This window comes from Holdemania massiliensis AP2 (assembly GCF_000327285.1).
Classification (GTDB): Bacteria; Bacillota_I; Bacilli_A; order Erysipelotrichales; family Erysipelotrichaceae; genus Holdemania; species Holdemania massiliensis.
Genome location: NZ_HE998573.1, coordinates 1 through 57,671, shown reverse-complemented (window position 1 = coordinate 57,671; position 57,671 = coordinate 1). Strand labels below are relative to the sequence as shown.

Annotated in this window: 47 protein-coding genes and 3 tRNA genes (1 of these 50 running past the window's edge); 33 read left to right on the top strand and 17 right to left on the bottom strand. The window is 48.2% G+C overall.

Annotated features, from left to right (window positions below; genetic code table 11):
- Positions 1-930 carry the start of a glycoside hydrolase domain-containing protein gene (locus BN162_RS17345; RefSeq protein ID WP_020226409.1) on the bottom strand. Its footprint begins 1,266 nt before the window's first position, so only the first 930 of its 2,196 coding nucleotides appear in the window; it begins with the start codon at positions 928-930; the stop codon falls past the left edge of the window.
- A 256-nt stretch (positions 931-1,186) separates the two neighbouring features.
- Here BN162_RS17345 and BN162_RS17340 point away from each other — a divergent pair, with 256 nt between their 5' ends.
- The 3 genes from BN162_RS17340 to BN162_RS17330 all read left to right on the top strand — a co-directional run bounded on the left by BN162_RS17340 (position 1,187) and on the right by BN162_RS17330 (position 3,995).
- Positions 1,187-1,660, top strand: a complete 474-nt coding sequence (locus BN162_RS17340) for a MarR family winged helix-turn-helix transcriptional regulator (RefSeq protein ID WP_020226408.1) — start codon at positions 1,187-1,189, stop codon at positions 1,658-1,660.
- 160 nt (positions 1,661-1,820) lie between these two features.
- Complete coding sequence (locus tag BN162_RS17335) at positions 1,821-2,429, top strand: sugar O-acetyltransferase (protein ID WP_020226407.1); 609 nt, start codon at positions 1,821-1,823, stop codon at positions 2,427-2,429.
- 219 nt (positions 2,430-2,648) lie between these two features.
- Positions 2,649-3,995, top strand: a complete 1,347-nt coding sequence (locus BN162_RS17330; RefSeq protein ID WP_020226406.1) for an MATE family efflux transporter — start codon at positions 2,649-2,651, stop codon at positions 3,993-3,995.
- 271 nt (positions 3,996-4,266) lie between these two features.
- On the opposite strand, the gene alr is transcribed toward BN162_RS17330, so the two are convergent.
- Genes alr through vanW form a run of 3 tightly spaced genes read right to left on the bottom strand, consistent with a single transcriptional unit; the run spans position 4,267 to position 7,954 of the window.
- Positions 4,267-6,078: an alanine racemase gene (alr, locus tag BN162_RS18215; RefSeq protein WP_020226405.1), complete on the bottom strand. Its 1,812-nt coding sequence runs from the start codon at positions 6,076-6,078 to the stop codon at positions 4,267-4,269.
- A complete protein-coding gene (locus tag BN162_RS17320) occupies positions 6,066-7,124 on the bottom strand; it encodes a D-alanine--D-alanine ligase family protein (RefSeq protein ID WP_020226404.1) in 1,059 nt (352 codons plus the stop codon). The genes alr and BN162_RS17320 overlap by 13 nt, the downstream gene beginning before the upstream one ends.
- Positions 7,121-7,954 (bottom strand): glycopeptide resistance accessory protein VanW, encoded by an 834-nt coding sequence (gene vanW, locus BN162_RS17315; protein ID WP_020226403.1) that lies wholly within the window; start codon positions 7,952-7,954, stop codon positions 7,121-7,123. The genes BN162_RS17320 and vanW overlap by 4 nt, the downstream gene beginning before the upstream one ends.
- Before the next feature lie 255 nt (positions 7,955-8,209).
- Here vanW and BN162_RS18210 point away from each other — a divergent pair, with 255 nt between their 5' ends.
- From BN162_RS18210 to BN162_RS17280, 7 genes are all read left to right on the top strand, one after another.
- Positions 8,210-10,219 (top strand): prolyl oligopeptidase family serine peptidase, encoded by a 2,010-nt coding sequence (locus BN162_RS18210; RefSeq protein WP_020226402.1) that lies wholly within the window; start codon positions 8,210-8,212, stop codon positions 10,217-10,219.
- Positions 10,216-10,695, top strand: a complete 480-nt coding sequence (locus BN162_RS17305) for a hypothetical protein (RefSeq protein ID WP_020226401.1) — start codon at positions 10,216-10,218, stop codon at positions 10,693-10,695. Before BN162_RS18210 ends, BN162_RS17305 begins: the two co-directional genes overlap by 4 nt.
- A 189-nt stretch (positions 10,696-10,884) precedes the next feature.
- Positions 10,885-12,249: an MATE family efflux transporter gene (locus BN162_RS17300; protein ID WP_020226400.1), complete on the top strand. Its 1,365-nt coding sequence runs from the start codon at positions 10,885-10,887 to the stop codon at positions 12,247-12,249.
- A gap of 146 nt (positions 12,250-12,395) precedes the next feature.
- A tRNA-Asn gene (locus BN162_RS17295) sits at positions 12,396-12,471 on the top strand.
- 8 nt (positions 12,472-12,479) lie between these two features.
- Positions 12,480-12,556: transfer RNA gene (locus tag BN162_RS17290), tRNA-Glu, on the top strand.
- A 353-nt stretch (positions 12,557-12,909) separates the two neighbouring features.
- Positions 12,910-12,985: transfer RNA gene (locus BN162_RS17285), tRNA-Lys, on the top strand.
- Positions 12,986-13,650: 665 nt separating this feature from the next.
- A complete protein-coding gene (locus BN162_RS17280; protein WP_020226399.1) occupies positions 13,651-15,618 on the top strand; it encodes a WG repeat-containing protein in 1,968 nt (655 codons plus the stop codon).
- Between the two features lie 166 nt (positions 15,619-15,784).
- Here the strand turns inward: BN162_RS17280 and BN162_RS18205 are convergent, their stop codons facing one another.
- Positions 15,785-16,243 (bottom strand): HAD family hydrolase, encoded by a 459-nt coding sequence (locus BN162_RS18205; RefSeq protein ID WP_020226398.1) that lies wholly within the window; start codon positions 16,241-16,243, stop codon positions 15,785-15,787.
- 313 nt (positions 16,244-16,556) lie between these two features.
- Between BN162_RS18205 and BN162_RS17270 the strand changes: the two genes are divergently transcribed.
- Positions 16,557-17,387 (top strand): HAD-IIB family hydrolase, encoded by an 831-nt coding sequence (locus BN162_RS17270; protein WP_020226396.1) that lies wholly within the window; start codon positions 16,557-16,559, stop codon positions 17,385-17,387.
- 82 nt (positions 17,388-17,469) lie between these two features.
- Here BN162_RS17270 and BN162_RS17265 read toward each other — a convergent pair whose 3' ends face one another.
- Positions 17,470-17,832 (bottom strand): response regulator, encoded by a 363-nt coding sequence (locus BN162_RS17265; protein ID WP_020226395.1) that lies wholly within the window; start codon positions 17,830-17,832, stop codon positions 17,470-17,472.
- Between the two features lie 169 nt (positions 17,833-18,001).
- On the opposite strand from BN162_RS17265, the gene BN162_RS17260 reads away from it, so the two are divergent.
- The 5 genes from BN162_RS17260 (at position 18,002) to BN162_RS17240 (ending at position 22,303) form a co-directional block, all read left to right on the top strand.
- Positions 18,002-18,727 (top strand): LytR/AlgR family response regulator transcription factor, encoded by a 726-nt coding sequence (locus tag BN162_RS17260; RefSeq protein WP_020226394.1) that lies wholly within the window; start codon positions 18,002-18,004, stop codon positions 18,725-18,727.
- Positions 18,724-20,061, top strand: a complete 1,338-nt coding sequence (locus tag BN162_RS17255) for a sensor histidine kinase (RefSeq protein WP_020226393.1) — start codon at positions 18,724-18,726, stop codon at positions 20,059-20,061. Before BN162_RS17260 ends, BN162_RS17255 begins: the two co-directional genes overlap by 4 nt.
- A 128-nt stretch (positions 20,062-20,189) precedes the next feature.
- Complete coding sequence (locus BN162_RS17250; RefSeq protein ID WP_020226392.1) at positions 20,190-20,891, top strand: MmcQ/YjbR family DNA-binding protein; 702 nt, start codon at positions 20,190-20,192, stop codon at positions 20,889-20,891.
- A gap of 44 nt (positions 20,892-20,935) precedes the next feature.
- Positions 20,936-21,343, top strand: a complete 408-nt coding sequence (locus BN162_RS17245; protein WP_020226391.1) for a hypothetical protein — start codon at positions 20,936-20,938, stop codon at positions 21,341-21,343.
- 147 nt (positions 21,344-21,490) lie between these two features.
- Positions 21,491-22,303, top strand: a complete 813-nt coding sequence (locus BN162_RS17240) for an HAD family hydrolase (protein ID WP_020226390.1) — start codon at positions 21,491-21,493, stop codon at positions 22,301-22,303.
- A gap of 75 nt (positions 22,304-22,378) precedes the next feature.
- On the opposite strand, the gene BN162_RS17235 is transcribed toward BN162_RS17240, so the two are convergent.
- Complete coding sequence (locus BN162_RS17235) at positions 22,379-23,002, bottom strand: hypothetical protein (RefSeq protein WP_020226389.1); 624 nt, start codon at positions 23,000-23,002, stop codon at positions 22,379-22,381.
- A gap of 247 nt (positions 23,003-23,249) precedes the next feature.
- Here BN162_RS17235 and BN162_RS17230 point away from each other — a divergent pair, with 247 nt between their 5' ends.
- Both BN162_RS17230 and BN162_RS17225 read left to right on the top strand, forming a co-directional pair.
- Positions 23,250-23,855 (top strand): uracil-DNA glycosylase family protein, encoded by a 606-nt coding sequence (locus BN162_RS17230; RefSeq protein ID WP_020226388.1) that lies wholly within the window; start codon positions 23,250-23,252, stop codon positions 23,853-23,855.
- 33 nt (positions 23,856-23,888) lie between these two features.
- Positions 23,889-24,542, top strand: a complete 654-nt coding sequence (locus BN162_RS17225; RefSeq protein WP_020226387.1) for an HD domain-containing protein — start codon at positions 23,889-23,891, stop codon at positions 24,540-24,542.
- Between the two features lie 90 nt (positions 24,543-24,632).
- Here BN162_RS17225 and rpoN read toward each other — a convergent pair whose 3' ends face one another.
- Entirely contained in the window at positions 24,633-25,901 is a 1,269-nt protein-coding gene (gene rpoN / locus BN162_RS17220; RefSeq protein ID WP_020226386.1) for an RNA polymerase factor sigma-54, read from the bottom strand.
- 164 nt (positions 25,902-26,065) lie between these two features.
- On the opposite strand from rpoN, the gene BN162_RS17215 reads away from it, so the two are divergent.
- The 8 genes from BN162_RS17215 to BN162_RS18200 all read left to right on the top strand — a co-directional run bounded on the left by BN162_RS17215 (position 26,066) and on the right by BN162_RS18200 (position 34,733).
- Positions 26,066-28,858, top strand: coding sequence for a sigma 54-interacting transcriptional regulator (locus BN162_RS17215; RefSeq protein WP_020226385.1), 2,793 nt, complete (start codon positions 26,066-26,068; stop codon positions 28,856-28,858).
- Positions 28,859-29,013: 155 nt separating this feature from the next.
- A complete protein-coding gene (locus BN162_RS17210; protein WP_020226384.1) occupies positions 29,014-29,448 on the top strand; it encodes a PTS sugar transporter subunit IIA in 435 nt (144 codons plus the stop codon).
- Complete coding sequence (locus BN162_RS17205) at positions 29,442-29,915, top strand: PTS sugar transporter subunit IIB (RefSeq protein ID WP_020226383.1); 474 nt, start codon at positions 29,442-29,444, stop codon at positions 29,913-29,915. The genes BN162_RS17210 and BN162_RS17205 overlap by 7 nt, the downstream gene beginning before the upstream one ends.
- 13 nt (positions 29,916-29,928) lie before the next feature.
- Positions 29,929-30,699, top strand: coding sequence for a PTS mannose/fructose/sorbose/N-acetylgalactosamine transporter subunit IIC (locus BN162_RS17200; RefSeq protein WP_020226382.1), 771 nt, complete (start codon positions 29,929-29,931; stop codon positions 30,697-30,699).
- Positions 30,692-31,513, top strand: coding sequence for a PTS system mannose/fructose/sorbose family transporter subunit IID (locus tag BN162_RS17195; protein ID WP_020226381.1), 822 nt, complete (start codon positions 30,692-30,694; stop codon positions 31,511-31,513). The genes BN162_RS17200 and BN162_RS17195 overlap by 8 nt, the downstream gene beginning before the upstream one ends.
- A gap of 112 nt (positions 31,514-31,625) precedes the next feature.
- On the top strand, positions 31,626-32,702 hold the full coding sequence (locus BN162_RS17190; protein WP_020226380.1) for an SIS domain-containing protein: 1,077 nt from the start codon (positions 31,626-31,628) through the stop codon (positions 32,700-32,702).
- A 22-nt stretch (positions 32,703-32,724) separates the two neighbouring features.
- Complete coding sequence (locus BN162_RS17185) at positions 32,725-34,101, top strand: MATE family efflux transporter (protein WP_020226379.1); 1,377 nt, start codon at positions 32,725-32,727, stop codon at positions 34,099-34,101.
- Positions 34,098-34,733 (top strand): HAD family hydrolase, encoded by a 636-nt coding sequence (locus BN162_RS18200; RefSeq protein ID WP_020226378.1) that lies wholly within the window; start codon positions 34,098-34,100, stop codon positions 34,731-34,733. Before BN162_RS17185 ends, BN162_RS18200 begins: the two co-directional genes overlap by 4 nt.
- Positions 34,734-34,884: 151 nt before the next feature.
- On the opposite strand, the gene BN162_RS17175 is transcribed toward BN162_RS18200, so the two are convergent.
- Positions 34,885-36,144: an ATP-binding protein gene (locus BN162_RS17175; protein ID WP_020226377.1), complete on the bottom strand. Its 1,260-nt coding sequence runs from the start codon at positions 36,142-36,144 to the stop codon at positions 34,885-34,887.
- A gap of 663 nt (positions 36,145-36,807) precedes the next feature.
- Here BN162_RS17175 and BN162_RS17170 point away from each other — a divergent pair.
- The 3 genes from BN162_RS17170 to BN162_RS17160 all read left to right on the top strand — a co-directional run bounded on the left by BN162_RS17170 (position 36,808) and on the right by BN162_RS17160 (position 40,945).
- Positions 36,808-38,874: a serine hydrolase domain-containing protein gene (locus BN162_RS17170; RefSeq protein WP_020226376.1), complete on the top strand. Its 2,067-nt coding sequence runs from the start codon at positions 36,808-36,810 to the stop codon at positions 38,872-38,874.
- Positions 38,875-39,044: 170 nt separating this feature from the next.
- Positions 39,045-40,208: an iron-containing alcohol dehydrogenase gene (locus BN162_RS17165; RefSeq protein ID WP_020226374.1), complete on the top strand. Its 1,164-nt coding sequence runs from the start codon at positions 39,045-39,047 to the stop codon at positions 40,206-40,208.
- 50 nt (positions 40,209-40,258) lie between these two features.
- On the top strand, positions 40,259-40,945 hold the full coding sequence (locus tag BN162_RS17160; RefSeq protein ID WP_020226373.1) for a hypothetical protein: 687 nt from the start codon (positions 40,259-40,261) through the stop codon (positions 40,943-40,945).
- A gap of 669 nt (positions 40,946-41,614) precedes the next feature.
- On the opposite strand, the gene BN162_RS19315 is transcribed toward BN162_RS17160, so the two are convergent.
- From BN162_RS19315 to BN162_RS17150, 3 genes are all read right to left on the bottom strand, one after another.
- Positions 41,615-41,881 (bottom strand): PDDEXK nuclease domain-containing protein, encoded by a 267-nt coding sequence (locus BN162_RS19315; protein WP_020226372.1) that lies wholly within the window; start codon positions 41,879-41,881, stop codon positions 41,615-41,617.
- Positions 41,796-42,098, bottom strand: coding sequence for a DUF1016 N-terminal domain-containing protein (locus tag BN162_RS18710; RefSeq protein WP_147612221.1), 303 nt, complete (start codon positions 42,096-42,098; stop codon positions 41,796-41,798). Before BN162_RS18710 ends, BN162_RS19315 begins: the two co-directional genes overlap by 86 nt.
- Positions 42,099-42,509: 411 nt before the next feature.
- Positions 42,510-42,938, bottom strand: coding sequence for a GNAT family N-acetyltransferase (locus tag BN162_RS17150; protein ID WP_020226371.1), 429 nt, complete (start codon positions 42,936-42,938; stop codon positions 42,510-42,512).
- A gap of 120 nt (positions 42,939-43,058) precedes the next feature.
- On the opposite strand from BN162_RS17150, the gene BN162_RS17145 reads away from it, so the two are divergent.
- Positions 43,059-43,526, top strand: coding sequence for a hypothetical protein (locus BN162_RS17145; protein ID WP_020226370.1), 468 nt, complete (start codon positions 43,059-43,061; stop codon positions 43,524-43,526).
- Between the two features lie 161 nt (positions 43,527-43,687).
- Here BN162_RS17145 and BN162_RS17140 read toward each other — a convergent pair whose 3' ends face one another.
- The 3 genes from BN162_RS17140 to BN162_RS17130 all read right to left on the bottom strand — a co-directional run bounded on the left by BN162_RS17140 (position 43,688) and on the right by BN162_RS17130 (position 49,556).
- Positions 43,688-44,977 (bottom strand): ABC transporter substrate-binding protein, encoded by a 1,290-nt coding sequence (locus tag BN162_RS17140; RefSeq protein WP_020226369.1) that lies wholly within the window; start codon positions 44,975-44,977, stop codon positions 43,688-43,690.
- Positions 44,964-47,900 carry a hybrid sensor histidine kinase/response regulator gene (locus tag BN162_RS17135; protein ID WP_020226368.1) on the bottom strand — a complete coding sequence of 979 codons (2,937 nt, stop codon included), beginning with the start codon at positions 47,898-47,900 and terminating at the stop codon, positions 44,964-44,966. Before BN162_RS17135 ends, BN162_RS17140 begins: the two co-directional genes overlap by 14 nt.
- A gap of 381 nt (positions 47,901-48,281) precedes the next feature.
- The gene (locus BN162_RS17130; RefSeq protein WP_147612219.1) at positions 48,282-49,556 is read right to left on the bottom strand and encodes an HdeD family acid-resistance protein; all 1,275 of its coding nucleotides are present in this window, start codon (positions 49,554-49,556) and stop codon (positions 48,282-48,284) included.
- A gap of 217 nt (positions 49,557-49,773) precedes the next feature.
- Between BN162_RS17130 and BN162_RS17125 the strand changes: the two genes are divergently transcribed.
- Positions 49,774-51,381 (top strand): amidohydrolase, encoded by a 1,608-nt coding sequence (locus tag BN162_RS17125; RefSeq protein ID WP_020226363.1) that lies wholly within the window; start codon positions 49,774-49,776, stop codon positions 51,379-51,381.
- Positions 51,382-51,481: 100 nt separating this feature from the next.
- Positions 51,482-51,988 (top strand): HIT family protein, encoded by a 507-nt coding sequence (locus tag BN162_RS17120; RefSeq protein ID WP_020226362.1) that lies wholly within the window; start codon positions 51,482-51,484, stop codon positions 51,986-51,988.
- Between the two features lie 108 nt (positions 51,989-52,096).
- Here BN162_RS17120 and BN162_RS18195 read toward each other — a convergent pair whose 3' ends face one another.
- Positions 52,097-53,911, bottom strand: coding sequence for a GGDEF domain-containing protein (locus tag BN162_RS18195; RefSeq protein ID WP_020226361.1), 1,815 nt, complete (start codon positions 53,909-53,911; stop codon positions 52,097-52,099).
- Between the two features lie 244 nt (positions 53,912-54,155).
- Here BN162_RS18195 and BN162_RS17110 point away from each other — a divergent pair, with 244 nt between their 5' ends.
- Positions 54,156-54,503, top strand: coding sequence for a DUF1622 domain-containing protein (locus BN162_RS17110; protein ID WP_020226360.1), 348 nt, complete (start codon positions 54,156-54,158; stop codon positions 54,501-54,503).
- Between the two features lie 185 nt (positions 54,504-54,688).
- Here BN162_RS17110 and BN162_RS17105 read toward each other — a convergent pair whose 3' ends face one another.
- Complete coding sequence (locus BN162_RS17105; protein WP_020226359.1) at positions 54,689-57,427, bottom strand: putative bifunctional diguanylate cyclase/phosphodiesterase; 2,739 nt, start codon at positions 57,425-57,427, stop codon at positions 54,689-54,691.
- Positions 57,428-57,671: the final 244 nt, after the last annotated feature.

Here is a 57,671-nt window from a genome sequence, read left to right as displayed (position 1 = left end):
GCCGGCCTGAATTGCCAGCTCGATCCACTGATCAAAATCGGTATAATCAAAACTGTACACACCCTCGGCAGTACGTGTCCAGCGAATCATCGACGGATCACTATCGTAGGACTGATGATTCCAGGCTTCTTCAACGATGGTGGCAATCACGCCCCGGCCGCCCATCTGCGCGTATTCCTGCAGCTGCGGAAGCAGAACCTTTTTATGTTCATCGCTGAAAGGCGCTGTTTGATAATATCGGGCTGTGGTGTAAGGATGCTGCCAAAGCTCAATCTGCGTTTCTCCCTCCCGGCTATCCGGGGCAGTCAGATCCAATACCTCAAAGGTCAATGTCAGCGTAATGGTTTTGCTTCCCGCAGCACGGACTTGAAAGGAACCGGTATAGGTTCCTGGAAATGCATCTTTGGGAATCGTCAGTGTGATCCAGGCGGATTTCAGCTGTTTCGCATCGAGCTGTGTGGCTCCGCCTTGATGAATGACGTCCGGATAAGCGATGACCGGAGCCTCGGGATCCGCGCTGCCGATGTTGGCCATCGTTTCATGCAGCCAGCGGATATCCGCGTTTTCTGCCGCGATGCGATGCGTTCCATTGACAAAATCACTGGCTTGAATTTCCAGCTGCCCGAGCGGTTGCCTACCCGCCCAGACGGTGATTTTCGCGTCCAGCACATCATTTTGCCAGACGGTGTCCGTCCATTGGTCCCGGCTTGTACGCCGCGCCGCTTTATAATCAGACTGCAGTGTGTGCTGATAAGGATTATCAAAATAAGCTCCCATGGTTAGGGTTTGCTCCGCCTGCGCTTTTTCCTGATCCTGCGGACGGAACGCTGTTGACGTTCTTTCTGCCTGAATCGCGGAGGGAGGAAGCAATCCAAAAAGCAAAGCGGCAAGGAAGAGATGTTTCATGGTCTTGGACAAACGGTTTTTCATGGGTTTCCTTTCTTCTGAATTTCCTGCGAACAGCAAGTATCATTTTTAACTAATTTCATTATATCAATAAATCACTTCTCTCCGCAGTTTAATTTATGAAGCTTCCCTTACAAGCTAAGCTTTGCTGTTTTAAATCGAAGTGATAAAAGTAAAATTCAGCGGATAGGAATAAGGAAATTCATACAGATTTGGAAGGATTGGGATTTTCCTTTTTTCCGATGTGCGGTACAATGAGAAAAAAGAAAGGGGTCAGTGAATGGAAGCCAAAGACAGACAATTTTATGTGCTGCTTTCAGCGTTATGCACAACTTATACGCAGTCGATTGATCAGCAGATCGCAAACTGGATTAATCCTCATTATTTAAAGGTTCTTGAATATATACGGAAACATGAAGGTGTAAAACCAGGTGAATTGGCGGAAGTTTTTCGCATGTCAAAATCCAATATCACAAAGATTGTCACCTATTTTGTGAACAATGATTTTGTTGAACGGGAGATCGAACAGAAGGACCGCCGCAGTCTACATTTAAAGACGACCGCTTATGGCCGGAAGGTTTGCCGGGAAGCGGATGCGATCATCATGCATTTTGCTGCGTTGATGGCCGAGGCCTTTGCGGATGAGGAGCGGGAACCGTTTATGCAGCGGCTGATTCTGGCCATGCAGAAGATCAACGCGGAATCCCATGTCATGCTCAAAGACGGCGATGATTTCTCCGACACCCGTTTCTAAATTGATTTCTTCCTTCTTTCTGCGCCAATATGCAGGCATGCTCCTGCAAAACAAAAAGGCTGGAAAACTGTGGGAAATAAGATAATCTTGGTGCTTTTTTTGCACTGTGGATTTCGTTACAATAAGCTTACCGGAAGTGAAAAGAAAGAGAGATCAGAGGATGATGAGTGAACAAGAAAAAATGTTGGCGGAGATGTTATATACCGCTCAGGATCCTGAACTTGTGGCGGCGCATCGGCGTGCCCTGCGTTTAACGCAGCGCTACAATGCAACAGGAGAAGACCAGGCTGAGGAGCGGGAAGCGCTGATCCAGGAGCTCTTGGGGAGTTTTGGTGAAGATGGGGTAATTATGCCGCCCTTTCGCTGCGATTACGGCAGCCAGATCGAAATCGGCGATCATTTCTTCGCTAATTATGACTGTCTGTTTCTGGATGTCTGCTCGATTACCATCGGCAATCATGTCATGCTGGGACCGCGGGTTTGTCTGTATACCGCAGCTCATCCGCTCAGCCGTGAAGTGCGGGATACCGGACTGGAATACGGCAAGCCGATCACAATCGGCAATTCTGTCTGGATCGGCGGCAATGTGATCGTGAATCCGGGAGTTACGATTGGCAATGAGGTAGTGATCGGAGCCGGATCGGTCGTGACCCATGATCTGCCTGACGGCGTCATCGCAGCCGGCAATCCATGCCGGGTGCTGCGCAGAATCAGTGATGAAGACCGAAAGTTTTGGCTTGCGCGCCAACAGGAATGGCAGTCGCGCTGAGGGATCAAATACAACCGTACCCAAGGAAACAGAGCTGGGATAGGGAAGCGCTTGGGGTTTTTCCTTGACAAGCCGGCGGCAAAAGCGTAAACTAACTCAGGATCAGGATGAAGCGCGGATTGTAGCGTCATCTTGAAGAAAAAGGAATCAAAAAATCAGTGAGGCAAAACCACTCTAAAAAACACAGAGTGGTTTTTTATTTTGAAGGAGGACTTAGGAATGGAAAATAAAATGGGGACGATGCCGATGAAGAAACTGTTGGCGACGATGTCGCTGCCGATCATGCTTTCAATGTTGATCCAGGCTTGCTACAACATTGTCGACAGTATGTTTGTCGCACGCTATTCACAAGAAGCGCTGGCGGCCGTGTCGCTGGCCTTTCCGATCCAGATGCTGATCATCGCGGTTTCCGTGGGCACAGCGGTCGGGGTCAATTCCCTGCTTTCCCGGCGTTTGGGAGAGGGCAGAATGGAGGAAGTCAATAAAGCGGCGCAGCATGGGATTCTGTTAGCCTTGATCAGCGCGGCGGTGTTTGCGGTCTTTGGTCTGAGTGCGGCCAGAGCCTTTGCGAATCTGTTTACGACGTCTGCCGACATCGCTTCCCAAGCGGCCTTGTATATTGGAATCGTAACGGTATTCTGCTTCGGCGTGTTTGTGCAGATCGTCATGGAAAGAATTATGCAGGCAACCGGAAATGCGGTCTACAACATGGTTATGCAGGGAATCGGGGCTCTGGTCAACATCATCCTCGATCCGATCTTAATCTTCGGCTTCTTCGGCTTTCCCGCGATGGGAATTCTGGGGGCAGCGATCGCGACGGTAAGCGGACAGATCCTGGCGATGGTTCTGGGTGCGTGGATTATTCATAAACAGATTCCGTTTATTCATCTGGGAGTGAAAGGATTTTCGTTTTCCTGGGATATCTGCCGTCAGATTTATTCGGTGGGCTTTCCGGCGATCATCATGCAGTCGGTTGCTTCGGTGATGACGCTGGGAATGAATATGATTCTGCTGCCTTATTCAGAGCTGGCGATTTCGGTTTACAGCGTTTATGCCAAGCTGCAGCAGTTTATCTTCATGCCGGTCCTGGGCATGAACAGCGCGCTGATCGCGATTGTGGGTTACAATTTTGGGGCGCAGAAAAAACAGCGGATCAATCAGGCAGCCCGATATTCTTTGATCGCTGCGGTCCTGATCATGGCCTTGGGAACAGTGCTGTTTCAGCTGGCACCGAAATGGCTGTTAGGCATGTTTAATGCTTCCGAAGAAATGCTGGCGATCGGCATTCCGGCATTAAAAACAATTTCCCTGTCCTTTGTTTTTGCCGGGGTTTCGATTGTGCTCTGTTCGATTTTTCAGGCGCTGGATGACGGAATGCTTTCTCTGTGGGTTTCTCTGGGCCGCCAGCTGATCTTGGTGTTGCCGCTGGCCTGGCTGCTTTCTCAATGGGGTGGGCTGAATGTGCTGTGGCTGGCTTTTGTCATCTCCGAAGGGCTGTGTATGCTTTTCAGTATTGGCGCTTACCGCAGAGTAAAGCTGCGGCAGATTGATGTGCTGGCAGACTGAACACTTTATCCGCAGCGGATCTTTTACCGAGGGATCAGACAGGAAATTATTTCTGATCAAGAATAAACTAATTAACCAGATAAACAAAAAACGCTGACCGCCTTACAGGTCTGAGGATTCAGATCCGAGGCAGATCAACGTTTTTTTATGATATCACTGACGTCCAACATAGGCTTCCGTGCCTTTTCTACATTAAAATCAAGCTTCTGTTCATAAGGTTGAGGCTGGAAGGCCGGAGTGAGCGGTGAACTGGAAATGGGTGAATGCCAACTTAAATGAAGATCCGCGGCATCCGACCGCGCAGTAAACTCAAGGTTTCCGGGACAATCGTTCCAGTTCTGTCCGCAATTTCCAATGCTGAAATCGACTGGGTTCCCTGCGTTCCGATCACGATGACTTCCTCGCCGATCACTGCGGGCAGTGAACCAATATCGACGAAGCACTGATCCATGCACATCGCCCCGACCAGTGGACAACGCTGTCCGTGAATCAGGACTTCAACGCCCTGAAAGGATGAACTGCGAAGCAGCCCGTCGGAGTAACCGATCGAAAGAATCGCTGCTGTGGTATCCTGAGGGGCAGACCAGACATGATTGTATCCTGCGCCTTCCCCTTTTTTCAAGGAACGCAGCGCCGCGATGCGGGTGTGGACAGAAGCCACCGGCCGTAAGTCCAGCTTGGTTTGGGAGCGATGATCGGCAATGCAGCCAAACAAGGCGATGCCGCAGCGGACCAGATCGCAGCGCAGTTCAGGATAATTGAGGAAGCCGTAGCTGCCCTGCAGATGGACGCGCCCCGGATCAATGCCCCGGTGTTTCAGGCCGTCGATGGCGGCAAAGAACCGCTCGATCTGAGCCTGAGTGTGAACTTGAGCCTCAGGGCTGAGGTTGTCGGCCTCATACAGATGGGAATACGTCCCGGTAATCTTGATGTTGGGCAGCTGATAATACCGTGCCAGAGCATCCAGATCCTGCGCAGCTTCACCCAAACGATGCATGCCGGTATCGACCGGAAGATGGGCTGTGATCGGATAACCCGTTTGACTGAGCTGGCAGGCCTGCTGGTAGCTGGTCAAAGTCAGTGATAGTTTCAGCTCAGATACTTCCTGCGCGCGGCAGGCGGGAACATACCCCAGGATCAGAATTTCAGCATCCGGATTGAGATCGCGGATCACCTTGGCTTCCTCCATTGTCGCCACTGCGAAATGGTCTACACCCTGGCGGCTTAGAAACTGAGCGATCGGTGCCAGACCATGACCATACGCATTGGCCTTCAGCACGGCCATGATTTTCTGTTTGTCTGTCATAGCTTTTTCCAGCGTGATGAGGTTATGCCGCAAAGCGGCGCTGTCAAGTTCTACCCAGGCTCGATCCTTGCCGATAGCCACAGGGGCGGGATCCAGCGCCTGAACGATCAGCCGCGTCGTTTCATCTAGCAGCGAACCGGCGGCTCCGTCATCGACGGTTGATGAAACAGACTGCGTCCACAAAGCCCAGTGCTGCTGTCCGTCAAAATAAAGATAAGGATGTGAAGGGGAACAAGTCCGAAGGAATTCGGCGTATTCCTCCAGTACCCAATCCTTTTCGTTCATGATCTGCGCATGCAGAGGCCCGACATAACGATAGTGCCACGGTTCTTCGCTGATGCCGGTTATTTTCGTTTTCTGTTTGGGATAACGCAGGATAAAGCCAAACCGGGCGGCGCAGGCGTGCATCTTCTCAGCCAGCGGGCCAGAGAAGTCCGGACAGATCAGATCCTGATCCTTTCCGGCGATCCCCAGATCAATGGCCAATCCCGTATGGTGCTCGCTGGCGCGGACTTCGGCGACAAACTGATGGGCATAATCCCAGCCCCGTTCAGCTTCTGTTTCCTTCATGATTATGTGTTGTTGGGCATAACTGCGCCAGCCGCTGACGAAGGTCACTTCCTGCTCGCCGCCGCAGGCACTGATCCAGGCGTTTAACGCGCGGGCACAGACCGGCTGCAGCTGAGTCTGATGATCGATCCAAACCAACTCTTTAGTCCACAGCGACTCCTCGTGCGGAAGCTGATGTTCACGGTTAACCAACCTTACGCAGTCCATGTCGCAGACCTCCGCAAAGCCTCGTCGATAAGCGTGTCCAAAATCATTTCAAAGGTGATCCCGGCTTGTCCCATCATCCGCGGATAGCGGCTGGTCGCTGTCATCCCCGGCAGCGTGTTGATCTCATTGAAGACGATGCGCTGATCACCGGTGAGGAAACAATCGACCCGCACCAAACCATGACAATGGTGAATCTCCCAGAGCTTGAGCGCCATGCGGCGCATTTGTTCTGAGATAAAATCCGGCAGCGGCGCGGGACATTCGACCTCAGCATGCGTATCGACGTATTTTTCTTCATAATCGAAGAAGTCACTGTTGAGATGAATGCGGTCAACAGCCCCCAAAACCAGCCCCTCTGCCGTTTCCAGCACGGAACAGCCGATTTCTTCGCCCACAACGGCTTCCTCGATCAAAATCCGTGAGTCATGCTTTGCGGCTGCGGCACAGGCGCTGTCCAGTTCTTTCCAGGTGGTGATTTTGGTGATGCCGATCGACGATCCGCCGCGCGCCGGCTTGACGAAGCAGGGCAGCTTCAGACGCTGAATCTGACTCCGTTTCTGATCCAATTCCGCGCTGTTGAAGACCTGAAACGGACTGACTTCGATCCCGTGCTGCTGAGCTAACTGATGGCTGAGCGCTTTGTCCATGCCGAGCAAAGAAGCATCCAGGCCGCAGCCGACAAACGGAATGTGAAAGAGCTCAAACATCCCCTGCAGGCTGCCGTCTTCACCGTTGCGGCCGTGCAGTACCGGGAAAAAGACATCGACGTCAATCGGTTGGTTCGATGCTGTTTTTAACTCAAAGCGGCTGCGCGCCAAAGTCAGCTGCAGACGCTGGTTTTCAGGCTGATGCCATTGATCCGCTTCGATTTCTGCGGGTGAAGCCGAAGTTAAAAACCAATCTCCCTGCCGATCAATTCCAATCTGAATCATTTCATAGCGCTGCGGATCCAGGGCCCGCAGGACGCCGGCCGCCGAATGCAGAGAAACGCTGTATTCATCACTGCAGCCGCCGAATAAGACCGCGACTTTTATTTTTTTTGTCATCCTTCATCCTCCTCGATGATTTCCGTGTCCGGACTCAGCGGATAATCGATCCGGCTGCGGCTGGTGTAGCACGCTTCCTGCCGGACAACCTCGCCGCTTTCAGCATCATAAAGCGTGCGGCTGATTTGCTGGGTGCGGAAGATCTTTCCCTTTTTGCGCGAGTAAATCAGTTCTGAACCTAGAACTTCATAACGATACTGCGGCGGCTGCCCGCACCGAAACTGAGCGTGTACGGATGCTTCATCAAAATCCAAAATCAGCTGAAACGGCATGTCGGTGTCGTTGCGGAATTTCAGATCACTCCATCCCTCCTGAATCGTGGCGTCAATCCCCGCCGGCATTTCGGCATTGGGATTGGCAGGCAGGGAAATGACGAGATGCGGATGCTTTTCAATCACCGTCAGCGGCGTATGCAGAACCATCCAGTACAGCAGCTCGCTCATAAAGCACAAGCCTCCGCCATGCACGGGAACGATCTTGCCGTCATGCAGGCCCAAGCCTGGAAGATAGGGATCATCATGATCCGCGCCCTGGGCCAGCTGCCAGAAGGAAAACACTTCCCCCGGTTCAATGATCAGCTGCTGCATTCGGCGCGATACCACTTTCAGGTTGTGCGCTTTGTTGTATTGATATTGGATATCGTACCCGCTGTCAGGGTTGATTAAACCCTGAGTACATTCATATTGAAGATACGGCAGCCGGTTCTCGGCCTGATGACGGGCATAACGATGCCCATCATGCTTCATTTTCTGATAAAAACACCAAATCTTCTGCTTTCTGCGCAGCGGCAGCAGAAAGGGCAGAAATTCGGTTACACGACGTCGGCTCATACTTTCACTCTCCTTGAAGTTTCCCTTATTATGGCACAGTAAAATGACTCTCCCATGGGGATTTGGGTGACTTGTTTGTCACTTTCAGTATAAAAGGAAAAGATCTTAAGTTCTTTACTTCCTGATGACGCTTTGTGAAGGTCTATGACACGTTTCTTAAGAAACGATGACATTCTGCCAGTGCGGGGATGATCGTCCTATTTCGCTCCTTGTTGTGGTACAATGAAGACAATCGAATTTGAAGGAGGAAGATTCATGAATTATCCGCAATGGAAAAAATCAAACTGGTCTGAAACACGATTCGGCGTCACGATGAAGGATGAGTATATCGGTCTGGAACAGCCGAAGGATCCGGAAGTGCTGAAATGGGTGGCTGAAGAAAATACCCTGACCGATCAGTTTTTCTCAACCCTGCCCGGCTATGCCGAGAAAAAAGAACAGCTGCAGGCCCGGCCGTTTTATGCCAGCTATTCGGCGCTGACAGAAACCGATGAAGGTTATTGGGCAACCCGTGCCAACAAGGACGGAACGCGGACGCTGGTCGTTCTGGATCAAAATTTTAAGGAAATCCGCGAGGTTGATCTCAGCCTGATTCCGGATACGATCACCGTGTTTACGGCGAATCCGTCATTTGCGGATCCCAATCTGATTTATTATACCGGACTGGAAGACGGCGCGGGGCGTCCATGCGTGCTGGTCGTGGATCAGAAAGCGAATAAACTGATCCGCAAACTGGACGGAATTTTCTATTCGTTATGGGATAAAACAGGCCGGCGGATTTTGTATTCCGACGCGGATGCGGATCCGGAAAAAGGTCTGAATGTCAATCATGTCCGCTGCTATGACTGTGACAAGGATGAAATCCAGACGTGTTTTGATTATCATGAAAACGCCGTGCTGGTGCGTTTGGCCAGCTCCGCGGATGGGGAAACCGTGATTGCGGAAGTGATGGAAAACTATGCCGATACGGTCATCTTTGTGCAGCAGGATAACGGCGAGTTTAGCTCTGTCAGCCAGGATTTAAAAGGAGCGTTTACCTATGTCGATACGCTGGGGGATGAATTGATCTTCTTAACTCAGTCCGAAGCGCCGATGGGCCGTTTGATCGCCGTGAAGCAAGGGCAGACGCTGGCGGAAGGCCGGACGTTTGTCGCGGAATGCGCAATGAAGCTGGAAGATGCCATCCGTCATGGCGATCAGCTGGTGCTGTTTTACCTCAACGATGCCGCTTCCTTAGTCCGAGTCGTCGATAAGTCGGGAGCCTTCTGTTGCGATCTGCCGCTGCCAAGCCCATGGGGCGCCTGCACGCTGGCGATGCAGAATGCCCGCGCAATCCGTAAAACAGAATCCCTGATTTTGGAATTTGAATCTTTTGTGCATTCGCCGATGCTGCTGAAGCTGACCGGCGATCAGCTGGAGGTGCTGTATCAGCCGAATCCGCAGAGCGCCGATGCGATTGAGGTCCGGCAGATTTTCACGGAAGCGGCCGACGGCGAGCGCATTCCAGCCTTTGTCGTCATGCCGAAGGGACTGCAGAAAACCGGCAAAACGCCGACCTTGATGTATGGCTACGGCGGGTATAACAATGCGATTCTGCCTTCCTACAATAATCCGTTTGTCGATCTGGACATTGTGGACTGGGTCAGCCAGGGACGAATTTATGTGAGCATCAACCTGCGCGGGGGCAGTGAATACGGTACGCGCTGGCATGAAGGCGGAAGTCTGGCGAACAAGAAAAACTGCTTTACCGATTTCATCGCCACCGCTGAGCGTATCCAGCAGGAAGGCTGGACCTGTCCTGCCAAAACCGCGATCTGCGGCGGCTCAAACGGCGGTCTGCTGATGTGCGCGCTTCTGACGATGCGTCCGGATCTGTGGGGCTGCGTGATCGCCTCGGTGCCGCATACCGATATGATCCGTTTCCGCAATGATGACCGCGGTCCGATGTATATCACGGAATACGGCGATCCGATGGATCCGAATCTGTTCCCGCTCATGCTTTCCTATTCGCCTTATCACAACATTCAGCCGATTGCTTATCCGGCGACTTACATTCAGACCGGCGAATGCGATAATAACGTTCCGCCGTATCACGGCAAGAAAATGGCAGCGAAACTGCAGGAGAACAACCAGAGCGAACATCCGGTGCTGCTGCGGGTTCTGGCGCTGGGCAGCCATGACCGCGGCAAGGGCGAAGCTCATCTGAAAACCATTGCGGAAATGCAGAGCTATATCGACTGGGCCTTGGGTGAGGTTCAGGAATGATTACCGTCTATCTCGTCGGCCCCTTGTTTACTGAGGCCGATCAGCGCCAACGGCGCTTGGAAGGGGAACGGCTGCGCCGTGAACTCACAGCCCGCCAACTTGAGTATCAGCTGATCAGTCCGATCGATCTGCCGCTCAATGAAGGCGGCGCTTCTACACCGGAAGCAATTTTTGAGGCAGACTATCATTATCAGTGCGAAGCAACGCATGTGTTTTTCGATCTGGCCAATGAGGATACCGGCAGTCATATGGCGCTGGGGATTCTGTTGGAGAAAAAACTGAGCGGCAAGCCGATTCATTTATACCCGGTTTATTCCGACAGCCGGATCGGCCGGAATCAGGCGGCAGGGTTAGACTGTCCAATCGGCTACAACGCCTTTGTGATCGGCGGTTTAAAAGCGAATACCATCCCGGTCTATTTCAGCTTTGATCAGGCCTGCGATCAGTTCCTAAAGGATCTGGAAACCCCAGGCTGATCTTTGATGTCCATTAAAAATGATGTTTTCAGATAAAATGAACGTATTGAACTCTGTAAAAAGCGCAGCTTTCCATGATTCATCTGGATCCGCTGCGTTTTTTTCTGTGGGTCTGCAGAAGGAAGGATGAACTTCTTGAGAAAGTATGTTAAACTGATACCATTGATTTAAAAGAGGGAGGATCGGGGAATGAGAAAGAAATTATCGAAATTTATCGGTACACGGCAGTTTTACAAGCTGGCGCTGGCGGTCGCTGTGCCGTTGATGATGCAGCAGCTGATTACCAGTTCAGTTAATCTTGTTGATAATCTGATGGTGGGACAGTTGGGCGACGCTGCGTTGGGAGGCGTTGCGGCCGTCAATCGTTTCTATATTATAGCGACCTATGGAACTAACGGAGTTTTAGCGGCGGCGGCCATTTTTATCGCTCAGTTTTTCGGGGCGCAGGATCATGAACGAATGAAACAATCGTTCCGATTTTCCATCTTGAGCGCTTATGCGATTATGATTCCGTTCTTTCTGCTGGGCTTTCTTGTGCCGGAGGGGATCGTCCGCTTCTTTACTAGCGATCCGGCAATCGTTCAGCTGGGGGCAGCCTATATGCGGATTGCGTCGTTTACGTTTTTGCCCATGGCGTTGTCGCTTGGTATTTCCAGCGCGATGCGGGCTGTAGGGGAAACTAAGATTCCGCTGGTCATCAGTGCCGGTGCGGTTTTAATCAATACTTTTTTAAACTATTGCCTGATCTTTGGTAATTTTGGTTTTCCGCGGTTAGGTGTAGAAGGGGCGGCGATTGCCACGCTGATCGCGCGTTTGGTGGAAGCAGCCGTGCTGCTGCTGGTACTGGCGAAGCTGCCGTTTGCCTTCAAGTCGAAGCTCTCACAGATGTTTCATGTTTCCGGGCAGCTGGTTCGCAGCATTTTGATCAAAGCGGCTCCGCTGGCGCTGAATGAAGTCATGTGGTCTTTGGGGATGGCGACGTTGTTTAAGTTCTATGCTACCCGCGGACCGGAGGTCATGTCGGGCTATTCGATTGCCAACACGATCGGCGATATTTTCTTCGTCCTCTTCGGCGGCATGGCGGCCGCAACCACGGTAATGGTGTCGCAGCCATTGGGCGCGGATAAACTCGATGAAGCTCGCGATCATGGATATCAGCTGCTGGGCTTCAGTGTGATCTTATCGCTGTTGTTTGCCGTGCTGATGTTCGGATCTTCCTTTGTAGTTCCCCATTTCTATCAAGTTTCACCCACCGCGAAGCAGGTTGCGGTCAATGTGCTGCGGATTATGTCGGTCATGTTCTGGATCTATATGGGCAACACCCAGTGCTATTTCATTCTGCGGGCAGGCGGAGATACCCGATCTACCTTATTCATGGATTCAGGATATATGTGGACGATTAACATTCCGCTGGTCTGCTGCTTCACCTATTTCACGGGCGTCAATATCCTGGTGCTTTATGTAATCGGTCAGATGACGGATATCCTCAAATTGGTAATCGCCTATTCTCTGGTGCGGAAAGAGAAATGGGTAGTCAACCTGACGCAATTTTGAAACAGTTGAAAGCTTGCCTTCAGGGGCAGGCTTTTCTGTTTCAAGGAAGGAATCAAACTGTTAAAAACTGGAAATGAAAAAAAGCGGAAATTTGAAAAAAAGTGCTTGCATGCTCTTGGCGCTTATGATATTATAATTAAGCAAACGCCTAAATAGCTCAGTCGGTAGAGCAAACGGCTGTTAACCGTTAGGTCACAGGTTCGAGCCCTGTTTTAGGCGCCATTTTTTTTGGCTCGTTGGTGAAGCGGCTTAACACAGCGCCCTTTCACGGCGTCATTCACGAGTTCGAATCTCGTACGAGTCACCATTAAAAATGAAAAGTCCGCAAGGGCTTTTTTGTTTTGCAGGAAGGGAAAGGAGAGCAGGATAATCTGTAAAATAACCAAAGCTATAATCTGTGAAGCATTTAGAACTTAGTTAAAGAATGACGCTCAGAATTAAAAGCCTAGCGGAAAATCCTTAAAATAGAATTTACTTTTACACTTCACCCTCAATAAAAATTTTTGAAAAAAGGCTTGCATTTCATAGAACGCTGGAATATAATATCAAAGCACGGCAAGAGAAAGCCCCTGTAAATTGGTTAAGCTTTCAACAAAACATTGCATTTCACCCTCAGGTGTGATAAGATGATTTTGCTAAAATCTTGCTGTTGATATATATGTCTTCTTAGCTCAGTTGGTAGAGCAACTGACTCTTAATCAGTGGGTCTAGGGTTCGAGTCCCTAAGAGGACACCATTTATTAAATAGATTTGGATGTGCGGCTTCGAAAAGAAGTTGGAGTGCATCCAAATTTTTATTTTGTCGGATAAAAGATGGGATAAAATTATACCTGACTCTGTTAAAAAATAACGCTGCATTTAAAGCAAGCTAAGTAAAAAATGAAGATAGTTTCATTTGTCTGTTCGGAGCCTTTTGGCTTTGATTTTAAGAAGATGGATCCAATACCAGAATCATCGTACAATGATTTTGAATTTAGAGAACAGTGATAAACCGTCTTGAATATGCGTTTAGTATTACTTTTAATTATTTTTCTGACTTAACTGTATGATCTCATCTAAATTTAATAGTATTATTTTTAGATTGTCATATATTGAGCAATGACCGTGTCAATTTCACTGAATAAAGATAGGAAATTTATATTTCAACGTGGCTTATACAAAGTAGAAGTAAATGAGGATAATAATCTCAATGAAAATGTGATTGCATTGAATACGGTTTAGATCATAATAAAGATGACATAGAGGACTATTTGCCAACATGATAAAATAGAGAAAAGCGAACCAGAACGCTTATTTCTCATTGTTTCGCAGAGCTATTAGATTTGCTTGGCGCATTGTCTAAGACAGAAGAGGATGTAAGGATGAAATAATGTATGAGGTTTTTAAAAAAGGAGGATCAGAATGAAGCTATATTTAAGGAAGGGATTGTTTTTGTTACTCTCATTAACTCTAATCAGCGGCTGCAATGCATTAGATTCGCGGCCTGAGTACTCAGCCGTTCATGAACAGACCGAAAAAAAGCAGGAACTGGTTTCAATTTACGATCAATTAGAATCAATAAACCTGAAAGATGAGAAACGTTATGCTAAAGCCTATGAGAATGGAAAATATGGTGTGATTGACACAACAGGAAAGCTTGTCATTCCCATCGAATATGATCAGGTGCTTATTCTTAATGATGGACGAGTATTAGGAACAAAGGATAAACAATATACCTTGTATAATGCAGAGTGGATACCGACGAACTTAACAGAAGTGAATGATCAATTGTACAAATGGGATTCCATAAATTTTGATCTGAATTTAAATTTATTCAAAGTTGAGAAACAAGGAAAGTTTACTCTGATGGATTTAAATGGAAAATTACTTATGGAGCAATTCTACGATATTATTCAAGCCGTTTCCAGTTTAACCCCTTCTGATGGTCTTGTTTCTCCTGTTTTCCTAGCCGCTAACCGAATAAATCAGGAATACAATGTAGATGTGTATAACTTATCAGGACATTCCATTACGCCTGCAAGCTATAGACAAGCTGCTGAAGACGGATATTTTGATGTGGTCTACAGTCAGCTTCAATCGGGAGAGTACATTGTATCGATTAAAAATAAAAATATGTATGATGGTTATGATTTAGAGGGAAATCTGTTATTTAACGCTGCGTCGGAGGTATCATTCGATTACTCAATCTATACTGTGATTGCTGAGAAAAACGGTAAATATGCAATTCTGGATAAAACAACAGAAGCCGCGGACTTTGCGTATGATAACATTCAATTCTATAATGAGAAGTCAGTGATTGTAACGCAAAAGGGAAAGTCTGGAATTTTAGAGGCTGACGGAAATTTTATTCTTCCTCTAAAATACGATGAAGTTCTCGATTTATATGGTGTACCTGAATTAACGGAATTCAATGTCAAGGTTGACGGGCAACGTCAGGTAATTGATTCAACAGGGAAAGTTCTTTTTGAACACAACTGCGATGAATTGTTTAAAGAAGGCGACTATTATGAAATGCGGAGAATTGGGGGAACCTTGGATAATCAAGGGAATGTCATTTCCCCGAACTTAACTTTATCCCGATATAATGGCTTTGATCGCTATACAGGAATATGCTCAGGCGCACCTTGTCTTTTAAATGAAAAATTGGAAATCATCCGACGATTTCCGTCTTTGGATTGGATCTCAACATCTTGTTATGGAACGCAATGCAGTAAGAATTATTTTCCGTTTTTAAGAGAGAGTGTTCATTATGGAGTGATGGACAGCCAAGGAGAAATTCTTGCTGAAAATATTGAAATCGAACAATGGGGATTGATAACGATTATAAAAACGGAGGAGAAAGTGATTTGCGCCACAGACTCTAAAACAATAGAACTGCCGCTGGCGAGGGCAGCGGATGTGTATCCGGTAAAAATTCAAGGGCAGTTGGGCATTTTTATTAGCGAAGCAAATCAACTGGTTTTTTACAACCATGAGCTTGAGCCGCTGTTTGAGGCGGATGCGGATCGAATCGTCGCAGAACATGATGATTTAGAGGCGGAGGACGGAACAGTTTTTAAAATGTTTGTCGTGGAAAAGAACGATAAAAAGGGAGTTATGTTGGAAACGGGTGAGATGATTCTGGAACCCATTTATGATGATATCCTGTATTTTAACCATACCGGATATGGTTTGGCAAAAAATCAGGGAAAAGGCGCAATCTTCAATTTCCGAGGGGACTGGGTCAGCGATTTCGTTTATACATGGGATGAGGATTTTGAAATGCAGGAGAATCGAATTTTAGGGAACTGGTATATATGTCCTGTTGGCGCAGATCTTCTTGTTTATCAAAGAAATCAAAATATCTCAGGTTGTAAATTGGATTTTTAAAAGAATTTAACTGAGAAAAATGGAAAAGAAGGATCAGGATCAATGGACAGAAACTTCTCTGATTATCATAAGCTAAAAATGAATAAATCCGGGTTTTTTAAGGCTTGAAACCCAGTTTTGCACCTTAATCTTGATCAGTCCTGTTGATGAATGGAAAACAGAATACTTAAATTTTGAGTTCCAAGCCTGGATATTCCAGGATTTCATATAAACTATGAATTGCAGGAATATCCTTGCGTGCACAATGAGCCTTGCGATCCAAAAGCAGGGCATGAATTCCTGCTTTTTGTGCGCCAAAATAATCATTCTCCATCGAATCTCCGATCATCAAGGCTTCATCTGGGGGAAGATTGAGATGATTCAGTACATATTGAAAATAAGAAAGGGAAGGTTTAGCCAAGCCTATTTCTGACGAAATGAAGGATTTGAAATCCTGACTCAGCATATTCAAACATTTTAATTTAGTCCTTTGTCCATCGCTGGGACCATTTGTAAGAATGGCGATTTCCTTTTTGTTTTTGAGAAGGATTTTCAGAACAGGTTCAGCGTCGTTAAAAAGCTGAACATTTTCGTTCGTCCAGTCCATATACAAGGTGTTGATATGCTGAAGTTCCTCGGCATTCAAGCCTTCAAAGCGAAATCTGACGCTGCGGTAGTCAGATAAACTGATTTCTTCCGCGGTATACTGTAATCACCCAGCGTATCATCGAAATCAAACAGAACGGATCGGATCATAAAACGAACCACCTCTTGTCTTTGTTTCTTTGCGTAAATTAAGTATAACAAAAATCGGACGGCGGAGAGGAAAAAGAAAAAGCCTTCACATTCCTTCATATTTTTAGGCTGTGCTGAAACTGAGAATTGACGTTAATCCGAATTCATAGTATATTCTAAATAGAATATATCTATATAGATATATTGAAGGGAGGAGAACTGTCATGAAGAAAGACTGGGAATTTCAGGCTTCAGACAAACCGATCAGACTGCTAATTTCAGATTTGGACGGAACGTTGTATCCGCGAAAAGAATCTGCCAATCCACATCAGCGGGAAGATAATTTTAAGGCGGTGAAACGCTGGGTTGAGCAGGGGAATAAATTTGCGGTTGCGACAGCCCGCGGGCTGCATCATTATCCTGTGATTGCAGAAGCTCTCGGCTTCGACATCAATTTCATCGGCGGCAATGGCGCGGCGGTGCGTTTGGAAACCGGGGAAACGATTATTAAGCAGCTGCCGTGCAGCGTTTACATCGACCTCTGCCGCAAGGTGATTGATCAGGATTTAAATATCAGCGTGACCACCGGCTTGAATAATCAATGGATTTGGTCAAGAACCGATCGTTATCCGCGCGGTGTTCCTGCGTATGATTCAATCTGGGATTCTGTAATTCAGGCAGACTTGAAAACAATGGATCCGACCGCCGGGGTGGAGCGGATTCAGATTTTTGTACCGCCGGCGCAAAGGGATGAATTCAGAGCCTTTATTCAAAAACAGAACTATCCTGGCATCATTACAACCAGTGATCAGGATATGATCGACATTGGACCGCTGAACAGCTCAAAAGGGATTTCCATTCTTGAATTATGCGAACGCTTCAAGCTTGACCAGGATCATCTGATTGTTGTCGGCGATTCAGAAAATGACATTCCGATGTTTGAAATTACCCAACACAGCTATTGCATTGACTTGGCAGAGGCGCGTGTAGCCGCAAGAGCTGCGCATACCGTTTCCTCCGTGGCAGAGGTAATCAGCCTGCTGCTGAACGAATAAAATCAGGCCAGCCCTGAAAAAATGAGAGCTTTTGCACCCTCATTCGAAGCTTTATTCGTGCTCATGCAGGATATCCTGACGGCTATCTCTGTTCTGCGATCCGATCCAGGGCATACTCGACTTTAGCCGAAGTCAGAGGCTTTTTGCAGAAATAAGACAGGCATAATCGATAAGCCTGAAGGCTGAAATCCAAATCAGAAAACCAGAGAATCTTATGCATTAAAGCCAGCGCGTTGGTAACGAGATCCAGTCCGGCTACACCGTTGTTAGCGATAATTAATATATCAGGTTTGCAGGATTTGATTTTTTCTGCCAGATCTGGCCAGTTTTCACAGAATTCAATTAGCGCAGGCTGGGTCCGCTTTTCGCACCATTGCTGGACATCTCTAATCAGCTGCTTTCGTTCCTGCTGCTGATCATCGCAGATCATTATTCTGATCATCATCAAGACTCCCTTCTCGCTTTGTCATCTCTAACATAATCGAAACGGAAACAATGGACAAGCGGTTGGCGGCATCCGGCATTTTTTGGCGGTAAATCGTATTGTATCCCCTTCCATTTAAAGTTAAAATGATATTGAGCCCTAGCGGCTAAACAGTCAGGGGGGAAACGGTATGAAGTGTGCAATTCTGGATGATCAGCAGGGATGCCGGTCAGAAATCTGCGAATCACTGCGGCGGTATGCGAAGCACCGCATGCCGGCAGAAACGCTGCAGCTGGATGAATATGCCAGCGGGGAAGCGTTCTTAAAGACTTTCAGGAAAGAGCGTTATGATCTTCTGTTTCTGGACCAGTATATGAACGAACTTTCCGGTCTGGCGACCGCTCAGGAAATCCGCCGGCAAGATCCGGTGGTTCCCCTTGTTTTTGTCTCAACCAGCCGTGATCATGCGGTTGACAGCTACGGAGTCCGGGCCTCCGGCTATCTCGTTAAGCCCTATACGCAGGAGGCTTTTGAGCGGATGCTGGATAATATCGGAATGGAAAAGATCCGCAGGGCTCAATGCCTTTGCCTTGAACAGGATAAACTGCTGCTGCGCGAAATTCTGTGGTGTGATGTCAATGGCCATTATTGCCAAATCCATACAGACGGCGGGAGATTGTTTCGTTATCGCATGCCCTTTGCCCGACTGCTGGATAAACTGTCAGCGTATTCGCAGTTTCTGATATGTTATAAGGGCTGTCTTGTCAATATGCAGCGGGTTGAAGTGATGGACGCGCTGGACTTTGTGATGGACACGGGGGATCGCATTCCGTTTTCCAAGCGGGAGCGCAGGAAAATTGAAGAACAATATCATGCTTATTTGTTTGACCAGGCCCGGCGGGAGGTTTTGTTATGAAAGGCGTCGATCTGGGAATGGTGCTGCTTTTCCCTGTTTTGGATTTTCTGCCGTACAGTTTGCCGCGATACTGGCTGTTTAAGGATAAACTGAGGATTCCCTTTTCTCAGATTGTGCTGCTTCAATTGTTTTTGATAGCTCTGAATTGTGCGGCCTTTTATGCGATCAACCAAGCTGGTCTTGAAACCGCGGCGCAATGGACGACAATTGTACGTTATGCTTTCATGCTCGTATTTTTGGCGCTGAGCTTTCTGTTCATTCGGGAATCATTTCCCAAACAGATGTTTACATATCTTTTATTTCTGGCGTGGATGTTTTTTGTCCAGGGCAATGCCAATTACATTGAATCTCGTTTTTTCTGGACCTTCTCTGACGAGCATCCGTATCTGATCTATAATGCGGCGCGCGCTGTTCTCTATTTGATAATGTGTCCGTTTCTCATTCATTTTTTCTATCACACCATTGGCGACGCACTGAAAATGGAAGATCCTGAAATGTGGCGTTCTTTATGGATTATTCCGTTGTTTTCAGCCTTGTTCGGCATGCTTTACTGCACCACGCAGGATGTCTATGCTTATGCTTCATGGCAGTTTTTGGTTTCCCGCTATTTGATGCTGTTTGGCGCTTGTTATGCTTCCGGCGCGGCTTTAAAAATCCTGCAGACTTCGCGGGCAAGAGCGCAGATGGAAGAAGCGCTGAAATACGCCGGGAGCAGTCTTCAAATGCAGAAAAAGCAGTATGATGCATTAGCGGCGACGATGACGGAAACCCGTAAGGCACGCCATGATCTGCGGCAGCACTTGACTGTGATGCATTCCTTCATAGAAAAGGATGATAAGCATGGTTTACAGGAATATCTGGATTTGGTTCAGAATGAACTGCCGCCAGAGAGGATGGAACTGTTTTCGTGCAATGAAGTTGTGAATGCTGTCATCGGATATTATGCCGCCCAGGCCCGTAACCATAAAATTCGGTTTGAGGTCAGGGCGGATTATCCTCAGGATTGCCCGATTTCCGCAACAGAAATCACGGTGTTGTTAGGAAATTTATTGGAAAATGCGGTGGAAGCATGTCTGAGAGATTCGGCAGAAACCCGCTGGATCCAACTGCGGATTCAGCCGCAGGGACACCAGGGGTTACTGATCTTAACCGATAATTCCTGCACCCAGCCCGTTCACTTTTCCGGCTCCCTACCGTTGTCATCCAAACGGGAAGGCATGGGAATCGGCGTGGCTTCGATTCAGGACATCGCTGCCGCTTACCGCGGTTATGTCCGTTTTGAAAAGAAAGAAGATGTATTCTCGGCTTCTGTCTATCTGCGCCTCACGGCGTAGGGCCGCACCTTCGGTGAGTGAACCGTTAGCCGAATGGTTAGAGAAACGGCTTGAAGTAGACAAGCTGAAATTGCCGTTGTTCAGATAGAGGCGGAAGGCGGCCTAAACGGGCGAAGGAGGGGATCCGATTGATTGAAGAAGAAGCGCTGTTTCACTTAAAAAAACCGGTGCCGGAGCGCTTAATTGCATATGGATTTCAAACGAAAGAGGCCGGCTTCGCATTGAAACTGCCACTTAAGGAAGAACAGTTTCAGCTTCAGGTCGAAGTGGACGCTTCCGGTATGCTCTTTTATGCTGTGATTGACGAGGTCACAGGGGAAGAATATACGCTGATTCATTCGGTGCATGCGCAGGGAAACTTTATTGCCAAGCTGCGCCAAGAGGTTAGCCGGAAGCTGAAGGAAATTGCCTCTGCCTGTTTTGCTGCCGATGAATTTCGGACAGAGCAGGCTAGTCGGATTATCCAGTCGATCGAGCAAAACTATGGGGTGCGGCCAGAATATCTCTGGGAAGGTTCGCCCGCTTCGGCAGCCCTGCGGCATCAGGAAACGCTGAAGTGGTTCGGCGTGCTGATGCGCCTTGATTACCGAAAGCTGGATCCGCGAAAGCAGGGACAGGTTGAAATTCTGGTTTTAAAAGCCCTGCCGGAACAGATTGTCGAACAACTAGGTCATCCTGGCTTCTACAGGGCGTTTCACATGAACAAAAAACATTGGATCACTGTGGTTCTCGATGGAACGTTAGAGGACGAAACCATTCAGGAAGGGATCAGTCAGAGTTTTGCTTTGACAGCGAAGGCTGAAAGCAAGCGGCCTCAGCCCAAAGAATAAAGGCGGAATCGAAATAACCCGCAGCCGGAAAGGAGAAGGAAACGATGATTCGAAATCCTGAACAGACAATAGAAAAATTGGTGGATAATGTCCGCTATGGATTCGGCAGTTTTATGGATGAACCGGGATATCCGGAAACCCAGATCTTGCCGCAGCCTCTGCGGCGAAAGGGCATTCGCGAATTCTGGTTTGAGATTGATCCCGCTGCCGGTTGCTTTGAGATTGATTTTACAGAGCGTCCAGCCAGTCTTTATTTTATAGATCAGCGGTTTTACCGAGGGGTCTGCCTGAAAGGATTCTTTCAGATAGAAGAATTCTCAGCCATCAACCGGTCGGACTCTTTGCAAGAAAATCAGGAAACGGGAGTCCAAGCCAAGCTGATTTTAAAGTTTACAGCTAAGAGCGGACGGTATTACAGTCATTTTCAATCTTCTGATTTCATTGTTGATTAGAAAACGATACCTGAATATTTTTTCAAATTTAAATCAAATGACGGAACAGGCAAAGGGACAGCGGTGAAAAAGGATACAATCCGAATGCACGGCAGTCCTTTTCTTGTTATAATAAATAAGACTTTAAAATTTGAGGGGGATTCAAGAATGATCAAAGCAATCATGTGCGATGTTGACGGCACACTGCTGAACAGCCAGGGAGTGGTTTCTCCCTATACGATTGAACAAATAAAAAAAATTAAGGCTCAGGGAATGTTGTTTGGTCTGGCTACCGGCCGGGATGTGCACAGTGTTAAAAAACAGCTGAACCGGTGGGGAATCGATGGGCTGGTCGATGCGATTGTTGGAACCGGCGGAGCGGAAATAGCGGATTTCCAGCTGAATGTGGAAAAAAGCAGTTATCCGCTGGAGGGAAAGGTCATCCGTCAGGTCATTGAGCATTATCAGGATCTGGACGTGAATTTTGCGATTCCTTGGCAGGGAGAACTATATTCGCCCAAGGATGATGAATATATCCGCAAGCTGTCTGAAGCCGATCACATTCCTTATCACGTTGTTGATTATCATGAATTTTTGAATGAACCGCGGCCGAAGGTGATGATCGTCTGTGATCCGGCGAGGATGGGCGCCGTGATTGCCCGCAGTCATACTTTCACAGTGCCGAAAACCAAATCTGCCGGGTTGATCACTGCGAGCATCTTATTTGAATATATGGATCCGCGGGTATCCAAGACGGAAGGGCTGAAGGAATTCATGACATTGCATGGCTTGACGATGGATGAACTTTGTACCTTTGGCGATGCGGACAATGATTATGACATGACAGTAAATGCCAAAATCGGCGTCGTCATGGTCAACGGCAGTGAAAAAACCAAAAGTGCAGCGGATTATATTACTGACGATCATGATCATGACGGAATCGGTCGGTTTATCGCCGAACATTTCTTAAATCATAGCTGAGTAAAAACAGCCCGGAAGCTTCGATGCCGGCCCAGGCTGTATTATTAGTGTTGTAAACAAGGATATCCAGCTTCTTTAAGCCGGCAGCTGACGTGATGATTTTGAAGTTTGAAAAATTAAAGTTAAAGCCCAGACTTCATCTTGATCCGAAAACGTGTCCGGATTGAAAAACTGATCCAGTTCGACAGAATTGTGTTGTTTATCTGCCGAAATCTGCTGGAGGAGGACAGGAATCTCCTGTGCGGATTCCAAGGGGATTTCTTTGTTTAAGGAAGTGTGAGAAAATACGGATTCTTCCGGCAATGTAAAGTCAGGGTTGTCAACCCGCAGCTCATCTTTGACGCAGATATTATCGCACTGCATGATGAGGGTATACCCGGAAGGCAAAGTGTCGGAGTAGACTGCGATCCGTCCGCGGGCTCCGGATAAAGTCTGATCTGAGGCCCATTGTACTTCCCACTGCCCCTGATTCAGCTTGTAAACTGTATAATGTAATGATTGAATCGAGGCATCGGCCGCAAACTGAAAGATCTGCGGATCCGCAGTGTAACCAAACTGTTTGGCAATCGCGATATCTTCTTGGTTGCAGACCGCGGGTTTCAGACTGGATTGCGGCTGGGAAGCGGCTTTCTGTGAACAACCTGTTACGATCCCGAGAAAGAGCGCGGCAAGGCAGAGGATTTTATTGATGTGTTTCATTTTATGCTCCTTTCCTGATTGTCAGAATGGCAAACATCGGCTAAAGAGAATCTGTTTCCAGCTGGCACAGGGGCTTTGTCTGAATTAAACCATCTTCTGCTTTATATTGCAATCCATTTACTTGATTAACAGGAAAGAATATGATATTCGTTTCTTATCTATCCAAGAATGGGGGAAAGGAAAGAACACAGAATGTTACTGCAGCGCGGCATAATAAAAGAACATCAATTAGAATAAGGTAAAGAAGATGAAAAAACAGGAAAATTTCACGAAATTTGAACAATTGAAAGCTCAGCTGCTGAGCTGCTGTATCTGTCCAAGGCAGCAGGAAGAGGGATGGCATCCGATCTTTCAGGGTGATCTCCGATCTAAAATTTTTCAGATCAGCCAAGCGCCTTCCCGACGTGTTATGGAAACTGGACTGCCGTTCAATGATGCCAGCGGCCGCAAACTGAAACAGGAATGGTATCAGATCAGCGACGCTCAGTTCTATGATCCGCAGCTGTTTTACATTGCTTCGATTGCCCGCTGTTATCCTGGAAAAGCGAAAGGCAGCGGTGATGAGCGTCCGCCTGTAAGGTGTGCTGAACTGTATCTGAAACAGGAACTGGAACTCGTGCAGCCGCAGTTATACATCGTAATCGGCAGTTATGCCGCGCAGTGGTTATTTCCGCAAATCCCGCTGGAAACATTAATTTTCAGCACCCGGAGTTTTCAGGGGAAACCTGTTTATACACTTCCGCACCCTTCCCCCTTAAACCGCAAATGGCTGAAGGATCATCCTGATTTTGAAACAAATCGGATGCCGCAGATTCGTGCTCATCTGCATTCGATTTTATTGAATGAATCATAAAAAACAAGCGAGTTCAGCCCGAAGGAGGAAAAAATGAATTCCACACAAATTGAAAATTGTCAGAAATTTTACGCGATTGCCCAATCCAGATTAGCCGGCGATACAAGCGGACACAGTCTGGATCACGTTCTCCGCGTCGTCAACAATGCAGTCTTGATTGCCAGAGATGAAGCAACCTGCGATCTGTATTTGATCGTGGCTGCCGCGCTGCTCCATGATGTGATTGATGATAAGCTGACTGCGAATCCTAAGCGGGAACATGATCGACTTGCGGAAGCGTTGGAAGCGATTGATCCTGCTGTCAAAGAGCCGGTCTTTGCGATTATTGACAATTTATCCTTTTCCAAGAATTTAGGTCGGAGCCAGAAGCTGTCCAAAGAAGGTCAGATCGTACAGGATGCCGACCGGCTGGATGCGATCGGCGCGATTGGTATTGCCCGTACCTTTTATTACGGCGGTCATGTCGGCAATGCGATGTATGACCCCAAACTTCCCCCTCGCTCCCAGATGGACGCCTTGAGCTATCGCAAGGAACGCAGTACCGTAATCAATCACTTTTACGAAAAGCTGCTGCTGTTGGAGGAAAAGATGAACACCGAAACCGGCAGGCGTTTAGCGCGGTACCGCACGGCCTTCATGGAAGAGTATCTGCAGGAATTTTTTGCAGAATACAACGGTCTGCGATAACAATCCAATGAACCCATATAAAAGCACGATTCCGAGGAATCGTGCTTTTTGGCGCTGTGTTTTGCAGGGTGAGGACAGGATTCAGCGACCTTAATATTTTTTCTTCCTTGCCGCTGCGGTTTTTGCCCATTGCAGGCGAACCCGGGAATCCGGAATGCGCAGCTTCTGCCGGTATTTGACAACCGTTCGGCGTGAGATCGGACAGCCTTGGGCTTTTAACCAATCGCTGAGCTGCTGATCGCTGAATGGATGGGCGGGATCCTCCTGATCAATCCGCTTTTTTAATTCCCGCAGCACCTGATCTTGGCTGAGATCCTCCTGCACCTGTGTTGGGAAGAAGAAGGAAAAGGGGTAAAGCTGCCCTTGAAACTGCAGCCCTTTGCCGGAAAGCGAACGGGAAATGGTAGAGGGATGCAGCCCCAGCTGGTCCGCAATTTTCTGTCGGGTTAACGGCACTAACGGCACTCCGCTGATAAAGAAGGCTTTCTGATTCAGGCAAATCGCCTGAGTAATGGAAACCAGCGTCTGATTGCGTTTCTGAATCGCCAGAAGCAGATTTTTCGCTTCTAATGTTTTTTGCTTTAAATAATCCTGAACCGATGGATCATCCAGCGGCATGAGATTGAAGACCAGTTCACTGAAGCTGCGGGTCAGCGTAATCTTAAACTGCTCTTCTTCTATTTCCACCTGCACTTCGCAGACTAACGGTGCAGCCGGTGTTCCCTGACTGCGGCCGGGCTTGGGATCGCAGCTGCGCAGCAAAGCCAAGGCTTCATGAAGCTGTGCTTCGCTGCAGTGCAAAGTCCGGCATAAAGCGGTCACGCTGCCGCGGGCCAGAGCTTCCAAATGATCGGTCAGGCGCATTGCCAGTTCATTTTCCGGATGATTTTCCATAAGCTGATAAAGCAGACACTCCCGCAGATCATGGGCGAAGAGTCCGGAGGGCTTCAGACTTTTTAACTGTGTCAAAATCCGATTCAGCCGCCCCTCGCCGATTTTCAGCATGCCTCTTAATTCGGCAGTGTCTTCCCGCAAATAGCCATCGTCATCCAGCAAGCTGATCAGCACATCCGCGATGGGCTGATCCTGCGGATCCAGGATCACGGCTGCCTGATGCTGCAGCTGCTGCTTCAAAGAGAGATCTTCGGCGACAAACTGTTCCGCTTTTGTGTAAAGATCTTCACTTTTTATAGAGCGGGTATCGTTCCATTCCAGAAGCGGATTGCTCATCATCTGTTCATTCAGGTAGGCGGACAGCACATCCGAGCTCATGTGCAGGATATTCAGTGATTGAAACATCGCCGGTTTCAGCTTGGTTTTTGTCTGAACCTTCGGCTTCAATGAGAACGTATTGTTCATGCGGTCAGCCTCCTTTTGTTTTATTGTAGCACAATCTGTCATCCATGACAGCGCTCACAAAATTAATTCACGTTTGATTGACAAAGTTGAATTCCGAACCTATTCTTAAATTGTAATCTTTTTGCACATGAATTAAAAAGGTAAAAATAAAGGAGGGGGAAACGATGGAAAGTCCGGCTAAGAAAAAAATTCTGGATGCCTTGGCAGAGGCGACCCGCCATTTCGCCTGGAATGATCTGTCTGATTTAAGTGCTCAGAGCTTGGCGGAACACTTCGGACTCAGCCGCAATCTTATTTCACAATATCTCAATGAAGCGCACAACGAGGGATTGGTGATTAAGATCAATACACGGCCTGTTTATTTTTTGGGCAAAGCAGAACTGTGCGAACGGATGAAGGCGGAAGATCTGAAATCGGTTTATGATTCCGTCGAGGAATTGATGAAGGACGGCGCAGCCCGGAAAGAGAAAATCGTTTCTTTCCGCAAGCTGGTCGGTCATCAGGAAAGTCTGAAGCAATGCGTAGAACAATGCAAAGCGGCGATTACCTATCCCGGCATCGGTCTGCCGATTCTTTTGCAGGGACAGACCGGAACCGGCAAAAGCTACATCGCCCAGCTGACCTATGAATACAGTGTAGAAAAAGGGATTATCGGCAAAAAGGGCAATTTCGTGACGGTCAACTGCGCTGAGTATGCCAACAATCCCGAACTGTTTCTGACCAATCTGTTCGGCTATAAGAAAGGTTCCTACACCGGAGCCGAGAAGGACAAGGCGGGTTTGCTGGCGCTGGCGGACGGGGGCGTGCTGTTTCTCGATGAAATCCATGCGCTCAAACCGGAGTGTCAGGAAAAAATCTTTCTGTTCATGGACAAAGGCATCTATCACATGGTCGGCGATAACGAAACCTGGCATTCCGCGCAGGTCCGGCTGATTTTCGCGACGACGGAAGATCCGCAGAAGGTTCTGTTGAAAACCTTGTTAAGACGCATTCCGATTGTAGTTCAGGTGCCGCCGCTGATCGACCGCTCGCTGCAGGAAAAACGCGAGCTTGTGCATGAAATTGTAACGCAGGAAAGTGCTAAGATCACCCGCCAGGTGGTGTTCAGCGAACTGGCCTATCAGACCCTGGTCAATCATGCCTATCCCGGCAATGTCGGAGAGCTGGTCAACACCATCCGCGCCAGCGTGGCCAAAGCCTATCTGCGCGATCCGGCTGCCGATCCGGTTGAGCTGCATTTGTATGATCTGCCCAGCTTCCTGCTGCAAAGCGGAACCGCCAACGGCGAATTGATGGAATATGACGACGGCAAGATGATCGACACCCGGCAGATGATGAAACAGAAATATTTTGATACGATGCTGTACACGTTCAATAAAGGACTGATCGATCAATATTTAAATCCTCTGCCGATGCCGGAGTTTATCGAAAAAGCCTACATTCTGTTAGAAGGTTATACGGATTACCTGTTTTTCAACAACCCCGCAGGGAAAACACCGAAGGATGATCTGACCGCCAGTCTGGTGGAAAATATCTATCGGATTACAGCGCAGAAATACAATCTGGAAAAACTGAGCAATTCCGAGGTGGTGACGATGACGCGCTTCATTCTGGATTTTGCCAGTCATAATGCTTCCTGTCTGCCGCTGGACAAGAAATACCATAAGGAAATCCAGGACTGTATTGAAGCCATTCAGCATCTGTTTCCGATCAATGCGACGGCGATCCGCAATGTTGCCCGGCTGATCCAGGACAGCCTGAACATCAAACTGGAAGGGATCGGCTACCTGGATCTGCTGATCTACATGATGTATTTCAACCGGGAGATGGAAACCTCGCAGATTCCCGTGCTGATCATCGCGCATGGGTTCAATATTGCCAGCAGTATTGCCGAGGTTGCCAATCAGCTGCTGCGGCGCAAGATCTTTGACGCGATCGACATGCCGATTGAATGCGGCGTGGATGTCATCATCCGCAAGGTTTCCAATTATCTGAAGCATCTGGAAGGGTGCAGGGAAGTTCTTCTGATGGTGGATATGGGATCGCTGGAGGAAATCTACAAGTATACGGAAAATCTTAAAAATATCGATATCGGAATCATCAATAACGTCACAACCAAGCTGGCTCTGGATATCGGCTGCATGATCATGGAAGGGGAAGGGATTGAAACGATCCTGGAGGAAGCGGCCAACCGCAATCAGCATCGTTATCTGATCGTGCGCAACCGTCAGCGAGCCAATGCGATTCTGTCGATCTGTCAAAGCGGCTTCGGAACGGCGGAGAAGATCAAAAAACTGCTGGAGAAAAGTCTGCCGCCAAACCAGAATATTCCGGTGCTGTCCTATGAATATGACAGCATAGAAACGATGGGTTCCCAAGCTCCGGTCTTTGATAAATACAATATTCTGTTTGTCGTCGGCACGATGGATCCGAAGATCAAAGGCGTGGAATTTATCTCGTTGGAAGAGCTGATCGAACAGAAAAACATTGAAAAGATCTCGGAGCTGCTCAACGGCCTGCTGAATGAGGAAGAAATCCAGCAGTTTAACGACAATCTGCTGCGCAACTTTCCAATGGAAAATCTGCTGAATTATCTGACGATTCTCAATCCGGAAATCATTCTGGGCAATGTTGAAACAATCATCCGCTCCATTGAAGCGCAGCTGGGTCTGCGGATTACAAGCAATGTCAAAGTTGGGCTGTATCTGCATATCAGCTGTCTGATCGAACGGCTGATTATCAATAAGACAGTGGCGCCGTACGACAAGCTGGAACAGCTGCAGCGGGATCATCAGGATTTCATCGCGGTGATCCGCAAAAGCTTTGCCGAGGTGGAACGGATTTACAATGTGTCGATTCCCTTATCGGAAATCGGGTATTTATATGAATACATCACCCTCGGCAGTGTCGAAAAGGAAGAAAACAGTGTCGAAGATGAAACCGGTTACTTTGAATAGAAAGGTCTGTCAGGTCAGAATTTGAGCTGAAATTTCAGAAAAATTTCTTGAATTTCGGCTTTTTTTCTATTTTAGGATCAGTTTATTAAAAAAATAGACGAATTGGCATACTAATTGCTTATATTTGAGCGTAAGAAGAGAAGGGAGGACAGCCCGTGAGAAAGATAATTCTGGCTTCTCATGGATCCATGGCCGAAGGGGTGCTCAGCGCCGCCCGGATGATCATGGGGGATTGTGAAGAAATTCAGGCTCTGGGATTGGATCATTATGAATCTCCGACGGAAATTGCCCGTCAGATTGAGCAGCAGGTTGCAGCGGAACCGGCCTGCGACTTCATTATTTTCTGCGATATCCATGGCGGCAGCGTTCACAATCAGCTGACGGAGTTATGCCGGTATCCAAATGTGTATCTGGTCGGCGGCGTGACATTGTCAATGATTCTGGAATGTCATCTGAACGTTCAGGACATCGGAACTATGGAATTGGTGGAAAACGCCGTGCAGTCGGCTAAAAACACGATTACCGTGTTGTCGCACAAGCAGGCGGTGGAGCAAATTGAGAAGGGAATGGAGGATGATATTTTATGGTAGAGCTGTGCCGAGTCGATGATCGGATGCTTCATGGACAGGTCGCGGTGACCTGGGTGAATCAAGTCGCTCCCGACGCGATTTTGATCGCTAATGATGAAGCGGCGACCAACGAGATGAGCAAGCTGGCGTTCAAAATGGCCAAACCGGCCGGGGTGAAGCTGGCGATCAAAACGGTGAAGGATGCGGCCGTGCTGCTGAATGATCCGCGCACGAAGAAAACACGGATTTTCCTGATTGTCAGAACGGTCCAGGACGCCTTGGAACTGGCGAAGACCACCGGCAGTCAGATTCAGATTATCAACATCGGAGGAGTGAAGAAAAAGGAGGGAAGCAGACAAGTGGCGGCGAATGTCCACATGAATGAGGAAGACATTGCAGCGCTGCGGGAGTTGAATTCTCTGGTGGACAAAGTTGAAATTCAAATGGTTCCAAGTGAATCAAAGACCGACGTGAAAAAGATTATATGAGGAGGAAAAACTTATGATGCAAGCAGTATTGGTAGGGTTAACTGTCTTCGCGCTGGAGTTCATTGAAACCTGGTGCTCCTACCCAATGACAACACGCCCATTAATCGTGGGTACGGCGATCGGTATTGTATTAGGGGACGTTGCAACCGGCGTGACGGTCGGAGCCAGTCTGGAATTGGTGTTCATGGGCGTTATGGCCATCGGCGGTACGGTGCCGCCGGATGCCTGCTCAGGAACCGCTGTCGGCACGGCGTATGCGATTATTTTAGGTCAGGGCGTAGAAACCGCCTTTACACTGGCAATTCCAGCTTCTATTCTATGTCAAACCTTGTTTGTGCCGTTGGTAGCTTTGCGTTCGCTGTGGTCGCCGATGATTGATAAGATGGTGGCTAAGGGAGATTACAAGGGCTTGCAACGGATGGTTCCGGTGGTTTCTGCTACGATGTATGTCTTCAAAGCTTTGATTTGCGGCGGTGCGGTTGCTCTGGGTTCTGTCGCTGTTCAGCAGTTCATCGATGTTTTGCCGGCAGTTTTCTTAGACGGCATGGGCGTTGCGGCGGGAATGCTGGCAGCGGTCGGCTTCGCGCTGTTGTTAAAGATGATGTGGACCAAAAAACTTGCGGTTTACTTCTTTGTCGGCTTTATTCTTTCATCCTATCTGGGTCTGCCGTTAATGGCGATCGCAATTCTGGGCATTCTGTACGTCATCGTGCTGTATGTCGAAAGCAGTCACAAACCAACCCCATCATCTGCGGAAGAAGAGGAGGAACTGTTCAATGATTAAGGAAAAATTCAATTTAACTGAGGAAGAAAATAAGATGTGCTTCCAGATCGCTCTGCGGTCCCATACCATGAGCGCTCCATACTGCTGGGAAAAAATGCAGGCCTTGTCGTTCTTGTATACGATGATTCCGGTCATCAACAAATACTATCCGGACAAAGAAGACCGGATTGAAGGCTACAAGCGGCATTGGGAACTGTTCAACACGACGCCGAGCGTTTCCGGCTTCATCACCGGCCTGGCGGCTTCCATGGAAAAACAGGGAGCAGAAGATCCAAACTTTGATAAATCTTCCATCTCTGCGGTCAAGTCTTCCCTAATGGGACCGTTTGCAGGTATCGGCGATTCGATTTTCCAGAGTACCTGGCGTGTTATCTCGATGGGCGTAGGCTTAAGTTTAGCCGCCGGCGGCAATATTCTCGGTCCAATCGTCTTCCTGCTGATGTATAACATTCCTTCAGCCTTCGTTCGTTTCTTGGGTCCGTATGTCGGCTACAGTCTTGGCGCAAAATTTATGAGCAGCGCCGCGGAAAACGGCATCATGAGCTTTATTACCAAAGCAGCCAGTACCGTCGGTTTGATGACAGTCGGTGCGATGACGGCGACCATGGTTTCCTGCAATATCGGCTTCGTCTTTACGATGGGCGGAGCGGAACAATCGATCCAAGCGATGCTGGATACGATTTTCCCGAATCTGCTTCCGCTGCTTTTGACCTTATTCTGTTTCAAACTGCTGAATAAGAAAGTCAATGCGACATTATTGATCTTCGGCCTAATGATCTTCGCGATTCTGGGCACCTGGATTGGAATTTTCTAAACCGAGGATATCGGTTCAGCGAATAAAACGCTACAATAAAAGAAAGTAGAAATAGGATCAGGCAGAGCTTTCTCTGCCTGATCGGATTCTGCCATTTGAAGGAGGAAAAGAAATGGTTACTTTACTAGACTGCATCTACCGCGTCCCGGCAGTCATTGAAAGCATTGTCGAACAACGCGAGGTTACGTTTGCACCGCTGTTGGAAGCGGTCAAGGATCGTCTTGATGATCTGAATGAAATCCTGTTTGTCGGCTCCGGAACAAGCAATACGTGTTCAGTTACCGCTTACCGCTTTGTTGAAAAAGCAAGCTGCCTGTCAACCAGCACGATGATTCCGAATGAATTTTTAGCCAAAACGGTTTACAATCCTAAAGCGCTGTATGTCTTTGTTTCCCAATCCGGGACTTCAACCCTGACGCAGCAGGCCTTAAAGAAGGTCAAGGCGATGGGGTGTCTGACCGCGGCCATCACAGAAGCGCCAACGACCCCGCTGGCTCAGGCTGCGGACGTGCATATCGATATGGGCTGCGGCTATGAAGAATACGGCATGCGGACAATCGGATACTGCGCAAGTATTTTAACGGAAATGTTGATGGGCGTTGCGCTCGGACAGGCCCGCGGCGTCGTCAGTGAAGCAGCGGCTGCCGCTTACATTGAGGATGCGCTGGCGGTGACGAAGGATCATAAGGAAATCTGCGACCGCACGCTGACCTGGTTTGACCACAATAAGGAAGCGCTGATGGATGTCGATGCGTTTGTTCTGTATGGCCCAGGCAGTTTGTATGGCGTAGCCTTGGAAGGCGCGCTTAAAATTCTGGAAATTGCCAAGCGCTTCATGTGCGTGGGTTATGAGATGGATGACGGCCTGCATGGTCCGACCATGGGCTTTACCCAGCGGCACGCGGTTATCGTTCTGAATGACGGCGGCAAGGACAATTCATTGGCCATGGGGATTGCTCAATATATGAAAAATGATGTCGGCCATGCCTATGTGATCGGCGCGAATCCGATAGATGAGGACGATCTCGGCTTTACACCGGCGTCCAAAGACTTCGCCTGCCTGGAATATGCACCGGTCGTGGAAATTCTGGCTTATCGGCTGGCAGTGGACTATGGCATTGAATTGAAGGATATCAAAACCCAGGATCCGCTTCCGGAAATGAAGTATTTCAATACCCACGATGAATAAAACGGAGAGGAAGCACGGGAACGTGCTTTTTCTCAACCCTCAGCAGCGCGTTCTGTTAAAAGCAATCCTGCTGATGGCGATACCGGTGGCGCTGCAGACGATTATTTCCGTCGGTATCAACATGGTCGACACGATGATGGTCGGCGCGTTGGGAGAAACGCAGCTGACGGCCGTTTCTCAAGCCAGTCAGCTGTTCTTCATCTTCCAGCTGACCTTGTTTGGAACGACGGGCGGAGCGAATGTGCTGATCGCTCAATACTGGGGTAAACAGGATCGCGAAGCGATCCGGTCTGTCATCGGCTATACGTTTCGGATCATGCTGGGAACGGCGGTGATTCTGATTGGCATTGCCGCTGTGTTTCCGCAGCAGGTCATGACGCTGCTGTCCAACAATCCGGCGGTGATCGAAACCGGAACGCAGTATCTGCGCATTGTCAGTCTGTCGTATCTGTTTTTTGGGATTACGACAGTCATCGGCAATACACTGCGTGCGGTCGGGGATGTCAATGTCGCCATGGGAGCTTCGCTCGTATCGATTGCCGCAAGCGTATTGTTTAACCGGATATTGGTATTTGGCTTTTGGGAAATTCCGGCTCTGGGGGTCGTGGGCAGTGCCTTGGCGAATATTCTGGCACGGATTCTGGAATGTCTGATTCTGGTTGTGTATCTGGCTTGGTTTGAGAAAAAGATTCGTTTTCGTTTAAGCAGCTTGTTTCATCCGCAGAAGGCGCTGTGGCCTTCGTTTGTCAAAAACTGCGCGCCGGTGGTGGCTAATGAGCTGACCTGGGTGCTGGGCAGCTCTGTGCTGACCATGATCTCCGGACACATGGTTTTTGCGTTTGCCACGGCGTATGCGATTTTCAATGTTGTAGCTCAGATTTCCTGTGCTCTATCCCAAGGCATTGCCGCGGCGGCCGCCGTCGTTGTCGGAAATTTAATTGGGGAAGGAAAACGGGATGAACTGGGCAGACCGATTCGTCTGCTTCAGCACATCGGCGCGCTCAGCGGGACTGCCGCCTGTCTGTTTATTCTGGCGATCATTCCGCTGATGCCGAAGATCTACAACATTACGCCGGAAACATTTTCCGTGCTGACTCAGATCATGATCGTCGGCGGATTCATCGAAATTTTCCGCTGCATCGGCTTTGTCAACAATGTGGGCATCCTGCGCGGAGGCGGCGACGCCCGGTTTGTTTTCTTCAATGATGTGTTTTACTTGTGGGTGTTCTGTATTCCGCTAGGCTGGTGGTGCTGCCAGCAGGCAAAAGTTCCGCTATTCCTTGTTTTCTTTATCCTGCGCTGCGACGATGTGATCAAAGCCTTCGTCGGGAACTGGCGAATTCATCAGGGACACTGGATTCATCAGGTAACCGTTCAGCCGGAAGGGAGTCCACGATGATCCGGACGATGATTTGGGACTGTGACGGAACTTTGGTTGACAGCCGGGCAATGATTGACCTGTTTTATGACGGCTATCATCGCCTGTATCCGAACCGACCGCGCAAAGATCGAGCGGAATTTGTTCCCTGTCATGGCAATCCCGATGAAGTGAATTTCAGAATGCTGAATATCCTGCCGCAGCATCAAGCTTCTTTCTTTGAATTCTGTCTGAACGGTTCTTCTGTTACCGATCATTTCCGTGCTTTCCCGGAAATCAATCAGGTCTTATTTCAACTGAAAGCCAGGGGCATTCGGCTGGGAATCAATACTTCACGAACCCAGAAAACAATCAGAGAGGCTCAGCTGCAGCTGAAAGAAGCTTATGATTTGTTTGATTTTGTCGTGACTTCTGATCAGGTTTCCCATCCTAAACCCGCACCCGATTCGCTGCTTTTATGTCAGCAGAAGGCGGGATGCAGGAAGGAAGAAATGCTCTATATCGGCGATCAGCCTGTCGATCAGCAATGTGCCGAGCAGGCGGGAATTCAGTTTGTCTTGGCACAATGGGGTATAAGCACACCACAGCCGTTTCATGAATGTTTGAAATTAGATCATCCGGCAGCGATCTTTGAGCTGATTAAAAATCATTAAACACGCAAAGGGGACATTATAAAAAGAGATAAGCGTTTTGCAGCGAACTTTAGTAAAGAAAAAGGAACAGAAAATCAGAGACATGATCCATGGTCATTGATTTTGTGTTCCTTATTCAGTTTTTTTGTATCAAATAAAACTAAGACTCGTTTCATTTCTGCAGTAAGGTATACTTTATATCTCGACCTTTTCCTGTTTTCTTGATAACAGACTGTTCTGTTAAATGATTGAGTATTCTTACTGTTTTGGCTTTGTTGAAACCCGTTAGCTCGTCAATTTGGGCTCGTGTTAATATTTTTTTCCCATAGAATACATTTAAAATCTGCTTTTCATCTTCATTTAAATTTAATTCTTTATTGAGCGTCGGAAGCCCTACTATTATTGAATTTTCATAAACTTGATAGTTTGGTTTTGTTAAATTATGGCTATAAGCTTCATTGATTCTTTTTATTCCGGTACCAAATTTTTCGATATAGTTTAATCGATAAAACAGATTACCTATGATCGGATTTCTCAGGGTTGAAATTTGCCCGTTGAGGTATTCTTCTTTTGAAATACCGGGAGGCAGGGAGCCCGGCGAAGATATTTCAATTTTATCCTCAAACATACTGATTTTAATGTTGGAATCAACATCCCAAAGACGATGCACTAAAGCATTGGCTAAGGCTTCACGAAAAGCTTCTTCTGGAATCAAATCAATTTTTCTGCGCACTGCACCTTCAATTTTCTCAATTTGATAATATTGTCGGTAGATATTCAAAGCTTCAAAAAACTGCGTTAAAATGGAACAATTCTCTAATGTTTTTCTATCTCTCAGCTCAGAAATAGTCGTTCCGAAGCGGATGATATCTACGCCTTTAAACTGATTGTGATCTGCAATTAAGGCCGCAGCATTGGTATAGCGGCCGTCTGGAGTCATGAGCTGAAGTGTTTTGAGAATGTCATTGGACAACCCTTCAATCTTTAATTCTTGAACCAGCGTAGTTTCTAATGTTTGGAATGTAAGGTTTTGCTCGTTTGAGATTTGTTCTTCAAAGGTTTGATTCATTCCATCTAAAACCAAGCGGTTTAGATCTAAACGATTGACCTCAATCGTGGCTGAATCATTTCTTTTATAAGCTTTGCTTCGATAAAGATAAGGTTTATACAAGCCTTCAAATACGGTAAGGACGATAGTCTGATTGCGACAAATTTCAAGAGAATAATCAGGAATGGGTGAGAGATTATCATTGATCATATTTTCGATATTTAAACATAACTGTTCTGGATTGTCCAAACCAAGGATAATTCCGTCATCGCTTATGCCAAAAACTATTTTTCCACTTCCATAATTAGCATAAGCAGATACAGTTTTTAGGAAGGTTCTGGTGATTTGTTCCTTATATTCTAATGTTTTTGATTCTCTTTCCATTCTTAATCCCCTTTCTATCTTAGTCTTATTATATATTGGTTCTAAAACGGATGCAACGAAAATCGTTTCGTTGCATTTTTGCTGCAACGATGCAACGTATTAAATTCAAAGAACCAAAAAAGATTTAAGCTAATTAATTAAGTCGTTATGATTTGTATTTCAGCTTATGGAAGTGGAGAGTGCTTAACGATAATTTGCGCAAGTGAAGAACTCTTTAAACTTCTTATTCGGTTCAAATGATTTTATTCTCATATTTTAGTTAGTTTTTCTTCTTATCTTTTTAATTTTCTTTCTATTTCAAGCTTTTATCATATTAGTTAAAATGAGTGCAACGAAAACTGTTTCGTTGCATTTTCGTTGCAATAATGCAACGAAAAATAAAAATTTTCGAAATTGGATTTAGGTATAGTGACTTTGAAACAGATTCCCTATAATACAAAAAGGAACAAATCTTCGTGCTCTTAAGATTAGAAATATTCATTGAAAGCTGTTAATCTGATTCAGATTATACTAAAAGCATCAGAGATTGAATCTGGTATTTATCTGAAGTAAATAAATCATCCAGTGAAGGCCGGATTTTCTCCGTTGGCGGGTCTGCGCTTGTTTTTCATGGGAATCTGTGTTCTAATTGTATCCATAGAAAGAATTAAAGGGGGATCACCGATGAAAATAGGAAAATATTCGCTGGCACTGTTGTTAGTGATGGCTGGCTGCACGGCGCAACCTGCGGTTTCACCCAGTTCGGAGCCAACCGTGGAAACCGGAAATTTGACACAGACGGCAGAACAGCTGGCCAACATGTTGGTTACGCAGTTGGGGGCAACCAGTGTTCAATATGCCTTAATGGATAACGGTGAGGTAACTGTATCCGGACAAGCCGGTGTTTTTGCGAAAGAATCGGATCAGGCGCTGAGCGCTCAGGATCAGTATGCCATTGGCTCCGTGTCCAAGATGTTCACCGCTGCGGCGGTGATGAAGCTTCAGGATGAAGGAAAATTAGATCTGGATCAACCGGTCGCGGAGCTGCTTCCGGAATTCACGATGGCGGATGAGCGGTACTCCGAGATTACTGTGCGGATGCTGCTGAATCACAGTTCAGGTCTGCCGGGTTCCAGTTTCAGCGAAGGCTTTATGTTTGTGCCGGACACCACCGCGCATGATACTTTTTTGGAGAATCTGAAGACGCTACACCTGCAGGCCGATCCGGGAGCGTATTCAGTCTATTCCAATGACAGCTTTGTGCTGGCTGAACTGGTGGTTGAAAAGGTCAGCGGCCAGGATCTCACAAGCTATCTGCGCACGCAGTTTATAGAACCGCTAGGGATGACGCGCACACAGACGTCGGTAGGGAATGTCGATTTTAATGCCATGCCGAAGGTCTATTCAGCGACTCAGCCGCAGCGCGCGCTGCCGGCCGACATTGTTTCTGTAATCGGAACTGGCGGCATGTATTCGACGGCGGAAGATCTGTGCCGCTGGGGACTGGCTTTCATGCCTTCCTCGTCGATGTTAAGTGCAGAGGCGTTGAGTGCGATGTCTGTCAATGAAGCAAAGAAAGGCATCTGGCCGACCGAACAGGCGAACAGTATTGGCTATGGATTAGGCTGGGACAGCGTTGAACTGTCACCGTTTGCCCAGGCTGGAATTCAGGCGCTGAGCAAAGGCGGCGATACGATGTATTCCCATACAGCCTTTGTCGTTCTTCCTCAGCAGGGCCTGACTTGTGCTGTATTAAGCTCAGGCGGACTCAGCTCTTACAATCAGATGATGGCTTCTACACTGCTGGAACAGGCCTTGATGGAAAAAGGCGTGATCAGCGAAGCACTGCCGCATTATCAGCTGCCGACGACTCCGGAAACGGTACCGGCCATCCCGGAAGAAGTCCAGGCCTATGCTGGGCTGTATGCGGATTCCACGTCCTTGTATCGGATTGATTTTACCGAAGAAGGAATATTGAATTTTACGATCGAACAGATGCCGGACACGCCGACGCCGCTGACGCATGTCGGTGACGGTCAGTTTCTGCTGCCTTCCCCGATGACAAACCAGCTGTTCAGCTTTGAAGAAAACGGCGGCCACACCTATTTGAAAGTCGAAGCCGTTACGGAAATTCCGGGCTTGGGCTATTCCGCCACGACGGTTTATTATGCGATGAAGGTGGAGGAAAATCCGTTGTCTGATGCAGTGAAGTCAGCCTGGCAGACGCGCAGTACAAAGACTTATTTACTGATCAGTGAAGATCTGCATTCCCAGATCTATGAGATGATTCTGCCTATTGCTCCAGTACCGCTGAGCAGCTTTGCCGAAGGGTATGTCAATGCCCATCAGATCGTAGATGAAAACCGTGCCGTAGCGATCGTGCAGATTCCGGGTAGCGGCAGCCGAGATCAGTTTGACTATACATTCTTCACTCAGAATGGTGTTGAGTATCTTCAAGGAGCTGGGGATCTATATGTCAGTCAGGACAGCGCGGTGAAAGCGGAAGTCGGAACAATGAATGTAACGCTGAATGATCAGGGCCATACGCAGTGGCTGACACTGGATCCGGCACTGGAAGGAAAAACGCTGACGGTCAGCAGTGATTCTCAGGGTGTCTTTGTCTACGATGCGACTATGATCTGTCTCTATAATCGTGTAACCGATGGAGAAAAGACGATAACACTGCCTTCTGGCGGGACACTCGGCCTGGCAGGGGAAGCAGGAACGGTCTTTACGCTTACGATTGAGTAAGTCAGAAGTTCACTCTTTATGATTGAATCAGTTCAGCATTCAGCTGTTGGAAAGCCAGTTTCATTCCAACAGCTTTTTGTTTGTCGTTCAGCTGCCGTCAAGCGCAAACAACCGTCGCTTTGACAAACGGTTTGTGGTACACTGAAAACAGAAAAGGACAGGTGAAGAAAGTGAATAATTTTATTTATGATATTCCGACTAAGGTGTATTTTGGCGAAGGCCAGATTGCTCATCTGCCGGAATTGATCCGCACATGCGGAAAGCGGGTTTTGTTGGTCTATGGCGGAGGAAGCATAAAAAAGAGCGGACTGTATGACACGATTATAGGCTTGCTGAAGAAAAACGGCATCGAAAGCCGGGAGTTGTCCGGTGTTCAGTCCAATCCGAAAATTGAATCCGTGCGCCAAGGCATCCAAATTGTCCGTAAACATCAGCTGGATTGTGTGCTGGCTGTTGGCGGAGGCAGCACACTGGACTGTTCCAAAGCGATTTGCGCCGGGGTTAAGTATGACGGTGATCCCTGGGAACTGGTGCTGGATCGAACGAAAGTCAAAGCCTGTCTGCCGCTCATAACGATCTTGACGATGGCGGCTACCGGATCAGAGATGGACAATATTGCAGTCATTTCCAATCCTGAAACCCAGGACAAGAAAGGCTTCAGCAGCTACGGCATGTTTCCGAAGTTCAGCATTTTGGATCCGACGTACACTTACAGTGTTCCGGCATTGCAGACAGCGGCGGGAACGGCCGATATCATGTCGCATATTATGGAGTCTTATTTTGATCAGGTACGCGATGCCTCCGTGCAGGACGGCATTTCCGAGGCGTTGTTAAAGACCTGCATTGAATCGGCGCCGGTCGCCTTGAAGAAACCGAACGATTATCAAGCGCGCGCCAATCTGATGTGGGCGGCTTCGCTGGCGATCAACGGGCTGAACTCTTTAGGGAAGAACCGCGCCTGGACTTGTCATCCGCTGGAGCATGTATTGAGTGCTTATTACGATATTACCCATGGCGTCGGATTAGCGATCTTAACGCCGCGCTGGATGAAGCATGTTCTCAACGAACAAACGGTTGACGTCTTTGCCCGGTTTGCCCTGCATGTCTGGAACGTCGATCCGCAGCTGGATTGCTGGGCAGCAGCGGAGGAAGGCATTGCGAGGCTTTATGAATTCTTTGTTTCGCTGGGCCTGCCGATGACGCTGCGCGAAGTTGGAATTGATGAAAGCCGGTTGGAAGAAATGGCAGAGAAAGCGGCCGAAAGTGATTTCAGCCGTTCATTCCAGCCGCTGACCTGTGAGGATATTCTGGAAATTTACCGCGCCAGCCTGTAAGAAACCGGCATTTTATGCTATAGTTATAAAAGTAAAGTCGAGGGAAAATCATGAATAAAATCATTCAGTTTGTTCTGATTCTGGCGGTCGGTCTGGTTCTGTATTTTCTGTTAAACCGGATGATGCAGAAGCTGATGGTCGAATTATCGGAGATCTTGTATAAGGAGGTCAACCCGGAGAAATATCTCCAGGTGCTCAACGGTTGGAAAGGAAAGATGTTCTTTTCCAAGAAGACACGTTCATTAATGGCGATCGACGCTTTGTTAATGCAGAATGAAACGGCGAAAATTGAAGAAATCTTTGAACAGCTGGATGCGGTGAAGATGAATCCGGGCAACAAGCTGGGATTGGCGCAGAAGGAAGTTTCCTTCTATATCGACACGAAGCAGTTTGATAAGGCATTAAAAGCGTATGATACGCTGAAGGAGATTGCGGCGAAGTTCAACAATCCGCAGGTGGAAAGCATTCTTAAAGAATGTACGTTTTTAGTTGAAATCTATATTCATCACAATACGGAAATTCTGGATGAACTGCTGGATCTGGCGGGAAAAATGTCCAATCCGTTTTATCAGGGAATTTTTCTTTATCGGGCGGCGAAGCTGTACTATTTTAAACAGGATGAAGAAAACTGCCGCAAGCTGTTAGAAGAAGCCAAAGAAAAGCTGCAGGGCACCGCTTGGGAAGTGATGATCCGGCAGATGCTGGAAGAAAATCTCGCCTTGGTGGCAGAACGTTAAGGCGTGTGCAATCAGTATTCCGCAAATCAGGATTGGATTATCATATTGAGGTGCAGAAAGCGAAGTTAACGTTGTTTCTGTAGGAAAGAGAGCCCTTGTTAAAAATTTTCTAGGAATTTATTTTAACGAATATCAATAATTGCGCGGGTAACATCCGAGGGTTCAATGGCTAACTTTAGCTTGATATTGAGAATTGTTATTCTGCTATGAAAAAAATAGACAGGAGGCCTGCGGTCTCTTGTCTATTTTTTGTAGCTTAAAAGCATGAAAAACGCTTCATATCTTCTCATAAGTTTTTATAAGGAAACGGCGAACCTTTTTGTATTAAGAATTTTCGACGTTTCTGTTTAAATCCTGTCATATGTCTTTATCAGACCCTTTTAGTAAGCGTGTGCGTCAAAAAGCGGTACGTATAAATTGCCAAATTGAAAGAAGGACACTTTGAAAAAAAGGTATAAAGTATGGATTTTGTACTACAATTCAGCGAAAGCAACAGGGATAAAATAGATCTTGTCGCCAGGGCAATCACATAGCCTTTTGCGGATAGGGTATGTTTGATGACAAACGGCGTTTCTCACTCCCAAGCAAAGGATACCCTGATTTTTTTACTTTTTGTCGCTATGCCATTCCTGCAATACTGCTTCCGCTTGTGCGATAAGCTGTTCTTTGTTAAACATACCGGGAAGCAAAGATGTTGTTTGAAAGACCACCTAACGCATATTCAGCGGCAACGCTGTCCTGGTCTGCGCACAAGATAATGCCGATAGGCGGATTGTCATATTCAACGTTTATCTCTGCCGCATAGCAATTCAAATACATATTAAGGTGCCCAACAGCTTCCGGCATGAGCTTAACCGTTTTTAATTCTATCAGAACATAGGCACGGAGGATTTTGTGATAGAAAATAATATCCGCATAATAATGTGTATTGTTCAATGTGACGCGCTAGCTCTTTAGATAACTCTTTTAGTGTCTGTTTTCCATAAGCAGCACGTCCCCTGACTATTTTGTTGTACTCTACGATAATGCGCCCGATATTCCAGTAAGTAGACAGCAATTCTGTATTGACTAGTACCGCAGCACGTTGCCGCGCGCTTGATAATAATTCTTTGATTTCCTGTACCATAGAAGCAGTATATGAGAATTCATTCATAATTATAGCCCCATTCTAACTTCCGAATATACTTATAATTTATGAATCTCTCTATCATTTCTTTGCCGTATGAAAAGCAGCGAAGCCAGCCATTCATTTTATCGTTGACTTGGATGACGGACTCTGCTAGTTCCTATGACACTCTGAAATCATATTCAGTCCGGCAAACAGAAAGCTATCCGTTATTGTCTGGCTATTATTTTTTCAGGATTCAATTCAACCGCATTTTCTTTTTCTGAATCCACAGCAGGTTTTTGCGCAGCCCGTTAACAGGCTAATACGCTAATACCAAGAAACTAATCAAAAATTTTTTCATTTCTTTCTCTTCGGCCAGATCAATCTGTTTCTATTCTCTTTGTATGGAAATGCTTAGCCAAGCTTTCAGTTTCCATTTTTGCCAGGAATCTTTCATTATAGCTTTTTAACCATTGTTACATGCGGACAGTATTCATCCATGTGTGTTTCACCCGTTGCGGTAAAGCCTAGTTTTTCATAAAATCCTGCAGCTCGGCACTGCGCAGAAAGCTCCGCTTCCTGTACGCCTCGTTTCACCAACTCACTCAGCATGGCCTTCATGACGGCTTCGCCCTGGTGCTGACCGCGGTAATTCAGACTGACGGCAACCCGGCCGATGATCCAGCATCCGGATTCTCCCGGTTTTTCAAAGGCCCGGCAGGTTGCGACCGGCTGAGCGTCATCGGTGATAAGGCAGTGCAGACAAGTTTCATCAATTTCATCAAATTCGTTATGAAATCCCTGTTCTTCGACAAAGACAGCCTGACGGATAGCGGCTGCCTGCTCGAAGCCCGCCTGCTTTCCGGTAAAGAAATGCAGCTCCATGAAAATTCCTCCTCTGTTTTGTTTCATCCTAACTTGATTTGCAGCGCTTGTCAATCCGGACTGCTGCTCTTTCTAAAGCCGGCGGATCATGCTATAATGTTCACCATGAGGTGAAGTTTTATGGAAATCGCGATTGTCATCGTCAATCTGATTTTGTTATTCTATTTTACACGGATGGCTCTGCATTCCCGACAGGTTCAGGTAGCAGGCAAGCTGGGACCGACGTGGATCATTACAGTGTTTTTTATCGTTATCGGAATCATTCGTCTGTTTCAGGATCATTCGGTATTCTCGATCGTTCAGACTGTGCTGATCGTCTTGTTAGGGGTGCTGTACAGTCAGATGCGCAGTGGATTCAGCGGCAGGGGGATTGTCTTGCTTGGCAATCTCTATACCTGGGACAGAATTACGCAGGCCGATGTTATTGACGCGGAAGAAACTCAGGAGATCAAGGTTGAATTTACTGTGAAAAAGGTCAGCCGTTTTATTTATTTTTCAACAGCACAGCGGGAGGCTGTGGAAGCCATGCTGACGCGATATGAACAGGAACGGGCAGAGTTGGAACTAAAGGCGAAAGCCAAAGGGTAAGCGAAGCCGAGCAAGCTTTAAAAAAGAAAAAGACCTGCATAGAGAAACGGAAGCCAGCCAAGGCATCCGGGATAGACAGGTCTTTTTTTTGTAAGCTATTGCTGTTTTTGCCGTGCTGTCCGTTATGCTGATATTTCCGACACCGGGGTTATTTACCGGCCCTAATAGGTTTTAATTTCCTCCAGCTGGATTTGGTCATATTTCTCGCATAACGCGTCAATACTTTCCCCCTTTGCCAATTGGACGCATAGTTCCTTGATGGTGTTCCAGGTGTTGAAGTGGAGGGAAAAGTCCTGGTTAGGAATCTGATCCGCAGCTGTCAGACTGGAAACCAGCGGCGCAGCCTGAGGCAAGGCTGAGGCTTCATTTCCGCGGGCAGAGGAGGTCTTTCCCAGCAATTTGGCAAACTCGTTCAGCGTTTTGGCGGTACCCAGGGTTTCAACGGTCGTCAGCGCTTCTTCCAGATGTTCGGAATGGGGATTCACCGCCAGCCGATGATCCGCTCCTACTACGCAGATCGTGCCTTCTTCCAGCACGGGCATGCCGGTCATGATAACTTCAAAAGGGTAATCGTGGGAAAAGGCGGAGGCCCGGCAGATGGAGCTGATGAATGCACACTGCCCCTCGCGGAACCGGCTTATTTCTTCATCCCGGTTCGGTTCGGTGGTCAACGCTTGTTCGACATTGAGATAACCGTTGTCAATCATCTGTTTCAGGAAAGTAAAACCTTCCCGCATATAATCGCTGATGGGCAGCGTTCCGGCGGCCAGCTGCGCTAATTTCTGATCCTTATCCGCGTCGCGGTACAACGGCGCAAGTCCGGTGCTCATCGCCAAAAGGCTGAGTCCATAGTCCATGTTGGCGCCATACGGCAGCACGCCGTTTTGTTTCAGAGTTTCGCAGACATCCAAAAATTCTGTCAGGTTCTCAGGTATTTCAAGCCCGTACTGATGAAGCAGATCGACATTCCACAGAAAACCGAAGGCGGTATAGGTCAGCGGCAGTGAAAACACTTTCCCGTTATAGGTGCTTTGTTTGAGCGCCTCATCGGACAAGTTGCCGACAAAATCCATGCCGGACAGATCATAGATATAACCTTCGCGGTCAAATTCCAGTACATCTTCGGCAGGGATAATGTATAAATCATCGGCTTCGCCGCTTTCCATTCGCTTTAACAGAAGCTCTCGGTAGGATAAGCCTTCATCCGCATAAAAGTTTGCGCTGTCGCTGTAAAGAATCAGTGTCTTTTCCTGCTGCTGGTTAATCTCCTCGTTGAAGCACTGCTGAATCAATTCGGAAACGGTCGCTCCCTGAGCGAATAGCGTGATCACGACCTCTTCATTTCGGTCGTCGAGGTAGACTTCCGGACCGGCCGGCTTGGCGGAACAGCCGGCGATCAGGCAAAGGGCCGCCAGGGCTGCGATCCCTTTGCAACGTTTAGTTTTGTTCATGGGTGGTTTCCTCATTTCTTGGCTTAGCCGGTTGGTAACGGCGGAGTGTTTCAAATAACAACGCATATTGAATCGGCTTGGCAATATGTTCATTCATGCCGGCGGCAATGCACTTCTGGATGTCTTCTTCAAAGGCGTCCGCGGTCATCGCAATAATCGGAAGCCCGGCCTTATCCGGATCGGCGAGGCCGCGGATCGCGGCAGTCGCCTGATAACCGTTCATTCCCGGCATGTGGATGTCCATCAGAATCAGATCGAAGGTACCGGCGGGCTGCCCGCAAACCAGATCGAACGCCTGCTGTCCGTCCTGGGCGCAGGTTATTTGAATCCCGCAGCTGTTTAACAGTTCAAAGGCAATTTCCCGATTTAATTCGTTGTCTTCCGCTAAAAGCACGCGCATTCCTGTAAAGTCTTCCGCCGGCCATTGGTTTGTCTTATGACGGGTTTCCGCCGGGGATGTTGTTTCCGGCGGGATCAGCTCACAGGTGAGTTTTTCGATTAATTCATTCCGGAAGATCGGTTTTGTCAAAAAGCCGTTAATGCCGGCGGCCAGCGCTTCCTGCTCGGCGTCTTCCCAGTTGTAAGCGGAAAGCAGAATGATTGGAATCCGGGACGGAATCTGGGCCCGGATCCGGCGGGCGGCTTCGATGCCGTTCAATCCGTCCATTTTCCAATCCATAATGATTCCCAGATAATCACGGCCTTCCTGATGAGCCAGCAGCGCGGTGTCAATTCCCTGCTGGCCGGTATAGGCACAGGTAACCTGGACTTTTTCCGGCTCCAGCAAAGCCCGGAGTCCTTCGCAGGTATCCGGATCGTCGTCCACGACCAGAACAGCGCTGCCCGCCAGTGAAGTTTCCTTGATCCAAGGCGCTTCGGCGAGGGTTAACGGCAGGGTCACGGTGAACTTGGAGCCGACGCCCACCTGACTTTCCACCTGGATCGTGCCGGACATCATATCCACGATGTTTTTTGTGATCGCCATGCCTAAGCCGGTCCCGGAAATTTGGCTGATCCGGCTGTCCTGCGCACGCTCAAACGGCGTGAAAATCCGGCTCAGGAATTCCGGCGTCATGCCGATTCCGGTGTCTTCCATGGTAAAAATGACGTTGATTTTATTCTCGGAACAGATTTCTTCCCGGACGCCGATGGTTAAATCATGCTCAGGCGGAGTATATTTCACAGCATTGGACAACAGGTTCAATAAGATTTTCTGCAGGTGCAGGATATCGCCGATCACAGTATCATAGATCAGGGCGCTCGAACGGATATGCAGGGTCTGTTGTTTTTTCGTGAGATCCGGTTTAACCAGCACCAGCACATCCGCGATCAGCCGAGGTAAATTGACCGGTTCTTTTTTTAAGCTGATCTTGCCGCTTTCGATCCGCGACATGTCAAGGACTTCATTGATCAAATCCAGCAGATGCTGCGAAGCGACACTGATTTTATCCAGACAGTCCGCAACTTTTTCGGGTTCGTTCAGATGCGCTTGGGCGATGGTTGTCATACCGATAATCCCATTCATCGGCGTGCGGATATCGTGCGACATGGAGGAGAAAAAGGCAGTGCGGGCCTGATTGTTCTCCTGCGATTGCCGCAGCGCGTCAGCCAGATCCTGACGCATGTGATGCTCCGCGCTGGTTTCATGCAGCACGGCAAGGTATTGATCGCTGTGAACCGGAATGAAATAAATTTCTATCCAGCGCTGCAGTTCATTCTCAGTTCCGGTTTGATATTCAAAGCGCAGCCGCTGGGTCAGCCGGCCGTTTAAGAATGCCTGTCCAGCCGCATCCTGAGGGGATAAGCCGCAGCGCTGGAATAAGCGTTCCGGATGGCTGACCACTTCTTGAGGATCAATGTTGAATAAAAACTGAACGTTTTCCGATACCATTTCGACCTCATGCTTGGATGGGGTATATAACAGGAAGGCAAAATCGACGTTTTCCGAAATGACCTGGAATAGTTGTTCCCGGCGCTTCCGCTCCTGTTCCCGGCTACTCAGGGCTTGCCGGCTTAACAAAAGAATCATGATCAAGACCAGCGCGACTAAAAGACCGATCAAGGTGAAGGAAACCAGCTGCAGGATTTCCGAGGATTCCTGCTGCAGGATATTCTGCGGCAGAATTGAGATTAAGTACCAATGATGGCTGCTGTCAAGCGGGATGAAGCAGAGAAAGCTGCTCTGCTGATGGTATTGGATCCGGATCGTTCCTGAGCGGGACTCCGCGATCAGCTTTTTCAAGGTGTCCAGATGGACTGAATCGTTGTTCTGTTTAGTCAGAAAGGCGTACAAGTCGTCCGTATTGCTGGCGGAGCTGTCGATGATCCAGGCCCCGTCATCACCCTGAATGACAAACGCGCTGCCGGCCCCGCCGCTGAATGTGAACAGCGACGGACTGTGATAATTCGCCATGGTTTTATCAGCGTATAAAGCCCCCGCCAGCTCGCCGTCAATCTTGACCGGCGTCTGATATGTAATCTGCAGGCGGCCGCTGGCCCCGATATAAGCGTCGGAATAACCGGTTTTTCCCTGGCTGAGCGCAATTTCATCAAAGTTCAAGTCGGCGGCCTTCAGCGGATCCCCGGCGGAATCCCAGCCTGTTCCGTCATTCCCGATAAAATAAAAACGAAAAAATGTCGTTGCGTCCGCGTATTCCGCCAACGCCCGGACGAGGGTTTCCGGCTGACCAAGGTTAATCCGGCTGAACAGGTTCGCGCAGGTTTCCAGCTGCTGCTGATCGCTGGAAAAATTGTTCAGCAGACTGTCCGAAATCATCCGTGTTGAATTCAGCAGCGTTGTATTAGCGCTGACGTTCATTTTTTCTTTGATCTGCCCCATCGCGGCAATCATCAGACTGCTGGTTCCTGCCAGCAGCAGGATCATTCCTGAGAAGAAAGCCATAGAGAATTTTTTATGTTTCATAGAGTGTACCTCATGTTTCAGCCGCAGCGAACCGCGCTGCGCAAAAAGGGGGAAAGCGGGCGTATCAATCAGCAGGGAAGAACCTGCGGCCAAGCAGGAAGTTTCTGCCGATTATTATATTCTAAAATAAATTATAACATTACAAAGGTGAAATAAATACTTATAATCGTCTGTAAATGATATATTTGATTCAAAATATGACTTATATTACAACGAATAAGGAACATTTTTGCCATGGATCCTGAAGATGAAGATCTTCCTGCAGACCTGCGGAATCGTCTGTGTTTCCCATCTGTTTATCCGCCCGCGGCCGGCCGGCGGATAAAAAAAGCAGGAATCATCTTTATCTGATGATCCCCGCAAAACGATGGCTGGAATAATTTAGGAGGACAGCGAGGAACCGAACGAGCCGCCGCGCTCACCGCCCTTGCCGTGAGTCCGTTTATAAACTGTGCGTTCAACGACCATTCCTGACGGCCGCAGATATTCGGCGTTGAGGAATTCCAGATAGGTGCCTGGAGTCACGATCCCGCCGATCGGGATCAGATCCAGTTCTTTGCAATGCAGCAGCTCGTCCGCCAGCAGCACGCAGTTGGTGCTGAAGACAAAATAAGTTTTAAACTTGCCGTTGGCGAATTTGTACATATGCGCGCGCGTTGCGTTCCAAACCCGCGAGGCGTAATCCTTCGCTTCGCCTTCGATCGGTTCGCCCTCCGCAAGCAGCTGAGCATCCGGACGCCAAGTATAAGCCCGCTCCATCATCGCATCAATCCGCTGCCGCAGACGTTTCTTTTGTTCCTCATTCAAGGTTAAGCCATAACTGATAATGGTTTTGTCTTCGGATTTTAACGCATGTTTCAGAAACGCTTCGCGATCCGATACCACCAGAACGCCGTCCCCCAGCGTGCCGAACAGGCCGCGGTGATGCGGATCATGACAGCCGTAGGAATAAATTTTATCCTGAAAGCTGATATCGACGTGGCCTAAGGATTCCGGACCGGATTCTTTCAAATAGATAAACACTTCCAGATCCGTGCTGGCCTGCGGCGCCACATGGGCGTCCGGATTCAGCTTATTGGTTTTGATCAGGGCGTTGATCGACAGGAAGAATCGCTGCGGAATGATCGCTGAGATCAAAACCGGAATGGAAATTCGCAGATGTTCGCGGATTTTAAGACTCATGCCGACGCTTAACAGATCTTTAGCCGCTTCCAGAACCATCACGCCGCCGTAAAAAATCAGATAAGCTCCGGCAATATAGGCGACGATCCAAAGCTTGTTGATCGGCTTCAGCATCAACATGGCCGCGAAGATCAGATCGACCAGACCTTTCAGGAAGATAAAATACGTGCCCTTTAAGCAGTCGCGGCGATAGACGTAAAAGTTGATAAACTGGATGAGGGAATTCAACAAGGCCCACCACCCGATGACATAATGAATGAATCGGAAAAACAGTCCGGGATTGAAAAAGGTATAAATGGCCAGCCCGATGCACAACAGGCTGGTCAGAATCGTCGATAGATTCAGATGTGCTTTCTTTTTGTCGGTCAGCGTCCGCAGGATCTGATTGACGCCGATCCACACAAACCCAATCATAAACAGGATATAGATCAGTGTCCATAAGCCGGTGTATTCGGTAAAAAACAGAGCGCCCAAAAAAATAAAAACAAACCGGTCAGCAAGGATGAAGCACTGCTGAATTTATTTGTAAGCATCGTCATCCTCCTTTCCCCTGCGCTGAATTCCTATCTATTATAAGACAAAACAGGAGTGAAAGAAAGCAAATCCCCCTCCGATTGACAAAACCCTGAAAATGACTATCGTTGAAATTTTACAGTCGGGTATAATAAAGGAAAAGAAAGAAGGATAAGGCATGGCAGTGATCTATAAAAACGGGACGATTATCACGATGGCAGGCAATCCCACCGCGGAGGCATTGATCGAAAAAGACGGTCAGATTGTTCTGGTCGGAAGCTTAAAACAGGCTGAGGCCTGGCAGAAGGAACACAGTGAGGAAAAGATGGAAGAAAGGGATCTGGCCGGGCATACGCTGCTGCCGGGATTTATTGATTCACACAGTCATATCAGCTCCTATTCAGCGACGATCAATCTCGTCCATTTGGACGACGTAGTTTCGATTGCTCAGCTGCAGGAAAAAATCAGAATATTTATCCAACAACGGCAGGTTCCCTCTGGAACCTGGGTCATCGGGTTCGGCTACGATCACAATTTCATGCAGGAAAAGCGGCATCCGAGCCGGCAGGAACTGGATGCGGTCAGTACCTCGCATCCGATCATGATCTCGCATGCTTCAGGCCACATGGGCGTCGTGAATACCGCCGGACTGGAAGCGATGAACATCACAGAAGAAACCGCGGATCCGGAAGGCGGACGTATCGGACGGGAAGCCAACAGCCGCCAGCCGGACGGCTATCTTGAAGAAACCGCCTTTACGATGAGCGCCCGGGTCATGGGCGCGCCGGATCCCCAACAGATTCTGCGCCAGATGGAACAGGCTCAGGATGTCTATCTGTCCTATGGCATTACGACGGTTCAAGACGGCATAACCAAAAGTGCTGAATGGAAGATGCTGAGCACGATGGCCAAGCAGCGGCGGTTCAAGGTGGATGTCGTCAGTTATGTGGATATGAAAGATCATCTGTTTTTATTAACGGAAAATCCAGACTATGCCCACGGTTATCAAAATCATCTGCGCATCGGCGGCGTTAAGATTTTTCTTGACGGTTCCCCGCAGGGGCGAACGGCCTGGATGAGCGAACCTTATCTGGGAGAAGATCCGCAGTATTGCGGATATCCGGTGTATACTGATGCGCAGGTTGAGGCCTTTGTCGGCGAGGCCATGCGAAACGGATGGCAGCTGCTGGCGCACTGCAATGGGGATGCCGCTGCCCAGCAGTATATTGACGCCATTTCAAAACAGAGTCAGAAAGGAAGCGGACCTGACGACTGGCGGCCGGTGATGATTCATGCCCAGCTGGTACGCCGAGACCAGCTGAAAGCGATGGCGCCGCTGAAGCTGACGGCTTCCTTTTTTACAGCGCACAGCTGGTATTGGGGAGATATCCACCTGAGGAACTTCGGCCGGACCCGGGCGGAAAACATCAGCCCAGCCCGCTGGGCCTTGGAGGAAGGCGTCAATTTTACCTTCCATCAGGATACGCCGGTCATTCTTCCGGACATGCTGGAAACGCTGCAGTGCGCCTGTCAGCGCATCACCCGCAATGGCGTTCTGCTGAATCAGGATCAATGTCTGTCCGTGGAACAGGCTTTGAAGGCGATCACAATCAACGCCGCCTGGCAGTATCATGAGGAAGACCGCAAGGGTTCTTTGGAAGTGGGAAAACTGGCGGATTTGGTGATTCTTGACCGCAGCCCTCTGACCTGTCCGGTCGATCAGCTGAAAACCATTCGGGTCTTGGAAACGATCAAGGAAGGCGCGACCGTATACCGCCATCCTTAAACCGTATGATCAGAACTCTGGATTTATGCCGAATCCAAAGTCTGCAGCCTCTTGCATAAAAAGGAAATAACCGGTATCCTGAACAAAAGGAGATCAGGATATGCATAAAATAAACAAGGCTCTTTCCGAACTCTGGCTGTCTGATGAACAATGCGATGTGTGCGCCCGGCTGCGGCAGATTCAGCGCCATGAAAATCCCAATTATGTCGCGGAACTCTCTACGGGATATGTCGTTTTGGGCGATGATCAGTACATCCGCGGCTATACGTTGTTTCTGTGCAAGCAGCATGCCGCCGAGCTGTTTGAGCTGGATCCCCAGTTTCAGGCTCAGTTTCTGAAGGAAATGGTTCTGACCGCGGAAGCGGCAGCTGCGGTTTTCCACGCGGAGAAAATGAACTATGAATTGTTGGGGATTGGCAAAAGCCGGCACATGCATTGGCATCTGTTCCCCCGCCATGCCAACGACACGCCGGTTCCGGGTCCGGTATGGCGGACACCGAAGGAAGTTCTGCATGGTCCGCAGGCCCAGATTACCCCGGCCCAGCGTCAGGCATGGATTATGCAGCTGCGTCAGGAAATCGAGCGGCTGCTGAGGGAGCGGGAATAAAACGGACCATTAAAGAAAGCAGGAATGCTGTTCATTACGAAAGAAACAAGAAAAACCAGCCGCGGCTGGTTTTTCTATCAAATTGATTTTCTTGTGGGTTTCTGCTTGTCAGCTTGTTTCATCCTCGGAATCCGAGTAGAGATAAAATTGATTTTTGCCCAACTGCTTGGCATAATACATCGCCTGATCCGCACGGCTGAACAAATCTGGATAGGTGTCGGATGGCCGGCTGAGCGCCGCGCCGATGCTGAGCGTCACGACGGCATTGATCTTTTGACGGTGCAGCAGCTGCGGCAAGGTCTGCATGATTTGAGTGACTTTCTGATGAATGACACCTTGGTCGGTGGAGCGCAGGAAGACGACAAATTCATCGCCGCCGATCCGCCCGATCAAATCGCTCTGGCGGAAACAGGTTCTTAACAGAACGCCGATGGCGGTCAGAACCTGATCGCCGATAAAGTGACCCAACTCGTCGTTGATGACCTTAAAATCGTCCAGATCAATCATGAACAGACAGCCGCTCATGCCTTCGCCGAGCTCTTCGGAAATCTGCAGCTCCGCCGCCTTTTTGTTCAGGACAGAAGTCAGTCCGTCGTAATTGGACTTTTCAATCAGCTGCCGTTCGCGGTATTTCTGTTCCTGTATGTCGTTCAGCTTGCCGATAATCATAACCGGATCCCGGTGGAACCGTTCATAGACAGCTTGGAATTGACAGGTAAACCAATGATAGCTTTCGTCGCGGGTCTTAATTCGCAGCTGTACCGTACCGAATTCCTGAAACCGATGCACAGTTTTAAACGCTTCTTCCAGCTTATAAAAATCTTCTGCATGAATATACAACGACAATCCATGGTTCTTTTTCACATGGGTGAAGGACCGTGCTTTGATCGGCAGAATTTTCTCAGCATTGCTGGTCAGTTCCAGCGTATCTTTGAGAACATCATATTCAAAGATTAAGGTGTCGGAAAAGCGTGACAGAAAGGCATAACGGCGCTGTTCCAGGTTAATTTGACGGCGTTGATGATTTAATAAGGCATAAAACAGATAAGCGATGCCGGCGGTGATCAAAATCAAAAATAAACCAATCCGCATCGTGAAAAGCAAAATCATCTGCGAGCTTTCAGAAGCTTCGTTGGCGTGGATAAAATTAACCAGTGTCCAATCGTTGAAATCCAGCGGCGTTAATGAAACATAAAGCGTACCTTCTTTGCGTGTCTGAACACGGAAAGTACCGGAAGTCTGCGTCAGCAGGCAATTGCGGATCTGCGTCTGCGTGGCTTCCGGATTGTGATTACCTTCCAACAGGGCATAGAAGTTGGAGTAATCGCTGGTGCTCGGAGAGGTGGTATAGATAAACGAGCCCTCCGGAAGAATGATCCAGCTGTTTAAGGGAGCGCTGACCCGGTCCGACTGACTTTTGTGCAGCAGCTGAGTAATATCCACCTGTGCCTGCAGTACAGCTTCTAACTGATTTTGGCGCATTAAAGGCGCAAGAACCTGGAAATAAGCTTTGCCGGAAGGATGATTTTCAATTGCGGTAATGAGCGTTCCACTTTGTATCAGCTGGTTCTGCTGAGCCTCATCCAGTCCTGCTTCGGACAGCGTCAGCGAATGAATTTCAAAATGCGTGTTCCGCATCGTCAGATCAGCCAGCATGGGGTTTAACGTGTCTGCATCCCAATTCGGATTGTTTGCGGGGATCAGCGCCGCCAGCGTTTCCAACGTATCCTGAATATCAACGACGGCACCTGAAAACTGAGCGCCTTCGCTCTCAATGTAAGCTGTATAATTTTCCATGACCTGCTGCTCAAATTTGACGTTCAGCCAGCTTTGATAATAGCTGAATAATATAAAAATGATGCCCGCAAATATCAAAGTACCAAGAATCAGCAGCGAGCTGGTTTTCCTGCTTTTTCTCTGCATGTTGTTCACATCCGTTCTGATGATGGAAAGAGATGGGCTTGGATCGATAGGAAGAAATGACAATTCTGCGACTTAACTATGAAAATTATATTCAAGAAATTGAAAAAATACAACATGAAATGCGAAAATCAGGCTTGATTCCTGGTTGTTTCATTAATTTTCATTCAAATTAAGGTTAAATCTAAGCGCTTTCGCTTGGCATTCGATTTTGATCATGTTAAACTAAAAGGCGGAGTTGAGAAAGATGATAGAATTTAAAGAGCTTATTGTAAAAGGCGGCGAAGTCGCGGTCTTGTTTTTTGAACTGCTGGCGTTAATTATGATTATCTACGCCGGATGCAAAGGGGCGATTTCCCTGTTCAAAAAAGATGACAACGTAGCCCTGGATCTGTTAAAAGGATTCTCGACGGGGCTTTCCTTTTTGTTAGGCGCCGAGATCTTAAAAACGATTGCCTTGGAGGAAGTCAGCGAGCTGATGATGGTCGGCGGTGTGATCGCGATGCGGGTTGCGTTATCGATCCTGATCCATTGGGAAATGAAGCAGGAGCAACATGAACGGGAAATGGAACTGATTGAAAAACAGAAGGATTAAACCCTCCGCCTGAAGGGGAAAATTCAGCCGCGGACTTCTCCGAGAAGGAGGAAGCCGGCGGTGCAATTAAACGTGGAAAGCAATGAAAGCGCAGTGAGAGCTGCGCTTTTGTCATGAAAAAAGCTTCGCTTTGCCCCGTTTACAACGGACTTGCAGAGCGAAGCGGATGCAAAGGGAAATATGAATTATTCTGCCGGAGGGGGCAAGGGCAGATATTTTGCTTCATAGTCGGAAACCGGAATGGGCTTGGAGAACAGGAAACCCTGAGCAATTTCCACGCGGCACTGATCCAGGATATTCAGCTGTTCCTCCGTTTCAACACCTTCAGCCACCAGCTTAATCTTCATTTTCTGACAGACGCCGCTCATCGCTTCAATCAAGGCGCGGGCTTTGGCATTGGTGGCAATGTCCTGAATCAAACTGCGGTCCAGCTTGAGAATGTCAAAGTCAGCTCCGGAAAATAACGAGAGATTAGAAAATTCTACGCCGAAGTCGTCAATGGACACGCTGAATCCGGCCTGCCGCACGGTATCAATCGTATGCCGAAGGGCTTCTTCCTGCACGTCCAGCGCGTTTTCTGTGATTTCAATTTCCAGCAGCGCGCGGTCGATGTGATAATAATCGCTCAGTTCAATACAATGCCGGCAGAAGGTCTTTTCCAGCACGGTATACCGCGAAAAGTTGACGGAGACCGGCGTGATTCCGCGTCCCTCACGGATCCATTTCTGCAGCCGCAGACAGACAAACTCAAAGACGAAGAAGTCAATCTGACTGATCGTCTGCGTTTCTTCCAGCAGCGGGATGAAGGCGTTCGGGGCGAGAATCAGATTCTGATCCAGTTGGTACCGTACCAGCGCTTCCGCACCGACCAGCTGTCCAGTTTCAATCGCGATCTTTGGCTGAAAATAGACGAGGAAGCGGCTTTCGTTGATCTTTTGCCGCAGGACGTTCAGATTGGCCAACGGCAAAACCTCATCGGTATGATGCCGGTAACGGCCCTGCTGGGTCGCATGGTAGTAATACGCTTTCTTATCCTTATACATTTTTTCATCGGCGGCTTTGATCGCCGAAGGCAGCAGTGATCCGCACGAAGCCCAATCGGTCCCCAATGCCAGATGCAGCCTGCCGGAATTCTGCAGCCGCAGCCTCAGCTGATGGACTTGATCAAAAAACGCTTCCTCGTTCAGATCATGCGTCAGGACGACGAACTCATCGCCGCCGATACGGTAACACGAATCTGGCGCGAAGCAGGCGCGCAGATGATCAGCACAGCTTATCAGCGCCTGATCTCCGCAGTCGTGACCAAACTGGTCATTGATTTCCTTGAGTCCGTTGAGATCGACAAACAAAACCCCGGCGGCTTCAGGACTCTGCATCTTCTTATCCAGATCCTGAATATAACGGTTGCGGTTGAACAGTCCGGTCAGGCTGTCAGTATAGCTGAGCTGGGCCAGTTTAATTTTATCGGCTGCGCGATGCCGCGCCAGAAGCAGGAAATAGCGCAGCGTCTGCAGGACGATGATGGAATTCTGCAGCTTGTCCGGAGCAGGATTATGAATACAGATGCAGTCGGTGACTTCGCCGCGGACTTCCAGCGCCAGCAGAATCAGCCGCTCAATGCCTAAGGAATGAAGCAAAGCATATTCCTCGGCGGAAGAAGTTTTCAATTCCTCGATATTTTCCACAACATAAGACTGATTCTTTTGCAGCTGTTTCAGCCAGCGGCCGATCAGCGGCTTGATCCGGGCGTCTGAAAAGAATCGGGCCGGATCCTGCGGATGGCCGGACCAGCGTGAAGTGACGGTAAAATGAACTGGGCTTAATGAACACAGCGTAATCTGATCCGCTTCCATAAACTCACCTAACCGCCGCAGCATTTCGGGGATGGCGGATTCCAGCATTTCATCCTCATACAGCTCACGTACGCAGTCTACAATCAGTTTTTCATTATCCAGCATCCGTTTCAGCCGCTGCTTTTCCGCTTCGCTTTGGGTTGTGTCAAAAGCAATTTCCAGCCGCGCCCGCCGTCCGTTCCAGGTAATCAGGCGATCTTTAAGCAGATAATGGCAATGCGTCAGAGGATTATCCATCTCTTGGGTGTACGTTTCATTCTCCTTTAAAATGGCATTGGTACAGAAAGGACAAGGATGATCCAGACCCTGCAGCACTTTATAGCATTTCTGGCCTTCTATCGAGTCTGCATGGAAGGCTTGGCGTCCGCTTTCGTTGATAAATAACAATTCGTAGGTTTCAGGATCGGAGATATAAATCAACTCGCTGATCTCGTTCATCGGCGCCTGCAGCTCCCGGTTCAGCTGATCCAGTTCCGCCTGTTTTCTGCGTGCCTGAATTTCTTTCTCTTCCAGCAGTTTCTGCCGCTTGTGCTGGATGCGGCTGAAATACAGCAGCGCCAGCGTAAGCATAAGAAAAAAGACGTTGACGAAAAGCAAAGAAGTCTGAGCGCGGTGAACGCTGGCTTCCGAGTAGGTTTCCGCAAAGCTTACCGCATCGTTGGCCAGATCGAAATAGATCTCGCTTAACTGGTAGAGATTCTCGGCGGAATCCCCGCTGCGGTAATCAACAATCGCGGCTTTCAGCTGGATCCACGCCTCCTGCAGACGCTGGATCTGGCTTTGAAATTGTTCGTCATCCAACCGGATCAGCGCATCCGGCCCTTCGCCGGTTTCCAGTTCGTTTAACAACAGATCAAGGTTTCCGATCATCGCGTCGTCAGCCTGATGATTCAGCTCCTGCTTAACCAGACGCTGGGTTGCCCCGCGGACAATGCCGGTATAATTGATCACCCGGGCATTGCCTTGTAAATTCCGGATCGTAAATAATGAAAGAACCCCGGTGAGCACCAGGGATAAGCTTAAAGGAACGAGTAAAAAACGCGTGGAGTATGCAAGTTTATTGTTTTTCATAACGATACAGCTTTCTTCAATCCTGCACGGACATTCCGCGGGAAACTGGGCCGGCTCCAGGGGTCGGACATGGAGCTTGTTACTTCCATTATACTGCTTTTCATGGGGAATAAAAGACTAATTCGCTAATCCGCCTGTTCAAATTCGTTGTTTTGAGAAAGGTCGGAAAATGATCAATCTTAAAACAAGGTCAGAAACGGATAAGCTTGCACAAAGTAGTCCGTTTTGAGGCCATTTCCTAATT

What these genes read in the sequence shown, in the direction of transcription:
- BN162_RS17335 (WP_020226407.1), top strand. Translation starts at nt 1,821, where the DNA reads ATGATGAGTGAACAAGAAAAAATGTTGGCGGAGATGTTATATACCGCT.
- BN162_RS17200 (WP_020226382.1), top strand. Translation starts at nt 29,929, where the DNA reads ATGATGCAAGCAGTATTGGTAGGGTTAACTGTCTTCGCGCTGGAGTTC.
- BN162_RS17175 (WP_020226377.1), bottom strand. Translation starts at nt 36,144, where the DNA reads ATGGAAAGAGAATCAAAAACATTAGAATATAAGGAACAAATCACCAGA.
- BN162_RS17125 (WP_020226363.1), top strand. Translation starts at nt 49,774, where the DNA reads ATGGCAGTGATCTATAAAAACGGGACGATTATCACGATGGCAGGCAAT.
- BN162_RS18200 (WP_020226378.1), top strand. Translation starts at nt 34,098, where the DNA reads ATGATCCGGACGATGATTTGGGACTGTGACGGAACTTTGGTTGACAGC.
- BN162_RS17270 (WP_020226396.1), top strand. Translation starts at nt 16,557, where the DNA reads ATGAAGAAAGACTGGGAATTTCAGGCTTCAGACAAACCGATCAGACTG.
- BN162_RS18195 (WP_020226361.1), bottom strand. Translation starts at nt 53,911, where the DNA reads ATGCAGAGAAAAAGCAGGAAAACCAGCTCGCTGCTGATTCTTGGTACT.
- BN162_RS18710 (WP_147612221.1), bottom strand. Translation starts at nt 42,098, where the DNA reads ATGAATGAATTCTCATATACTGCTTCTATGGTACAGGAAATCAAAGAA.
- BN162_RS17120 (WP_020226362.1), top strand. Translation starts at nt 51,482, where the DNA reads ATGCATAAAATAAACAAGGCTCTTTCCGAACTCTGGCTGTCTGATGAA.
- BN162_RS17330 (WP_020226406.1), top strand. Translation starts at nt 2,649, where the DNA reads ATGGAAAATAAAATGGGGACGATGCCGATGAAGAAACTGTTGGCGACG.
- BN162_RS17245 (WP_020226391.1), top strand. Translation starts at nt 20,936, where the DNA reads ATGATTCGAAATCCTGAACAGACAATAGAAAAATTGGTGGATAATGTC.
- BN162_RS17320 (WP_020226404.1), bottom strand. Translation starts at nt 7,124, where the DNA reads ATGACAAAAAAAATAAAAGTCGCGGTCTTATTCGGCGGCTGCAGTGAT.
- BN162_RS17140 (WP_020226369.1), bottom strand. Translation starts at nt 44,977, where the DNA reads ATGAACAAAACTAAACGTTGCAAAGGGATCGCAGCCCTGGCGGCCCTT.
- BN162_RS17190 (WP_020226380.1), top strand. Translation starts at nt 31,626, where the DNA reads ATGGTTACTTTACTAGACTGCATCTACCGCGTCCCGGCAGTCATTGAA.
- BN162_RS18210 (WP_020226402.1), top strand. Translation starts at nt 8,210, where the DNA reads ATGAATTATCCGCAATGGAAAAAATCAAACTGGTCTGAAACACGATTC.
- BN162_RS17135 (WP_020226368.1), bottom strand. Translation starts at nt 47,900, where the DNA reads ATGAAACATAAAAAATTCTCTATGGCTTTCTTCTCAGGAATGATCCTG.
- alr (WP_020226405.1), bottom strand. Translation starts at nt 6,078, where the DNA reads ATGGACTGCGTAAGGTTGGTTAACCGTGAACATCAGCTTCCGCACGAG.
- BN162_RS17240 (WP_020226390.1), top strand. Translation starts at nt 21,491, where the DNA reads ATGATCAAAGCAATCATGTGCGATGTTGACGGCACACTGCTGAACAGC.
- BN162_RS17265 (WP_020226395.1), bottom strand. Translation starts at nt 17,832, where the DNA reads ATGATGATCAGAATAATGATCTGCGATGATCAGCAGCAGGAACGAAAG.
- BN162_RS17205 (WP_020226383.1), top strand. Translation starts at nt 29,442, where the DNA reads ATGGTAGAGCTGTGCCGAGTCGATGATCGGATGCTTCATGGACAGGTC.
- BN162_RS17260 (WP_020226394.1), top strand. Translation starts at nt 18,002, where the DNA reads ATGAAGTGTGCAATTCTGGATGATCAGCAGGGATGCCGGTCAGAAATC.
- BN162_RS17150 (WP_020226371.1), bottom strand. Translation starts at nt 42,938, where the DNA reads ATGGAGCTGCATTTCTTTACCGGAAAGCAGGCGGGCTTCGAGCAGGCA.
- BN162_RS17145 (WP_020226370.1), top strand. Translation starts at nt 43,059, where the DNA reads ATGGAAATCGCGATTGTCATCGTCAATCTGATTTTGTTATTCTATTTT.
- BN162_RS17225 (WP_020226387.1), top strand. Translation starts at nt 23,889, where the DNA reads ATGAATTCCACACAAATTGAAAATTGTCAGAAATTTTACGCGATTGCC.
- BN162_RS17300 (WP_020226400.1), top strand. Translation starts at nt 10,885, where the DNA reads ATGAGAAAGAAATTATCGAAATTTATCGGTACACGGCAGTTTTACAAG.
- BN162_RS17280 (WP_020226399.1), top strand. Translation starts at nt 13,651, where the DNA reads ATGAAGCTATATTTAAGGAAGGGATTGTTTTTGTTACTCTCATTAACT.
- BN162_RS17195 (WP_020226381.1), top strand. Translation starts at nt 30,692, where the DNA reads ATGATTAAGGAAAAATTCAATTTAACTGAGGAAGAAAATAAGATGTGC.
- BN162_RS17110 (WP_020226360.1), top strand. Translation starts at nt 54,156, where the DNA reads ATGATAGAATTTAAAGAGCTTATTGTAAAAGGCGGCGAAGTCGCGGTC.
- BN162_RS17340 (WP_020226408.1), top strand. Translation starts at nt 1,187, where the DNA reads ATGGAAGCCAAAGACAGACAATTTTATGTGCTGCTTTCAGCGTTATGC.
- BN162_RS17170 (WP_020226376.1), top strand. Translation starts at nt 36,808, where the DNA reads ATGAAAATAGGAAAATATTCGCTGGCACTGTTGTTAGTGATGGCTGGC.
- BN162_RS17235 (WP_020226389.1), bottom strand. Translation starts at nt 23,002, where the DNA reads ATGAAACACATCAATAAAATCCTCTGCCTTGCCGCGCTCTTTCTCGGG.
- BN162_RS17255 (WP_020226393.1), top strand. Translation starts at nt 18,724, where the DNA reads ATGAAAGGCGTCGATCTGGGAATGGTGCTGCTTTTCCCTGTTTTGGAT.
- vanW (WP_020226403.1), bottom strand. Translation starts at nt 7,954, where the DNA reads ATGAGCCGACGTCGTGTAACCGAATTTCTGCCCTTTCTGCTGCCGCTG.
- BN162_RS17230 (WP_020226388.1), top strand. Translation starts at nt 23,250, where the DNA reads ATGAAAAAACAGGAAAATTTCACGAAATTTGAACAATTGAAAGCTCAG.
- BN162_RS17305 (WP_020226401.1), top strand. Translation starts at nt 10,216, where the DNA reads ATGATTACCGTCTATCTCGTCGGCCCCTTGTTTACTGAGGCCGATCAG.
- BN162_RS17215 (WP_020226385.1), top strand. Translation starts at nt 26,066, where the DNA reads ATGGAAAGTCCGGCTAAGAAAAAAATTCTGGATGCCTTGGCAGAGGCG.
- rpoN (WP_020226386.1), bottom strand. Translation starts at nt 25,901, where the DNA reads ATGAACAATACGTTCTCATTGAAGCCGAAGGTTCAGACAAAAACCAAG.
- BN162_RS17105 (WP_020226359.1), bottom strand. Translation starts at nt 57,427, where the DNA reads ATGAAAAACAATAAACTTGCATACTCCACGCGTTTTTTACTCGTTCCT.
- BN162_RS17160 (WP_020226373.1), top strand. Translation starts at nt 40,259, where the DNA reads ATGAATAAAATCATTCAGTTTGTTCTGATTCTGGCGGTCGGTCTGGTT.